The sequence below is a fragment of the Paenibacillus sp. FW126-R14 genome (genome assembly GCF_058789495.1).
The window spans coordinates 1-55,835 of record NZ_JBYTBS010000048.1; the positions used below are offsets into that span (position 1 = coordinate 1).

Here is a 55,835-nt window from a genome sequence, read left to right on the forward strand (position 1 = left end):
ATTAATAGAGTACTTTAGTGCAAATTAAATTATTAAAAAGGAAAAATACATTGAATAAATCTAATATTACAATTGGAATTAACTTTAATCTGTTTAGGTTTGATTATGGTTTATCAGAATAATTTTGCTATTTCCTGGTCTACAGGGCTTATAATTCTGGTAGGCTTAGTTTTCTTATTTAGATCCTTTAGGAGGGATAAAAAGCAGTCCCTTTCAGCTAATATTTCAGTACCACAATTTTCCATCGTATATCCTCCAAGTCCGTTCATTAAACAAGATAAATCTGAAAATGGGCAGAATACGCTAATGAATACACTTCCTTTACCTGGACAGATACAGGATATCGGCTACTGGAGTTGATGTTAGAGGACCGAATAAGGATGACTTCCCACAAAATTACAAAGATCTTTTAAAGTAGCGGCAACCTGAATTTAAGGCTGCCGTTTTCTCAACTACCGGGCAGTTTCGCGTAATATCGTTGTCTTAAATTTCTACTTGAACCTTACGTGACGTAATGATTTATAATCAACGTAACAGCAGGATGAAACGCGGGCTAACGCCCAAAAAATCGAACAAAATAAATCGAAATCAAAGGAGAAACGGACATGAGAAAACTTGTATTGTTCATGCATGTGTCGCTGGACGGGTATGCGTCGGATTCGAACGGAGGACTCGATTGGATTCCGTACAATGAGGAATTAGAGAAATACGCCGAGGAAATCGTAGCCGAAGTTGGAGCTCCCGTTTATGGACGCACGACGTATCGGATGATGGAGAGCTACTGGCCCACGATGCTGGACAATCCGAATGCGTCGAGACACGATATCGAGCATGCCAAATGGCTGCAGGATGTTAAGAAGATTGTCATTTCCAGGACGATGGACAAGGTGGAATGGAACAATACGATGCTGATTAAGGACAATATCGTCGAGGAAATGAAGGCACTCAAGGAGCAGCCTGGCAAAAATCTCGTCATCTTTGGCAGCCCGGGAGCGGCGAAGACGCTGCTTGAGCTCGGCTTGATCGACGAATTCCTGCTTACAATTTGTCCGGTGATCCTTGGCGACGGAAAATCGGTATTCGACGGCGGCGAGAAAATCAGGCTCAAGCTGCTGTCCAGCCGAACGCTCAAGTCGGGCATTATCGCGACTCGCTATGAGTTGGAGAAATGAAATGAAATGAAAGAATTCAGGGATTTTCAAATGAAAATACTTGAAGCTGGTTGGACCTCATTTGACATGAGTTGATTACTGAAAACTTTAGTTCAATCAAAAATAGGGAGCAAAATGCCGCGGCAGTTGCTCCCTGTTTCATTCAATAAAAGGGATTATAGCAGAGAAGTTTGTAATGAGCATAAGGATAAATTACTTATATTCTTATCTTGGGCAATCACACGATATATTACAAAAGTCAGCGAATCCAACAGTTACAAGCTTTACTAAAGGTAGCGTAAAGTGCTTTCACATCACATCAATTACCAACGTGGCGACAAGAAAAAGTGCCATCGCCGCGCCTTTGGCTATGCCTATCACGCGTTTGCCAGGGCCGGTTTTCTTCCAGACATACCAGAAATACAACCATATGCCTGTGGTGAGAATTGCGATTTCAAGCGTCAAGCTGGCCGCTGGTATCGTCCACAACCCTAGCCCCATAAGCGGAAGATTGCCCAGATTGCCAGGAAGAACAGGCAGGTCCTGACGATGGACAATCCAATCCAACAGCCAGTGGCTAAAAGTGACCAGACCAAGAATCACTCCCGTCCTAGTACCCCATCGGATTCCGGCCAGCAAAGCGGCCAAAAGCGCAATTACTATGGCGCTGACGAGGGCGTGTGAATAGAAGGCTGTGATGAATGCCCCTCCGTAGCCTTCGCCTTCCAACGACTCGAGGCCCAACGCAGATAAGGGCAGAAAGAGCACATCATATAATTGCGTACCGACGATCAGGGCCCACAGCGGAACCTCGGGAGCTCTGGCCTTCATAGCTGCGGCTATGCCAAAATGTCCGGCAAACATGAGAACTCTCCTCTCATTAAATGAACTGGATTTAGGTGATAACAAACTATACAACGAGACACAAAACTAATATAGTTAGTTTTTGGATAAACTAATCATATTAGTTTTTGCAATTAACGTCAAGTTAAAAATTGTTATATCCTTCAATTGATAAACTACTTGTTATCGTAGATAGCAAGTATTCGCTAGTTGTTGCTTCGTTCCATGAGAGCAAGATCTTTGCGTGATGGTGCTAAATCTGATTTGAAAGGCAAAAAGCGTCACCGGAGAAATCCGGTGGCGCTTTTATCTTTACCAGAAACGGCATCATTTTTCTTGTTATCCATTTAGCACTCATTCTTTTCATTTTGAATCTACAGGACTGATGCGTAATAAATTCCGAGAAAATTAGTAAGTTAAATAATACACTTTTTTCAGGAAGAATTTCCACTCTTTTGGATTACGGTCAAAGATATAATAGGTTTGAAGTGAATTTACCGAAGGATATAAAGATCAATGGAATTGGAGGTTGTTATGTTCTAGCATGCTTCTGTAAGTTGTTCGTTTAATTGCTTTATCTGGAAAGTGGAAAGTGAATATGGAGAATGTAAGGAGGAATAGGTCGAATGCTGAAAAAATTCGTTTGTTCTACCCTAGCAGCCATGATGGCTGTATCAGGCCTCATTGGCGCGTCGGAAACCGCTCATGGGGAAACCTCGGGTGATCCTTCGAGCACAGTTCCGCTCAAGGCATGGTATACCAAGCCTGCAACCAGCTGGGAATCGGAAGCGCTTCCATTGGGGAATGGGTTTATGGGAGCCATGGTATTTGGCGGCGCTGAGAAGGATCAAATTCTCATTAATGAAAAGTCACTTTGGTCTGGAGGTCCCGGTGCCAACGCCGCTTATAACGGCGGTCATAAAGATACTGCGGAGTATAAGCATGATAATTTGCAGAAGGCCAGGAAACAACTCCAAGATTTGATGACGGAATTTTCAAAAGGAACTCCGCCATACAAGGATGCGAATGGCAATGTCATAGCACGCAATTATAGCAATCCTAGCTCGCTTACGAGTCTAATTAACGGCGTCGAGTCAACGGAAACAGGCGGACTTATCGGCACGAAGAAAAATTTTGGATCCTATCAGGAGCTAGGCTCCATCTGGTTACAGGATCTCAAAACGGCTAAGCCGTCCATAACGAGGATATATACCGCGCAAAATAACACCAAAAACTCGAGTGAGACCATTGAAAAGCTGTTCGACGGCAATACGAGCACCAAATACTTTGCTGATGGTTATGCCGGAGCCTCCGAATATGTGATTGAATGGGATTATTCCAAAGCCTTTACAACCAAATCCTATTCCTTGACGACAGGAAATGATACGCAAGGCAGAGATCCGAAAGACTGGACACTATCCGCTTCCAATGACGGCGTCAACTATGAGACGATCGCTTCAGTTACCAACTTTGTGAATGCGGGACGAAATCAAACGAAGACGTTTGAGCTGGACAAACCTGGTTCATATAAATATTTTAAACTTAAAGTTACGGCATTGTACGGAAGCAATCAAGCACTTCAAATGTCAGAGTTCACAATGGTTGACGATAGTTCCGTTTCCCCCGACCAAGCGGTTACGAACTACAAGCGGGAGCTCGATTTGAATAATGGTATGGCTCGTGTATCTTATCAACAAGGCGATGTACTTATGAAAAAGGAGTATTTTGTCAACTATCCCGACAATGTGATGGCCATTCGCTTGTCTTCTACCGGTTCTGGGAAGCTGAGCCAGTTTGTGAGCGTGTCATCAGCCCAAACCAAGAAGAGCATTTCATCTGCAGGAGATACGATAACCATGACGGGCTGGCCGAGTGACCATGATAAGGCAGGCGCAGCCACGAATTTTGACAATACCTTACACTTTGCACAGCAAATCAAAGTTATCCCTACCGGTGGAAAAGCAGTTGCCATGAACAACGGAATACAAGTGGAAAACGCAGATTCGATCCTGATTCTGATGGCGGCAGGAACCAATTATCAGCAGTCCATGGACGACCAGTTTAAATATTTTACCGGTAAGGATCCTCTTCTCGCAGTTAGCTCCAGACTGGCGGCAGCAGCAGAGAAAGGCTTCGATCAACTGCTTGATAGACATGTCAGCGATTATCAGCATCTGTTCGATCGCGTAAAGCTAAACCTAATGAATGTACCATTCCCCAACAAGCCGACAGATCAATTGCTGGCTGGATACGCCAGGTCTAACACTTCGTATGAGGACCGATATCTGGAACAGCTATACTATCAGTTTGGAAGATACTTGTTAATCTCATCGTCAAGAGAAGGATCCTTGCCAGCGAATTTGCAAGGCATTTGGGCGAGCGGCACGAATCCTCCTTGGAGCTCGGATTATCATGCCAATATTAACCTGCAGATGAATTACTGGCTCGCCGAGCAAACCAACCTTTCAGAAAGCCATATGCCTATGATTGAATATATTAAAAGTTTGGTTCCTAGAGGAAGCATAAGCGCACAGCACGGTTATGTCACACCGGCGGGCGGTCCGGTTAGAGGCTGGACTACGCACCATGAGAACAATATCTGGGGAAATACCGCTCCGGCAACAAGCAGTGCATTTTTCTCGCCGGAAGACGGAGCATGGTTAGCCATGCATATTTGGGAGCATTATCTATTTACTTTGGATGAAGATTTTTTGAGGGACAATTATGATATTCTGCTAGGCGCCGCTTTATTTTGGGTAGATACGTTATGGGAGGACACGCGCGACGGCACATTGGTTGCGAATCCGTCCTATTCGCCTGAGCATGGCGCATATTCGTTAGGCGCTACTGAAGTCCAAAGCGTGGTATGGGGAATTTTTGACGATGTGATCAAGGCAAGCAATGTTTTGAACATCAGCAGTTCGGAGCTAAATGAAATCAAACAAGCGCAGTCTCGCCTTGCAGGTCCGAAGATTGGGCTGGGCGGACAGTTTATGGAATGGAAAGACGAAGTCGCGATGGATATCACGGGAGACAACGGTCACCGTCATACGAACCAGCTGTTCGGGCTTCATCCGGGTAATCAAATTGTTGCGGGACGCAGCGAACAGGAAAATAAGTATGTGGAGGCAATGAAAGTTACGCTCAATACCCGTGGCGACGGTGCTACAGGATGGAGCAAAGCGTGGAAGCTGAATTTCTGGGCTCGTTTGCGAGACGGCGATCGTGCGCAGAAGCTGCTCAAGGAGCTTCTTTACGAATCAACGCTAAGTAATTTGTTCGATACACATCCGCCATTCCAGATTGACGGCAACTTCGGAGCAACAGCAGGTATGACTGAGATGCTGCTGCAAAGCCAGGGCGGAGGCATAGAATTGCTGCCTGCGCTTCCTTCAAAATGGAACACGGGCAGCGTATCCGGACTGAAGGCAAGAGGCAATGTAGAGGTCGATATGGCTTGGGAGAAGTCTAATCTTAAATCCGCGGTCTTAAAGACCGGAAGTACGGGTTTGATTACAGTTAAAGGGCCTAATTTAAGTACGGCTACTGTGAAAAATGGCAGTCAGTCTGTTGATTTTACGATCTTGGACAGCAATACCATTGTCCTTCAGGCCCAAAAAGGGGCTGTGTACACTTTCAGCGACATTCAAGAATCTGCCATTTCGCATAATCCGTATGGGGTCATGAATGCGGTTGACGCGGATTTCCTCTACGGAAATATCACTAAGAGCGCTGTTGTTCTACAAGATGCAGCTGTTGGCGATTATGCCATGTTTAAAAACGTTCAATTCGGAGAAGGCGGTGCAGATAGAGTTGTTATCCAGGTTGCCTCCACCAAGACAACTCCTGAGGAGTTGGGCAAAGTTGAGCTGCGGCTGGATAAACCGGACGGAGACGCAGTTGCCAGTATTCTTGTTGAAAATACGGGTAATTTGAACGTCTATAAAGCTTTGTCTGCGGACTTGTCTGCAAAAGTGAGCGGCACACATGACCTATTTATTTCATTTACGCGTCCAAGCAACCTGAGATCATTGCAATTCTTTACGGGGCCGGCATCCGGCCAGATTACAGGTATCAATGTATTAGGCAATACACTTGTTTCTTTGCCTGCAACGGGCAGGAGGGATGTAGTCTACACAGCATCCGTACTCTATTCCGATGGCACTATTCAAACGGGCAGCAAACAAGTGAAATGGAGCTTGGGAGGTAGCTACTCGGGAGTTAAGCTTAGCAATGACGGCATTCTTTCGATTAAAGAAGGTGCTGAAACACAGGATATTACAGTCATTGCTGCTTCAATTCAGGATCCGAGCAAATCCAAACAACTTCAGGTGCGGATTGTGAAGGGAAGCATCCAAAATCTCAAGCTTAGAGGGATCGATCGAAATGGCGAATCGGCCGGTACTAACAGCAATGGGAAAATGACATTCTCCAACGATTGGGTGGAATTTGTAAGCTCGAATGGCTGGCTGAAATTCAGTAATGTCAATCTGAAGGATGGCCTGCAGAATGTTGCCGTTGGTTATGCTTCTCCTTCCGAAGGAACAAGAGAGATGCAAATCCGGGTAGCCGATCCTGGTGTTGGCACCGTTGCATCAGCCACAACCGTCGCTTCTTTAAATACGAGTGCGTCTACTGGCGGATGGATGAATCTCTCGGAAGTGAGCACCTCCAAGGTACAAGAAGCGAAAGGTACAAAAGATGTCTACTTGTTCTGGCCGCAAGGCAACTTTAACCTTTCCTACGCAACATTAGGTGTGCTGCAGGCAAATGAGATATCCACAGTTTATCGTAATGTGTATTTCGATATTACTCCTGCGGATGCTTTGGTTACGATAAATGACGCAGAAGGATACTTATACAGCCCGAGCACGGATGGAACAACATACAAGCTCCCAGCTGGCGGAGCATATATCTACAATGTTAGCAAGCCGGGGTATACGCCACAAACCGGAAGCTTCGAAGCGACGAAAGATCAAACGATTGCGGTCCATTTGGTTTCGGGCGGGGCTGACTTGAGCGGAACGCATACAGGAACCAACGGGCAGCAATTCGATCTGACCTATAGTTTGAACAACGTGCAAGATGAAGTAAAAGCACAGGACATTACTATTTCCTATGATCCAAATCAATTGGAATTGATTGCGCCACCAGTCTCTATGGATGATCAAAGAGTCATTGTTGCCGGCTACAATAGGACAGCTGGATCCGTACGTATTCTTCTTGCCCATTTGAATGCTGCTGATCCGCAACAGATGGACGGTCTATTGAAGCTAAGCTTCCGAGTAAAAGATTCGGCCACGGCTGGAATTACTACCATTGCCATCAGTAAGCTGATAACAGCGAACAAATCAGGTGATGAGTCGACACGCAGCGGATCTTCACATGAGGTTCAAATCAGTGTGATTGACAAATCGGTACTGAGCAATCTGATTACTGAAGCACAAGGGGTTCATAACAACGCTGTTGAGGGCGGTATGGCGGGGCAGTATCCGGCAGGCTCCAAAGCCTTACTGCAAGCAGCGATTCATGAAGCCCAAGGCGTATTAGATAACACAGCGGCCACTCAGCAACAAATCGAGCAAGCAGTTAGCGCACTCCGAGCAGCTATGCAAACGTTTATCGATTCGGTTATTCAAAGTGAGCCTGGCGACATGAATGGAGACGGTCGAATTTCTATTGGCGATTTGGCAATCATTGCTGCGGCTTACGGCAAGACCTCCGATGATCCAGACTGGTCTAATTACAAAAAATATGATCTAAACAACGACGGCAGGATTGACATTGAGGATCTTGTTGTGATTGCTAGGAAAATATTGAATTAGAACAGCAGACTTAACGTAGAGGCGAGCAATCTTCGAATGTAATAAAATCAATACGTTTACAAATTAATTGGCCAGTCGTCGGAATGTATCCGTTGACTGGCTTATTTGTTTTGATTCCGTATATTTTTTTTGAAAAGGCATATTGAACCGAGTCAGGTTATGTTGTAAGATTGGGTTAAGCGCTTAACTAAATTATGGTTGATCTGGTCAATATTATCCAATCACGGACATCAATATTGTCCAACTGAGATTCAGCAGCATCACCACAAAACTATTATGATGAGTGAAGCATCATTGGAGGAGCAGTTTATGAAGCCTTTGGATACGATATATGTAGTATTTAAAACGCACGTTGACCTCGGTTTTACCGACTTGCCGAGCAACATTGTCAAGCAGTACACGCAGGATATGGCAAAAGACGTTTTGACGATCTGTGAAGGCACGAAGCATTTTGAGCCCGGACACCGCTTTGTATGGACGGTTCCTTCATGGGTGCTGGACGAGACGCTGATCCATGCCGAGGAAGGCATTCGGGAGCGGATCGAGCAATTGGTTGTGGACGGGCAGCTAAGCTGGCACGGTCTTCCTTTTACGACGCATACGGAGTTTTGCGGACTGGAAGAATGGATTCGTGGCCTCTACATGTCGGCGCGCCTCGGCAAGAAGTTCGGCAAGAAGGTTATTTCCGCCAAAATGACGGACGTGCCCGGCCACACCTGGATGCTGCCGTCGCTGCTCAAAGGCGCGGGCATCGAGTTTCTGCACATTGGAGTCAACGCTTGCTCGCAGCCTGTCGAGGTACCGCGACTGTTCAATTGGGAAGGGCCGGACGGCAAACAGGTGCTGACCTTCTACTCCAAAGGCGAGTACGGCACAAGTCTGCTGCCACCGGACGACTGGGAGTACCCGGTCTGGATGGCGCTGCTGCAGACACATGACAACATCGGGCCGCAGGACAGCAAGGTCGTTACCGAATTGCTTGAAACCGTGAAGGCGTCGTATCCGAATACGCGTGTGGTCATCGGCACGATGGACGACTTTGCCGCGGATTTCCTGAGCAGAGGCTACACGGACATCCCGGTCGTGCGCAAGGATTTGGCGGACACGTGGATTCACGGAATCGGCTCGTATCCGCAGGAAGTGTCCGAGGTTCAAAGCTTGCGCAGCGAGACCACGACGCTGGAGACCATGGCTGCGCTGCAGCAGTGGGAGCAGGGCGAAGCGACAGGCGCATACGGCGCGGATATCGACAAGGCGTACCGCGAATCGCTGCTGTTCGGTGAGCATACGTGGGGCCATGACGTGAAACTGCTGCTGATTCCGGGACGGAACAGCATGCGGGCGTTTACGAAGGAAGAGATTGCACGGGACAGGGAAGCGTTCCCCGAAACTTATGATAAGATAGAGCTTTCTTGGGATGAGAAGCGCGCTTACGTGAAAAAGGCCCGGGCGGCTGCCGAGCGGATCACGCCTTACCAAAGTGTCGACGAACAGGGGGAATCCCCGGTCATCGGGATTTTCAACCCGTCGCCTTGGGCAAGACCGAACGAGCTGGTTCACCTCGACAATGTGTCCGGCGGTCGCCTGCTCGATCTGAGCACCGGCGACAGCTTGCCGGTGCAAATGTCCGGCGATGTGCGGATTCCGCTGCTGGAGCCTTGCGGCTACCGCACATATGCGTATGAGCCGCAAGCCGTGTCCGGCGCAGGCGAAGCCGCAGTGAGGATCGCCAGTACCGAGGACGGTAAGGCGGTGCTGGAAAATGCACAGTTGCGGATCGAAGTCGATACCGCAACGGGCGAGATTTGCCGCTTGTTCGATAAGACTCGCGGCAAGGAATGGGCAGCCCCTGGCGTACCTTTTGGCGCCTATGAATATGATGTTTACGGCAAAGAAGAGATTCTTCAATTCGTGAAAGATTACGCCTATGATTTGATGGATTGGTATGTAAACGATTTTGGCAAGCCGGGCTATCCGCGCATCGGGCACCGGCAATTCGGACTGAAGCTGGACAGTTTGGAAACGGCCAATGACGCTGCAGCCGGCACGATCCGCTTGACGTTCAGCACGCCTGCGGCCAGCCGCACCGAGTTCGGCAATGCGGAGAGCGTCGTCATCTTGCTCAAGCTGGAGCCGGATCAGGCGTTCTTCGACTACACGCTGGAGCTGAATGACAAAGCGGCCACGGCTTTCGCCGAAGCAGGCTTCGTCGGCTTCCATCTGCAAGCCGGGGAGCCCGGCTACCGCTTCCAGAAGCTGGGCGCTGTCGTAGACCCGACGCAAGATATCGTCCGGGGCGCCAACCATCGCCTGCATTGCGGGGACGGCTGGGTCGATGTGACGGATGGCGGGGCAGGTCTGGCCGTCCTGGCGAAAGATACGCCGCTATTCTCCATCGGGGAGAAAGGTGTGTTCGCCTACAGCAAGTCGTATCAGCCGGAGCGGCCTTCGCTGTACTTCAACCTGTTCAACAACCAATGGGGTACGAACTTCCCGCAGTGGATGGCAGGCAGCTACACGTACAGCTTCCGCATTGTCTTGCACCAGGGGGACTGGCAGCAAGGCGAAATCTGGAAGCAGCTGGAGCAGTGGAGCCACCCTGTGAAAACGGTACGCGGCTTCCAAGGAAGCGCTGCGCGCTCCTCGCTGCTGACAGCGGGCACCGAAGGCATCGTGCTGCTGGCATTCAAAGCGGCGGAAGATGGCAGCGGCTATGTGCTGCGCCTGCAAAACGCCTGGAACGAGCCGCAGCACGCCGAGCTGGCTTTCGCCCGCGAATTGGCTTCGGCGCATGCCTGCAATTTGCTGGAAGAGCCGGAGGCGCAGCTGGAAGTACGCGCCGAGGTGGCGAGCCTTCTAGCGGTAAAATTCGCCCCGAAGGAAATCGTAACGATCAAGCTGCAATTCATTGAACATATTAATAAAGGCTAGGTGATTGACTTGAAGCAGATCGAGAAATATTGGGAAGATTTAAATGTGCTGGAAGTAAACAGACTTACCCCTAGGGCGTACTATATTCCTTACCGCGATGCCGAAGCCGCTCTGGCGAAAACGAGAGGGAAATCGCCTTTCTACCAGAAGCTGAACGGAAACTGGAAATTCCGATACCATACGAGTGTTAGAGAGGTAGAGGAAGGTTTCTATCTGGAAGGTGCGGATGTCAGCGCATGGGATGACTTGCTCGTCCCTTCCTGCTGGCAAGTCAGCGGCTACGACCAGCCTCAGTATACGAATATCAATTATCCGTTTCCTTGCGATCCGCCGTTTGTGCCAAATGCCAATCCGGCAGGCGCTTACGTCCGGGAATTCAACCTGGCGCCGCAATGGGAGGGCAAAGCAAAGCGGGTCGTGTTCGAAGGCGTGAACTCCTGCTTCTACGTCTGGGTGAACGGCCAATTTGTCGGCTACAGCCAAGGCAGCCGGATGTCCGCCGAGTTCGATATTACATCGTTTGTCCGGCCTGGCAAAAACCGCATGGCCGTGCTGGTGCTCAAATGGTGCGACGGCAGCTACATCGAGGATCAGGACGCCTGGAGATACTCCGGCATTTTCCGCGACGTGTACCTGCTTGCGCGGGATGAAGCGCATATCCGGGACGTGTTCAACAAGCAGGAGCTGTCCGCCGATTTCAGTCGTGCCGTGTTGCGCAGCGAAATGGAGACGGTGGGCGCATGCCAGGTGCAGGCTGAGTTAAGGGATGCGACTGGCAACCCAGTGGCGAGCCGAACCGCAACGGTAGACGGCCAAGGCTCCATCGAGCTTGCGGTCAACGACCCGGTGCTGTGGAACGCGGAAGCTCCGTACTTGTATCAATTGTTCTTGACGAGCGGCGAAGAAGTGATTCATTTCTCCGTCGGGTTCCGCCAAATCGACATCACGGACGGCGTATTCCGCATGAACGGCAAGGCGATCAAGCTCAAGGGCGTCAACCGCCACGATTCGCATCCGGAGCTGGGGCAGACGATTCCGTACGCCCATATGGTCCAGGACTTGATGCTGATGAAAAAGCATAACATCAACACGATTCGGGAGGCGCACTATCCGAACGATCCGCGCTTCCTGGACCTGTGCGATACTTTCGGATTTTATGTGGTGGACGAAGCCGATCTGGAGTGCCACGGGCTCAGCACGGGCGGGGACGGCGGGAACGGAGCGGACATTCACCAGCTCACCCGAAACCCGGCGTGGGAGCGGGCTTTTGTAGACCGTGCGCAGCGGCTCGTCGAAAGGGATAAAAACCATCCGTCCGTCGTGATTTGGTCCATGGGCAACGAAGCCGGATACGATGTGAACCATATCGCGATGGCCCGGTGGACGAAAGGCCGGGACGCTTCCCGCCCCGTTCATTACGAAAGCGCAGCGCCTGGGTACAAAGGCCATCCGGACACTTCCTGTCTGGATATGGAAAGCCGCATGTACGCGTCGCCGCAGGAAATCGAAGCTTATGCCAGCGACGAGCAAGCTGCGAAGCCGATGTTCCTATGCGAATATAGCCATGCGATGGGCAACAGCCCCGGCGATCTGCAGGAGTACTGGGATGTCATTTACAAATATCCGAAGCTCATGGGCGGCTGTGTATGGGAATGGTGCGATCATTCCGTGAGAACGCAAACGCCGGACGGCGTGCCGTTCTACGCGTACGGCGGCGACTTCGGGGACAAGCCGAACGATGGCAACTTCTGCATGGATGGCCTGGTCTATCCGGACCGCACACCGCATACGGGCTTGCTCGAATTGAAGAAGGTGATTGCGCCGGTGCGGATCGAAGCCGACGATTTGAAGCAGGGCCGTATTCGTTTGACTAATCTGTACGATTTCATCGGCCTTTCGCATCTTTCCCTGTTCTGGAAAGTTGAGAAGGACGGCGAGACGGTACAGCAGGGCGAAGTCACCGAGCTTGCGGCAGGTCCTCATCAGACGCAGACGCTTACGCTGGGCTACAGCTTCCCGGAAGCGGCGTGCGAACGCTACTTCTTGACGCTGGTGCTGGAGCAGAAGCAAGAAACATTCTGGTCGGCCAAAGGGCATGAGGTGACGTTCGAGCAGTTCGAACTGCCGGTTGCGAAGCTGGAAGCGGAGAAGCCGTCCCCAATCTCGACGATCCGCGTCCTTCAGGAAGATGACCGTGTGACGGTAGAAGGCTTCGACTTCGAGTATGTGTTCGATCTCTTTGGCGGCGCGTTCGTCCGCATCTCCAAGCACGGCGTGCAGATGATCAGCGAGCCGACCAAGTTCGCGATCTGGCGAGCGCCGATTGACAACGACCGCAACGTGAAATCCCAGTGGCGGGAAAATGGGTACGAACGCGCTCATATCCACATTTACGAGGCAAAGGTCGTGGAGACGGCCGATACATGGGTGAAAATTGAAGTGCGGTATTCGCTCGGCGGCCACCACAAGTACCCGATTTTGCACGGAACGGCGCTTTGGACCGTCGACGGCACGGGGGAAATTGCCCTGCAGAACCAAGTGAAGGTGCGAGAGGATTATCCGTTCCTGCCGCGCTACGGCTTACAGCTTACGATGCCGCAAGGCTACGAAGCGGTCCAGTATTTCGGCAACGGCCCGCACGAATCGTATATTGACAAACGCCGAAGCGTCCGCAAGGGCAAGTATGCGGCGTCGGTCGATCAGTTGTTTGAAAATTATTTGATGCCGCAAGAGAACGGCTCCCGCTACGGTACGGAGTGGCTGTTGGTCACGAATGCGCTCGGCATGGGTCTGAAAATCGACGGCGACCGCGAATTTTCCTTTAATGCGGCGCACTATACGCCGGAACAGCTGGAAGAAGCCGGCCACCCGCACGAATTGACGAAGCGCAAAGAGACGATCCTCCATGTGGATTACAAAATGAGCGGTTCCGGCTCCAATTCCTGCGGACCGGATCTGCTGCCGGCTTATCGTTTGGAAGAAAAGGAATTTGCATTTGCCATCCGGCTGCTGCCTGTTTTGACGGACAAGTAGCTTTTAGAACAGAGCGTTTCCCTGAATAAGCGATCTGACTGGGATTTTTAACCCGGGCAGGCGCTATCGTCGCCGGGGCGCTCTCTTTTTTGTAGAAGGGGGACCTGTCTATGACGATGAACATAATGAAGCGGTGGTTTATGGCTCCGTTTCAGATGAGCATGCGGTACAAACTGATGATATTAATGGTGATTGTCGCTATTTTACCTTTGGCGACCGTGACTTTTTTTGCGGCGCAGACGACCAAGCAATCTTTAAGCTCGGAAATCATCCGATCCAATGAATCGAGAATGAACTGGGCCGCCCAGTATTTTGACGAGAAATTCAGCCAGCTTCATTCGGTTGCCTATTCGCTTCTGCTGGACAACAATATTTTTCCAACATCCGGCCGCGAGGACGCAGGCGACATAAAGGGGCCTAATGTGGGGAATTTTGATATTGGAGAGAAATTAAGGTCGCTGTATGTGGCTAACAATAACAATATCGTGCGGATTTCTTTGTATTTGAATGACAAACAGCGCCTGTATGTGGTGGACAAAGATGCGGTAAGCTTCACGGACAATCTGGACACGTCCATCGGCAACTGGGGAGAGATCGCCAAGACCAATCAGAGCGTCAATAAGGTTGTGAATGTGCCGCCGAACACGTTTATTTTAGCCCGCAGCATGAACCGGTTTGAGAATTTGCAAGTGTTGGGCGGTGTGCTGCTGGAAGTCCGCTGGAAAATGATGAACAACGTCATGGACATGATTCACTCGGAAGCGAACAGCGAGGTGCTGATCGTGGATACCCAGGGCAACACGATGTACAATCCGTATGGTGCTAAAGTTTCGATGGACCCGGAGACGTTGAAGAAGGCGATCGGAGGCTCTGCGGAATCCGGACACGTTCAGCTCAAGCAAGGCATTTTATTTTTCCAGCCTGCCGTCTCGGGTCAGATCTGGATCGTCAAGTTCGTTCCGATGAGCTATGTGACCGAGAGCGCTGCGACTACACTGAGCTTCAGCTTTTACACGGCGGTTGCTTCGATTCTGGCGGCCATTCTTCTCTCTGTGCTGATCGCTTACTTCACGACGAAGCCGATTATCCGGTTGACCAAGTCGATGAAAGCGGTCGAGCATCAAAATTTCAATGTCGGGCTCGATAATATTCGAAGCGATGAGATCGGGACGTTGGAGCGGCGGTTCAACTCGATGCTGCAGCGGATCAAGGAACTGATTCAGATTGAGTACAAAAGCAAAATCGAGACGCGCACGGCGCAAATCAAGGCGATGCAAGCGCAAATCAATCCGCATTTTCTGTACAATTCGCTGCAAGCGATCGGCGGCGTAGCCATTGACCGGAAAGTGCCGGAGATCTACGACTACCTTCGAGCGATCAGCGATTTGTTCCGGTATACGATCAAAATGCAGTCCGAACTAGTGACAATCGCTGATGAAATGGAGCATGTCAGCAACTATCTGCATATCCAGAAGCTCCGTTTTCAGGACATGCTCGAATTCGAGCTCGATGTGGAAGAGGGCTGCGAAGACTATTGCATGACCAAATTCACGCTCCAGCCGATTGTGGAGAATTGCTTCGTTCATGGGCTGGAAGGGATGATGAAGAGAGGTCGTGTCCTCATCCGAATCGAGCGCGTGGTGGATGAAATTGAGATCAGCATCGAGGACAACGGTGTTGGGATCGAACCCGAGCGTCTCGAAGCTATTCAGCGGCAGCTTGAACAAACGAATGATGAGCAGCTGCTGGGCGAAAGCATGGGGATTAACAACGTGAATTCGCGAATCCGGCTTATTTTTGGGGAAGAGTTCGGATTGTTTGTGGCAAGTGTCAAAGGGGAAGGGACGACGGTCAAAGTGATTATCCCGGCTATACACAGGGGAGAGGAGCAATTGCAATGAAGGTAATCATTATCGACGACGAATTTTGGATTCGGAACAGCATCCGGCATTTGGCGGACTGGGAGCGGTTTGGCATCGATCAGGTGATGGAAGCCGAGGACGGATTGAGCGGACTGGAGATGGTGGAGCGGATGCACCCGGAAATCGTCATCACGGATATGAAAATGAGAGGCATGGACGGAACGCGCCTGCTGCAAAAATTAACAGAGGAGTACCCGTATATCCGCAAAATCGTGGTCAGCGGGTTCGATGAATTCACCTATATGAAGCAAGCGATTTTGTCCAAGGTCGACGAATACTTGCTCAAGCCGATCAAGCCGGAAGAGCTCAATCGCGCTTTGGAGAAGGCAGTTCGCGAGCTGCGGGCGGCCCAGGGCATCCATGCGGCTCAACCGCTGGACAAGCAGCTGCTCAAGGTCGTTACGGAGACGAGAAGTGTGATCGTCAGGCAGATGCATGAAATGAACCCGGAGGCGGTCAAGAGCAGCTTCAAACACCTGGAGGCGGCGCTGAAGGAGCACGAGCCTTTGAAACCGGGTGTCAGCAACTCGCTGTACAAGCAATTCATGCAATTGCTGGAGGAACAGGCGGACCTGCTTGGCAGCGAGTTGACGCCGAACGCCCAGTCGCGGGCCGCAACCTTTTTCGTGTCAGACAATACGCCGCTCACCGACTGGATTAACGTCTTATCCGATGCGTTCTCCGACAGTTTGGAGGCGCTCATTTATCAGCGGAAAAATAAAGCCGGTGTCAAAATCGACGAAATCCGGCAGTTTATCGATCATTCCTATGCAGAGCCTATCGGTCTTGGCTCGATCGCCAGCCAGTTCTTCATCAGCCGGGAGCATCTGTCACGTACGTTCAAGCAGGAAGTGGGCCTGACGGTGATGGATTACCTCGTCGCCAAGCGGATCGAGAAAGCGTGCGAGCTGCTGCAGGACCCGGCGGTCTCGATCAAGAACGCGGCGAAAGCGGTGGGGTATTCGGATATTACGTATTTTTATCGGATTTTCAAAAAAATAACAGGTGTGACGCCCATCCAGTTTCGACAAGGCAGCTAATGATCACAATGGTGAAAGCGATATCACAAAAGTCCAATGCAAAACGCTACTTCTGTTGAATGAATGGAGCCGCTTTCCTCTATATAATCAAGGATAGTAAGCGCTATCAAGACAAGGGGAGGCTAAACACAATGAAAAAAACACTTACCATGATTTTGGCCATGTTAATGGTGGGATCTACCGTCGCTTGCTCTTCCGGCGGGGGCACAAAAGACACTAACTCCGGCAGCACTTCGAATCCAAACGGTTCGAATGCGCCTGCGAAAAAAGTGGAATTGAAAGTATTCCTGGGGGGGTTAGACCGTTTCCGCGACCAATTCGACAAATACTTCGCGCAGTTCACCGAAAAGGAAAAGAAAGAGAAGAACATCATCGTTACGATCAATACGGAGTATCCGGGTTCTGAGAATGCAACTCAAATCTTGAAAACGCGCTTGGCTACAGGCGACGTGCCGGACATCTTCGCGCTTCACGCGGTGAACGACGTGCCGGATTACTACAAAGCCGGCTACTTGGAAGATATGACGAACCAGCCGTTCTCCGGCAAGCTGATTGACGGGATCCGCAACCTCGTGACGATCGACAACAAAGTCGTGGCGGTTCCGCTGGAAAGCTTGGCGTGGGGCTTCCTCTACAACAAAAAAATATTTAATGATCTGGGCCTTAAGCCGCCTGCGACATTAACGGAAATGAAAGCTGTCGTGCAGAAGCTGAACGACAACAAAATTACGCCATTCATGCTTAGCTATAAAGAGAGCTGGATCCCGCAATTGTTCCTGCCTCTGGCTGTCGGCGGTCTGGGCAGCTCCACGCAAAAAGGGTTTGTTGACCGCATGAACAAAGACCAAGGCAGCTTCGCCGAGATGAAAGATATGTTCGGCATCATCGACCTCGTGAACAGCAATGGAACCGGCCGCGTATTCGAGGTTGGCAACGACGACGGCGCCGCGGATTTCGCAGCCGGCAAAGCGGCCATGTGGGTACAAGGGCCTTGGGACGCTGACAGCTTGCTGAAAGCGAACAGCTCCTTCGATTTCGGGGTCGCTCCGCTTCCGCTGAACGACAATCCGGCTTCCACGCTGATCAACGTGTCCGTATCGACATCGCTGGCGATGGCTTCGAGCGGTAAGAACAAAGAAGTTTCCGCCGACCTTCTGAACTTCATCCTGGACGACCAAGCTTCCAATGGACTGTACCAAGGCTTGAAATTCAATCCGGTATCCAAAGCGCACACGTTCAAACCGTATCCTTGGGTTGAAGATGCGTCCGCTTATGTCAATAAAGGACAATCGTATCAAGATCCGCAAATCCCAGCGGCTGTTAAAGATGAGTCGGGAAAAGCGCTTCAAGCCTACTTTAGCAAAAAAATGACGGCTGACGATGTGATTAAGGATCTCGATAAAACGTGGAAAAATGCTAACGCTGTAGCTAACAAAAAATAAAGAATGGATAACAGTGCCGTGCCTTGCTCAGAAAGTACAAGATCAGGGCACGGCACGGATTTTCCTAAGGAGTGAGCCCCGTGCTGAGACGCCTTCTTAAGACTCATACATCTTTGATCCTGTTCGTGCTTCCCGCTTTTGTCCTGTACGTCACGTTTCTCGTAATTCCTATGCTGCAGGGCTCGTACTACAGCTTCACGAATTGGGACGGACTGAATAAAAACTACAGCTTTGTCGGCCTGCAGAACTTTGTCGAAGCGGTCCGCGACGATAAAAACTTCCAGTCTTCGATTTTGTTTACAGCGAAGTACGTAATCTTTGCCGTTATTTTCCAAAATGCCGTCGCACTCTTGCTGGCGCTTATGATTGAATCGCGCAGCCGTGGCAAAGGCTTGCTCCGGACGATCTTTTTCATGCCTAGCATGCTCAGTATCATTATCAGTACGTTTATGTGGGTGTTTGTTTTTACGAAAGTCATGCCGGCGTTGGCCCGGTTTGCGGCTCTGAAGTTTCTGGATATTTCCTGGCTTGGCGATCCGAGCATTTCCTTCTGGACGATTCTCATGGTTTCCGTCTGGGGTGGGATCGGAACGCTGATGATTATTTATATGTCCGCGATTCAAGGCATTCCGCAGCATTTGAAAGAAGCCGCCATCATCGACGGCGCCAAGCCTTTTCATATGCTTCGCTATATTACGCTGCCGCTGATCGCGCACGCGCTGACAATCTGTATTTTCCTCACCCTGAATAACTCGTTTAAAGTGTACGACTTGATCTACGCTTTGACCGGAGGCGGTCCTGCACGGGCCACACAGGTGATTTCTATGAACATTTTGGAAGAGGCTTATCAGCAAAACTTCCGCTACGGCTATGCCAGTGCGAAAGCCATTATCCTGTTCCTCATCATACTTGTCATTACATTGATTCAAGTTACCGTCATGAAGAAAAGGGAGGTGGAAGCGTGAACAGACGGCTGTATTCCGTATCGACTCTTGTGGTGCTAATCGTTGCGGGCTGCTTCTTCCTCTTCCCGATATATATGGCGATCTTGAACTCCTTCAAGACGCAGGGAGAAATGTACGCTTCCGTACTCGGCCTGCCGGCGAAATTCCATTTTGAGAACTACGTGCAAGCTTTTCAGAAAGCGAACATGCTGGAGAGCGGCTGGAACACGATTGTTGTAACCGTGACCGGGATTTGCGGTATCGTGCTGTGCAGCTCGTTGGCCGGTTACAAGCTTTCGCGTACGCGGGGCATAGTAAGCAACGCCATCTTCATGCTGTTCGTTTCGTCGATGCTCATTCCGTTCCAAACGATTATGGTGACTTTAACGAAAATGGCTAAAAACCTCGGCTTGCAAGGTACGCCTTTCGGGCTCGGCATCGTGTGTGCCGGTCTTGGCGTCAGCATGGCGGTGTTCCTGTATCACGGCTTCGTAAAGGGGATTCCGCGCGAGCTCGACGAGTCCGCAAAAATGGATGGCTGCGGTGAAGTCAAAACCTTTTTCAGCATCATATTGCCGCTGCTGCTGCCGATTACCTTTACCATCGTCATCTTGAACCTGTTGTGGCTGTGGAACGACTTCCTGCTGCCTGTCCTGCTGCTGACGGATTTCCACAAATATACATTGGTGCTGACAATCAACATGTTCTTCGGCAAATATAGCCGCGAATGGTCGCTCATTCTCGCGTCGCTGATCTTGTCTTCGATCCCGATCGTTATTATTTTCGCAATCTTCCAGCGCTGGATCATCCAAGGAATTACGGAAGGTGCAGTAAAGGGGTAATCGTTACACAATCTCGCATTTTCTTTGTAATTTCGGATGTTTTTTGCTAGAATAGGTTGCCAAGGAATGGCATCACGGATGCCATTTCAATAATAGAATCGAGAGAGAGACGCTTCACACAGAAGCATCCTCTCTCGTTTTTGCATGTATAGAAAAGGATGTCACCTGCGAGACTAATTATATTTGAATTGAAGGAGCGGAACATGGAGGCTAAGGGCAGAATCCTTGTGGTTGATGATGAAATGCTGGTGCGCCAAGGAATTATCCATCTGTTGAACTGGGAAAGCGAAGGGTTTCACATCGTTGGCGAAGCCGCCAACGGCAAGGAGGCGCTGGAGCTGGTTCATTTGCACCGGCCGCATATTATTTTGACCGACATTGTGATGCCGGTGATGGACGGCACAGAGCTGGCGAAAGTCGTGAAAGCGATGTATCCGGACATTGAGATTGTCGTGTTGAGCAGCTTCGGCGAGTTTGAATATGTGCGCTCGACTTTTCAGAGCGGCGTTGCCGATTATATGCTGAAGCCGAAGCTCGATGCCGCTTCGCTCTTGGCCGTGCTGCATAAAACGGCTCAGCGCATCCCCGAGCTGCGGGGTATGGAGTTGACCGGCGCCAGCAAGCATTCCCTGGACTATATTCTGGATAAGCTGATATCCGGCTATTCCATCCCGTACGACCGTCAGGAGCTGGAAAGCGCTCTTCCTTACACGGACTATGCGCTATTAATCGCGGATGCGCAGCTCGGTTCGGCAGCGTTGCAGCGCAGCGAAGAATGGGCCGAGGTCGTGATCGGAGCCACCCTGCAGCAGATGCAAAGCCCGCTGGTTGTGCGGCTGCTGTCTCATCAAGACGGGCAAATCCGCTTCTTGCTGAACCTGGATCCGGAGGCCAAAGCGGCCGCAGCCGGGTTGGTTAGACAGCTTGCGGAAGCCGGGGCCAGCTCGGGCATGGGCTTGTTTTTCGCGCTTAGCCGGTTTTTTACAGACATTGCAGCCATGCACGAGATTTATTCCAATGAAATTATGCAAATCGTCAACCACCGCTTCTTTTTGTCGAACCGGCAGTACTTGATTTTGGATGAGCTGAAGGAGCAAGGGGAAAGCGTCAGTTTTGATATGGAAGCCTTTAATGCCGGACTGAATCGTCAAGAGTATCCTCAAGCCTTTGAGAGGCTGCGCACCTATGTGCAGTCGATGCCCGGGCGGATGGACATGGATATGTTCGCGTTGAAATCGTCTTTAGGCCACAGCCTTTTCAATATTATCGTGTCTCTGCTGCATTTTCATTATGAGGCGGCTTCCTTGGATGAGAGCAAGTATGAGTATTTTCGTTCGATTCATGAGGCGGATCACATGACAGACGTGATTGTGCTGGTAGATCAATTTCTGAACGAGGCAATGGAATGCGTTACCGTCAAAAAAGCCGGCACGCCGGCCTTCCAAAAAATTTTACAGTATATCGACGAGCATCTTTCGGAACCGCTGACATTAACGGAAGTGGCGAAGCTGTTTCATTTCAACGCCTCGTATTTGTCCAATTATTTTACCGTTCATAATAAAGAAGGCTTCAACGAATACTTGAACCGCATTCGCATCGATAAGGCGTGCGAGCTGCTGCGGGATAACTCGGCGCTTTCGATCGCAGAAATAGGCAGTCTGGTCGGTTATTCCGACCACAGTTATTTTACGAAAGTGTTTCGCAAGCTGAAAGGGATTTCACCAAGTCTGTATCGCAAAAATTAATTGAGGGGACAATCGGCTGCCAATGAGAACCCGTCTACGGAAAATCACAGAACAAAGCTTATTTAGCAAAATTTTCATCGTCATGGTGATCAGTATTATCTCCATCACGATCTTAACCTCATGGGTAACTTTGCAAATGTCTAAAAAACTGTTTGTACAAACGTTCAGTATCACAAATTCGAAGATTATCGACCAGATCAAAAGCGGTTTGGAATCGTTCCACTACTCCAACGTAAACATAGCGATTAATACGGCGCAAAGCGCTGCAATCAAAAATTATTTGACCGCCCCGGACATCGATTCTTTGACGGATTACATGACTGTTTACAGCATGGAGGATCAGATGAACCGGATTCAATCGCGAATCGGCACCAAAAGCATCGGGATCTTGCTGCTAGGCGGAAACGGCAAAAGCTATATCAGCGACCGTGCTTATTGGTCCGGCTCTCCGAAAGAGCTGCAGGAAAATCCGATTACACAAAGTACGCTCAGTCAGCCTGCAAAGCTGCTGTACAGCTTTATGAATGATAAAGTCGCAGGTTCCGGCGAGTCTAGTCTGGTCGCTTCGAAAGCGCTGTACATACCGGGAAGCGAGCAAATTTACGGCACGCTGTACATGATGATCAGGGAAAGCGAATTTAGCGGCATTTACAACAGTTTTACGAGCACGGGCAATGATGTGATGATCCTTAACCAATCCGGGGTCATCGTCTCCAGCAACCGGACGGCGCTTGTCGGGACGGTGTCCAACCGGCTGCTAACCAGCGCCAAGACGCTGCAGCAAACGGGAGAAGCCAATCTGGAGCTGAAAATGAACGGCAAAGACGTTATCGTGCTTGCCGATTATTTGCCGTTGTTTGATTTTTACATTGTGAATGTAATCGATAAAAATGTGATGCTCGGCCATATGCTCAATACGCAGGCGATTGTGCTTATTTGTACAGGCATTGTGGCGGCAGCCGTGCTGGTCGTTTATTTTATAACGCGCAGGCTGACCAAATCGCTGCGAACGCTCGTCAAGAAGATGTCTAACGTAACCAAATACAACTTTAACAACTATATGACGGTCTCCGGCACCTACGAAACGAGGGAGCTAAGCAATTCCTATAATTTCATGCTCGACGAGCTTAACGACTACATCAGCAGGCTGGTTGATACCCAGAAGGAGCAGCGAAGGGCGGAGCTTGCCGCGCTGCAGCAGCAAATCAATCCTCATTTTCTGTATAATACGCTCGCTTCCGTGAACATCTTAGTCCAGCGGGGCAGCAATGAGCAGGCTACAGAGACGATTCATGCGCTCATCTCGCTTCTGCAAAATACGATCAGCAATGTCAAAGAAACGATTACGGTCGAGCAGGAACTGCAGAGCCTGAAACATTACGTGTTTATTAACCAAGTGCGCTATGGCCGCGGCATTAAAGTCGATTACTTCGTCTCGCCGGATTGCCTGATGGCGCAGGTGCCCAAGCTGATGCTCCAGCCTTTTCTCGAAAATGCCTTTTTTCATGCTTTTCATAAAAAACAAGCAGGTTATATTTACGTCATCATCACCAGGGACCGGGAAACGCTCGTCTGCGAAGTCGTCGATAATGGCGATGGCATGGAACTGGCTCCTATTGAAGATACGACCTCGAATCCGACCCAAGCGAAGCAGCCGTTCACAGGCATCGGCATCCGCAATGTTCACGACCGCTTATTGCTGCTTTACGGCAAGGAATACGGCGTATCGATGGAGAGCGGTTTAGGCCAAGGCACAAAAATTACCATTAAGATTCCGTGGATGACCGATCAATCGGTATAAGTACCTGCAATTCTAAAAAAAGTACAAATTCTAAAAAAAGTACAAATTATATAAAAATATGAGGCATAAAAACGGTTTCAACTTCAAAGAATAACACTAATTGAGGAAAAGTAATTCCTAACAGACCGTTTTCGAGGAGTGTTATGATTACTTTGTAAGCATTTTCATAACTCTATCAAACAGGGGGAACAACATGAAAAAGAAACTTTCAGCCGTCCTGCTGTCGAGTATTTTGCTGTTATCGGCATGCTCGAGCAACTCCGGCAACACAACGAATACCGCGAAACCTTCGGATCAAGCCTCGACCGGCACCAAGGAAGTTACAGTCTGGGCATGGGACAAAAACTTTAATATCGCAGCGATGAAATTAGCGCAAGAAGCTTACGCGAAAGATCATCCTGACGTGAAAATCAACATCGTGGAATACGCCCAGGACGACATCATCCAAAAGCTGAACACCGGACTTAATTCAGGCACGACCTCGGGCTTGCCTAACGTTGTATTGATCGAAGACTATCGTGCTCAAAGCTTCTTGAAAGCGTATCCCGATTCTTTCCAAGACTTGTCGTCTTCCATTAAAGCGTCTGATTTTGCCGATTACAAAATCGGATCGACCAGTCTAAACGGTAAACAGTACGGTCTTCCGTTCGATTCCGGCGTAACTGGCTTGTATGTCCGCACCGACTACTTGCAGCAAGCGGGCTATAAAGTCGACGATATGAAGAATATCGATTGGGACAAGTTTATTGAGATCGGTAAAGCGGTCAAAGCAAAAACAGGCAAAGATATGCTGACGCAGGATCCGAACGATCTTGGTTTAATTCGTATGATGATTCAGTCGGCAGGCTCCTGGTATCTGAAAAGCGACGGCTCTACGCCGGACTTGAAAGACAATGCAGCGCTGAAAGATGCTTTCCAAACCTACAAAACTTTAATGTCCGCCAATATCGTGAAGATTACTTCCGACTGGAACTCTTTCCTTGCGGGCTTTAACAGCGGCGCTGTCGCAACCGTGCCGACAGGCAACTGGATCACGCCTTCCGTTAAGGCGCAAGCCGATCAATCCGGCAAATGGGCTGTCGTTCCGTTCCCTAAATTGAAAAACACAGCCAGCTCGGTCAACGCTTCAAACCTCGGCGGAAGCTCCTGGTATGTGCTGAATACGCCTGGTAAAGAGGCTGCTGCGGATTTCCTCGCAAAAACGCTTGGCTCTAATGTTGATTTGTATCAAAAAATGCTGACCAATATCGGAGTTATCGGTACTTATAAGCCTGCAGCCACGGGCGACGCTTATACGAAAGCGGACGATTTCTTCGGCGGTCAGAAGATCTCCTCTGATTTTGCAACCTGGACGACGCAAATTCCAAAGGTCAACTACGGCATGCATACGTATGAGATCGAAGATATTCTCAAAGTCGGAGCGCAGAGCTATTTGAAAGGTACGGATTTGGACAAAGTGTTGAGTGACGCGCAGTCTCAAGCTCAGTCGCAAATCAAGTAATCCCGTTGCATTTCCGATCAACGCTGACCTTCGTTTTGCCGAATTGCGCATGGCGGAGGTCAGCTTTTCTATTTTTCTGAAGGAAAGGTTTGGTAGCCTTGAACTATACAATGAAAAACCGAGCAAAGTTGACGGGATGGCTGTTTATTGCGCTTGCCGTAATCTTGATCTGTATCTTTTACTTCTATCCGATGATTCAAGCTTTGCTGCTCTCCTTTAAGACCGGAGCCGGAGCAAACCTGCATTTCAATGGCGTCGACAACTACAAACGGCTGTTTAGCGACAAGACGTTCTTCACGGCGGTCAAGAATACCTTTGTCTTTTTGATCATTCAAGTGCCTATTATGATTTTGCTGGCGATGATCATCTCCGTATTGCTTAACGACAGCAATCTGCGGTTCAAGGGATTTTTCCGCACGGCTATCTTTTTGCCATGCATCACCTCGCTTGTCGCTTATTCCGTCGTGTTTAAATATTTGTTCGGCAATGACGGTCTGATCAATCTGGCGCTGCTGAAGATGCATATTCTCACGCAACCGATTCAATGGATTTCCGATCCGTTCTGGGCGAAGGTAACCATTATTATTGCGATTACTTGGCGCTGGACCGGCTATAATATGATTTTCTATTTGTCGGCGCTGCAAAACATCGACAGCTCGATCTATGAAGCCGCCCGCCTCGACGGCGCTTCCTCGGTCCGGCAGTTTTTCAGCATTACGGTGCCATTACTCAAGCCGATCATTTTGTTTACCTCGATTACCTCGACAATCGGAACGCTGCAGCTGTTTGATGAAATTGTTAACATTACAAAAGGCGGACCCGGCAATGCAACCCTTTCGATTTCGCAATATATCTATAATCTGTCGTTCAAATACTCTCCTGACTTTGGTTATGCGGCCACCGTCTCCTATTCGATTGTGGTCATGATCATCGTGTTGTCCGTCCTTCAAATTAAACTGGCAGGTGAGAATAAATAATGTGGAAAAGGATCTTCATCTATGTGTTTTTGAGCGCTGCGGCGGTCGTCTCGATATTCCCGTTTATTTGGATGATCATCTCCTCGACGAATCTTTCCGTGGATGTCACCCAGGGGAGAATGCTTCCGGGCAGCCATTTTGTGGAAAACTTCAACAAGCTGGTGAGCTCGATCAACCTGTTTCAAGCTTTCGGCAATTCACTCAAAATCTCGATATCGACGACCGTGCTGGCGCTGCTGATTGCCTCACTGGCCGGTTACGGCTTTGAAATTTACCGCAGCAAGGCAAAAGACGCTGTGTTCAACATTTTGCTGCTGTCGATGATGATTCCATTCGCGGCTATGATGGTGCCGCTTTATCAAATGTTTTCCAAACTGTCGCGAACGGTTCCCGTGATTGGCGTGAATACGATCGTGGCGGTCGTACTCCCGACCTTTACGACGGCGTTCCTCATTTTCTTTTTCCGTCAAAGCACGAAAATGTTCCCGAAGGAGCTGCTGGAGGCCGGACGCATGGATGGCTTGACCGAGCTCGGCCTGTTTTTCCGCATCTACGTGCCGACCATGAAGACAACTTTCGCCGCTGGGGCGATTATTACATTTATGTCCAGCTGGAACAACTACTTGTGGCCGCTGATTGTGCTGCAGACCCCGGATAAAAGAACGATTCCGCTCTTAGTCTCGAACTTGGGTTCCAGTTATTCGCCGGATTTCGGTGTGATCATGACGGCTATCGTCATTTCCACGCTGCCGACTGCACTGGTGTTCTTCCTCATGCAAAAACAATTTGTTGCGGGCATGGTCGGATCTGTGAAATAGAACAAATGCAAAATACGATTGTTTAGGAGACGAATGGAATGGGTCATACGAAACCAAGCCTGGATTGGCTTCAAGATGTCAGCATATTTAGAGTGAACAGGCTGGACGCTCACTCAGACCACCGTTATTATAGCTCGATGGCGTCAGCTGCGGCCGGATTGCCGATGGACATGCGCCACAGCTTGAACGGGAGCTGGCAGTTCAGCTATGCGGTTAATCCGGCTAGCCGGATTGCCGCTTTTTACGAAACGGATTACAGTTGCGCCGCTTGGGAGCATATTCAGGTTCCGGGCCATATTCAGCTTCAAGGCTGGGGCCAGGCGCAGTACGTGAACACGATGTATCCGTGGGACGGGCTGGAAGATCTTCGTCCTCCGCACATTTCCCAGGAGCATAATCCGGTGGGCAGCTATGTGAAGCATTTTGATGTGCCTGCCCATATGCAGGGCAAGCCCGTTTATATTTCTTTTCAAGGCGTCGAATCGGCTTTCTACGTTTGGCTGAACGGCGAATTTGTCGGCTACAGCGAGGACAGCTTCACGCCTTCCGAATTCGATTTGACACCTTATATCCGCGAAGGGTCGAACAAGCTGGCTGTCGAGGTTTATCAGCGCAGCACCGGGAGCTGGCTGGAGGATCAAGATTTTTGGCGCTTCTCCGGCATTTTCCGCGATGTGTATTTATTTACGGTTCCGAAGCACCATGTTTGGGATTTGCGCGTCAAAGCCGAACTGGATGACAACTATGAAAACGGCACATTGAAGGTGGATCTGGCGCTCCGCGCAAATCCGTCTGCTCCCGTTCATGCGCGGTTGGAATTGAAAGACGCTGCGGGCAAGACGTGCCTTACGGCAAAGAGCGAGTTCCAAAGCGGCCAGCTGGAAGTGATGGCCGAAGCGGGTCGCGTGCATCTGTGGAGCGCCGAGAGCCCGTATTTGTATTCGCTATGCATTTCGATTATGGATGAGCACGGGGAAGAGGTCGAAGCGATCGTGCAAAAGGTCGGCTTCCGCCGTTTTGAAATGAAGAACAAGCTGATGTGCCTTAACGGCAAACGGATCATGTTTAAAGGCGTCAACCGCCACGAGTTCAACTGCCGCAGCGGTCGGGCGATCACGAGAGAGGACATGCTGTGGGATATCCAGACGCTGAAGCGCAGCAACATCAACGCCGTCCGCACCTCGCACTATCCGAACCAAACGTTGTGGTACGAGCTGTGCGACGAATACGGCGTCTACGTCATCGATGAGATGAATTTGGAAACGCACGGATCTTGGCAAAAAATGGGCGCCGTCGAGCCTTCCTGGAACATCCCGGGTAACGAACCGCAGTGGCAGGACATCGTGCTCGACCGTGCGCGTTCGATGGTGGAACGGGATAAGAACCATCCTTCCATCTTGATCTGGTCGTGCGGCAACGAGTCTTATGCGGGAGAGGTCATTCTAAACGTGTCGAATTATTTCCGCGAAACCGACCCGAGCCGGCTTGTCCATTACGAGGGCGTCTTCCATAACCGCGCATATGATGCGACCAGCGACATGGAGAGCAGAATGTACGCGAAGCCGGCGGATATTGAAGCCTATCTCCAAAGTCAGCCGGATAAACCGTACATCAGTTGCGAATACATGCATGCCATGGGCAATTCTGTCGGCGGCCTGCATAAATATACGGAACTGGAAGGCAAGTATGAGATGTATCAAGGCGGCTTTATATGGGACTATATCGACCAAGCGTTGGTGAAAAAAGACCGTTACGGCCGTGAATATTTAGCTTACGGCGGCGATTTCGAGGATCGCCCGTCCGATTATAGCTTTTGCGGCAATGGCCTTGTATATGCGGATCGGCAAATCACGCCGAAAATGCAGGAAGTTAAATTCCTGTATCAGAATTATAAGCTGGAGCCGACCCGCACGCATATTGAAATCATCAATGAAAGCTTGTTCACGGGGACGGATCATCTTGTACTGGAATACAGCCTGTATCGTGATGGCAAGCAGATAGGGATATGGCAAACAAATGTCGACGTCGAAGCGCAAAACCAAATTAGCGTTGGGATTGAACTGCCCCCTATGGAAGAGGGAACCGGTGAGTATTGTCTGCAAGCTTCGTTGAAGCTTAAAGAGGCGCACCTTTGGGCCGAGGCCGGGTTTGAGGTCGCTTTTGGGCAAAAGGTTATCGCAATTCAGACTTCGTCCGAGCGCATTCTGCCGTCCGGAGCGCTTAAAGTGGTCGAAGGCGATGTAAATATCGGCGTCACGGGCAAGGATTTTTCCGTTCTGTTTTCCAAGCAGGTCGGATCGCTGGTATCGATCAGATACAGCGGTCGCGAAATGATCGCCGTGCCACCGGCGCCGTTATTTTGGAGGGCTACCACCGATAATGATAAAGGGACGTCGCTCAGCTACACGGCAGGCGCTTGGTACGCTGCGAGTTTAGCGAGAAAATGCGTCAAAGTCGAGCTGCAGCAAACACCAGAAACGGCAACCGTCTCGTTTGAGTACACGTTCAGCGTTCATGCTGAACTACGTGTAAGAACGGCCTATACGGTGTATGCCGATGGAACCGTTCGTGTACGCAACAGCTACAAAGGAGTAGAGGGGCTTCCGAATCTGCCTATCGTTGCTCTATCGTTCAAGATGGCGTCGGATTATAACCAATCCGAATGGTATGCGATGGGGCCGGATGAAAACTATATCGACCGCGCTTGCGGGGCGCGCTTAGCTGTTTTCAGCAGCCCGGTCGATCAATTGCCTTCGCGTTATCTCGTTCCGCAGGAATCGGGCAACCGCACTGGCGTCCGAAGCGTGAAAATAACCGATGCGAACGGACTGGGGCTTATGATTAAAGCGGATCCGCTTGCTCCGGTAGAGTGCAATATATCTCCTTATTCCGCTTTTGAGCTGGAGCAGGCCAATCATCATTGGGAGCTGCCGGAGGTGCATTATACGGTCGTAACCGTGGCGGGCAGACAAATGGGCGTAGGCGGAGACGACAGCTGGGGCGCACCTGTACACGATGAATATTTGATACCGTCATACCAGGATTTGGAGTTTGAATTTTATATTTGCGGGATTACTGGGGGAGAAACACCATGAATATCTATTACAACGCAAATAAGCAGCTATTCCATTTGCAGTCTAAGGATATGAGTTACATCATTCAACTGGTGAACGGATATCCGTCTCATGCCTACTGGGGGAAGAAACTGGATCAGGACGGGAACTTGGACGATTTTCTGACGCTGCAGGAGCGATGCTCGTTCAGCCCTAACCCGGTGCCGGACGACCGGAGAATCTCGCTCGATACATTGCCGCAGGAATATCCGCAGTATGGCACCAGCGATTATCGCCATCCGGCTTATCAGGTACAGCTGCAAGACGGGAGCCGAATTACAGAGCTGTTATATAGTACGCACCGGATCGTAAAGGGCAAGCCCGCACTGGACGGGCTGCCGGCTGTCTATGCCGAGTCGGAACAAGAAGCGATGACACTGGAGCTGGAGCTGACCGACTCGTATTCCGGCTTGCTGGTTATACTCAGCTACACGGTTTTTGAAGCGTTCAGCGCCATTACGCGATCCGTACGTTTGGTCAATAAAGGGCAGCAAGCGCTGAATCTGCGCAGCGCCCTGAGCGCAAGCGTCGACTTTGCCGATGCCGACTACGACTGTTTGGTTTTAACAGGCGCTTGGGTAAGGGAAAGGCACATGCAAAGAAGTCATCTCAATAGGGGAGTGACTATGAAAATTGAGAGCCGACGCGGTTCCAGCAGCCATCAGGCGAACCCGTTCATCGCTTTGCTCCGGCCGGATGCAGGCGAAGAGCAGGGGGACGTGTTCGGTTTCAGTCTCGTATACAGCGGGAATTTCGCTGCCGAGGCCGAAGTGGATCAGTTCGATGCGGTGCGGGTATCGATCGGTATCAATCCGTTTGATTTCGCTTGGCTGCTGGAGCCGGAAGAGTCGTTCCAAACGCCGGAAGCCGTGCTTGTCTATTCGTCCGAAGGCTTGGGAGGCATGTCGAGAACGTACCATAAGCTGTACCGTACAAGGCTGTGCCGAGGGGTTCATCGCGATAAGGAACGGCCGATTCTGGTGAATAACTGGGAAGCGACCTACTTTGATTTCAACGCTGACAAAATTGAGGCGATTGCTGGCGAAGCCGCTGAGCTCGGGATTGAATTGTTCGTGCTCGATGACGGCTGGTTCGGCAAACGCGATAACGATACGACTTCGCTTGGAGACTGGAAGGTCGACCGAAATAAGCTGCCGAACGGTCTGGAAGACTTGGCTGCGCGTGTCAATAAGCTTGGGCTTCAGTTCGGTCTATGGTTTGAGCCGGAAATGGTATCGCCGGAGAGCGAGCTGTATCGCCTTCACCCGGACTGGTGCCTGCACGTGCCGGAGAGGCGCAGAACGGAAGGGCGGTGCCAGCTCATTCTCGACTACTCCAGACAAGATGTCAGGGCGTATATTTTTGACGCGCTCAGCGACATTTTCCGAACCGTCCCTGTCAGCTATGTCAAATGGGATATGAACCGTAATATGACGGAGATCGGTTCTGCTGCGCTGCCGGCGGAACGCCAATCCGAAGTCGCGCACCGGTATATGTTGGGACTTTATGAGCTGCTGGAGAAGCTGAGCGGATCTTTCCCGCACATCTTGTTCGAGAGCTGTTCCGGCGGCGGCGGCCGGTTTGATCCAGGAATGCTCTACTATATGCCGCAGACGTGGACAAGCGACGATACGGACGCCGTGGAAAGGCTCAAAATCCAATACGGAACGAGCATCGTCTACCCGGTCAGCGCGATGGGGTCGCACGTTTCTGCGGTACCGAACCATCAGGTAGGACGCATCACGCCGCTCAAGACCAGGGGCGATGTGGCAATGTCCGGGAACTTCGGATATGAGCTGGACCTGACAAAGCTGTCCGAGGAAGAGAAAGCGGTCATCAAGCAGCAAGTGAGCGATTATAAAGAGCTTCGCGGACTTGTACAGAGCGGCGATTTGTATCGGTTAAAAAGTCCGTTTACGGGAAATGAAACGGCTTGGATGTTCGTTTCGGAAGATAAGAAGAAAGCGGTCGTGTTTTATTTCCGGGTGCTGGCGGAGCCTAACGCTCCGCTGCGGAGGCTGCAGCTTCGCGGTTTGAATGCGGGCTTCGATTATCGCATCAGCCAGCTCGGTACCTCCTACCGCGGAGACAGGCTTATGCACTTCGGGCTGAATCTGCCGCAGATTGACGGCGATTATGCTAGCAGCTGGTTTATGCTGGAGGCCGAGTAACGATGTGTTTAGTCTCAGTAAACCGATTAAAAGCCTTATCGTTATTCTTGGCGAGTTGCATATTGTGGTTAGTTAAATACTGAAAAGTAAACCCGCATTCCATTGTTATGGAGCGGGTTTTTTGTATTCTATAGTCGAATGAGCATAATATTACGTTTTTTTTACAAAAGGTTAATCGTACGATAACAGAATATGGATATGATCAAATGAAACATTATGTACATTTCGCAAAAGGGGGAATGATTTTCGTGTTACAGCGTTCAAAAATGAAACGAATCACATCAGTCGTACTTGTGTCATTTGCATGCAGTTCGATCCTGAGCGTGTTTGGATCTCCGCAAGCAACGGCTGCGGCTGACGGACAAGCTTTCACCAAGACAGCCGATCATATTGTAATCAGTAAGTTTAATCCTGCAGGCAACCGTCCGAGTTTCAGCTCCGGCACTACGGTTAAAAACAAAAATTTGTACAAATATGATTTCGTTGAATTGTACAATCCTACGGGACAACCCGTTGACCTGACAGGGTGGAAAATTCAGTATACGCCCAAAGTTTCAGGCACTTGGCAATCTTCCGTCACTACCAATATTTACGGAACGATTCAGCCTCACGGTTATTTCTTAATTCAAGAGGATTTCGACAAAAATCCGAGTGGAATCCAAGATTTGACTTCGCCACTGTATGGAGCTGAATTGCCGGCACCGGACGTCGTGGCAACGGCGGAGACCGGTATTTTCAAAATGGATAAAGATACCGGGAAAATTGAGCTCATCGGCAATAATAACTCTTCTAAAGATGTTGTTGTGTACGGGGATTCCACGCCGACCTCCGCTCCGGCAATGAAAGTGTACAACTATTTTGTTCGCAAGGCGGTTAATCCAGCGGATCCAACAGGCGCTGCTCTTTCGGCAAGCAGCGCGGATGGTACTCCGAATGCGAATGAAAACAACTACGGAAATGGATATTCCACCGGGAATAACCTCACTGATTTTGATATTGGGGGTGGCACCTCGATTTTAACCCAATATCAAACCAATCCTGCCAATGTACACAACTCTCTAAGCAGCCGCCACCCGCTGAAAATCTATGCCAAGGCGGACCCGCTTTATTCCAGCGTAGCGATGTCCACGAATACAACTGTAGATGCATTGAAAAATAAAACAGCTTTGCAGTTCCCTTTTTTAACAGAATTGAAAAATGGTTTTGACGAAAGCAGTGTAATTGTGTCCAATTTGCCGCCAGGACTTGCCTATTCGGTTGTTCCAGATAGAGCGAACCACAGACTTGAAATTGGGATCACCGGCACAGCGAACAATCCCATAACGTCCAATCAATCCTTCACGGTACAGATCAAAGCAGCGGGTGTCACTTCGGGTGAACAGACGGATTCCGACCCTGTAAGCTTTACGATCGCAGCGGCGCTACCCAAAGTCAATGCTTCTCTGATATCAAGCGACGTGCAGATGACGACAGGAACCGCCATCGATCCTAAGCATGCTTCATTTCGTTTGTCGGTACCGAATGTTAACGGCGTTTCGCTTAAGGATTCACTGGATTCTTCTTCTTACACGCTAGTTCCAGCGCTGCCGCAAGGGCTTTCCTTGTCGGCAACTGTGAATGACTCAAAGGATCAAATTACGTTTAGCATTTCCGGGACTTCATCCGTTCCGGTTACACAGGATACATCGTATGCGATCACCCTTAGCAATGCGGTCATGTCCAGTTCTACTGTCAATGGCCAGATCATTCAGGATGCTAATTCGGTCGGGATCACCATCCGAAAGATGGACTCGAAAGCAGACTTGGCTAGAAAAAATGAATTGATTACGGCTATTAAAGCAAGCAATGCCTTTTTCTCCGACCCGGCCATGAAGGCCGCCAAATACGCTACACAGGCGAACACCAGCTTCGACTTTTTCCGGGGGAATCCGGCCGTCTTCTTCGGTGACCTGAATACGAGTCTTTTGCCGGTGCCGGACGCTTGGAAACAGATGGATTTGAAAACGATCGTACAGGGCGATGCCCACTTGCAAAATGTAGGTACGTTCGAGAACGCGAACGGACAGGTGAAGTTCGATCTGAACGATTATGACAGCTCGACGACCGCTCCGTTCTACTGGGATTTGCTGCGCATGCTGCCAAGTCTCTTCTTGGAAAGGGACAACGGTACCGCAGCCGAGAAAAGTATGACGGACGCGGATATGGCAGACATCGTCAATATTTTCCTTGACGAGTATCGCGGAACGCTAGTTTCGTTAAGCGGCAACGCCAATCTGCTTACGAAAGAATTGACGACAGACAACGTGGACGGTTTCACGAAAACGCTGTTGGATAAGATGGCAGCCGTGACCCGTGTTAGTCAATTGAACAGTGCAGTTCCTGTCGATCCCCAGACTCAGACAAGGAAATTTATTGCGGGGTCCAAATACAGCTTGTTGACTCCCGAACAGCACTACCAATTTGAATCCAGCTGGAATACTTACTTAGCCTCCATCGACAGCTTCGCAAAGAGTAAGAATCCCGGGTATTTTAAAATTAAGGACGTCGTATATCGAGTGAACCAGGGGAATGCCAGCCGGGGCTCTATGCGTTTCAACGTTCTGATTGAAGGAAACAGCACAGGGCAGGATGACGACATCTTACTTGATGTTAAGGAAGAATTTTTGCCGAACCTGCTTGCTAATCCGGAAGCGAACCGGAGTGAGTACGATTCCGTTTATGGAACGGATCACGGCAGACGTACAGCGGACAATTACAAGAGTTTGATGATGAATACTGAGTCTTATGCAGGTTCGATGGCGATGGGAGGCCGAAGCTTTCTTGTGCGCTCCATTGCCGTTAGCAAAGGAGATTATACGGATATCAAAACCGCCTTCGCTTCCAAAGCGGACTTGGCCAACTACATGAAGTATGCTTCGCAGGCTTATGCGCTTGCTCATGCCAGAAGCACATCGGCTTTTGCAGGCAAGTTTGTAAACACCATGGATGACAGCACTTGGCATTCGTTCAAGCAAAAGATTCTCGAGCTTTCAGCAACCTATTACATCCAGAGTAAATCGGATTACGCACTTATGCAGTCCATTATGGGCGACGGGTCCCTTCTTGATGTGTCCCATTTGTCGGGGATTGAGGTAACCGGCAGCAATGGAGCGGTCTCGCTTTCTCCAGCCTTTGTTAACCTAACGCCTTACGATGGATATTCGAATGCCTTCCCAATCCGTAGCTACAAGGCTAACGTTTCGTGGGATACGGACTCCGTATCCGTTAGAGCGACAGCGGCGGACAGCAAAGCCAAGGTATCTCTAAACGGAACGACGGTGGCAGGTGTAGGCGAGCAAAGCTTCAAGCTCCAAGCCGGGGATAATCCGATCTATGTCAGCGTAAAGGCTCAAGACGGTTCGATCATGAATTATACGTTAACGGTAACACGGGCGGCCCCGCCGTCCAGCAACGCCGATTTAAAGTCCTTACTACTGGCCGGCGGTGAAATAAGCCCATCCTTTACGAAGGATACGACCGCATACACGGTAAAAGTTCCGAGCAGCGTGGTCAATACAAGGGTGACGGTTAGTGTGTACGATGATGTCTATTCTACTGTGATGACGAACGTTTACAATGGGGCAGGCACGCTGGTGCTCGGTCCGGTTTCCTTACAAAATAATGAACCTTCCGCGGACCTTCCGCTGAGCGAAGGCAGCAACTCTATTAAAGTCGTTGTTACCGCGCAGGATGGAACCGTCAAGACTTATACGGTCAATGTGATCAGAACCACAGCCGTAACAGTCGGCTCTGACGAAGTAATTCCAATAACCGATGTCCCGGTTCAAATATCGGTTCCGCAGGAGGCAACTAACGCCAAGCTGTCGGTGATCACGAATACAGCCGGGGCGAACAAGGAAGCGACGGTACCGCAGATACAAGTGCTGTCGTCAACTTCTCTGGGCAATGTAGGGATGACGATTCCGGAAGGAACGAAAATGACAGGAACCTCATCTTGGGACGGTACGATTCTACTGCCGACGATAAAGAGCAACAGCAGCGTATCGATACCGAATGCTTCCGTGAGCAGCGTTATCGAAGTCGGCGCGCCGGATGTCATGTTAATCTTTGACAAGGCGGTGCGTCTGCTGCTGCCCGGTCAAGGAGGCAAATCGGCTGGTTACTTGCGCGGCGGCGTATTTACGCCGATAACGGGCACAATCTCGGAGGACAGCCAGACGGCGGCCGACCTTGAAATTGCTGCAGGCGGAGAAGCGGCGATAACGGTTGGAAGCGATCTGGTCATTTGGACCAAGCATTTTACCATGTTTGTCAGCTACACCGCGATTTCTCCGTCCACTGGCAATGGTGGTAGTAGCTCAGCCGGTCCTTCCAATTCCGGCACCATTTCAGCGACGAACGGCGGGACGCTTACGTTGAACGGAGCATCCATCGACGTGCCTGCCGGCGCTATGACAGGTACCATCCAGGTTACGGTAGACAAAGTAAGCGGCACTACGGGCATCCCGGTAGATGCCGGCTTACAGCTGATTAGCGAAGTCTATGCGATTACAAAAGACAAAGACGGTGAATTCAGTAAACCTGTCGTCATCACGCTGCCATTCGACAAGACCAAAGTAGATTTGAAATCGTCCGACGCAGCCGTGTATTACCTAAATGAACAAACCCACGCTTGGGTAAAACTAACCGATCCGAAGGTGGATATGGAAATTGGGAAGGCTTCAGGAGCAGTAACCCATTTTTCGAAATTTGCAGTTCTGGCCTCGAACAAAATAAAAACTGCGCCGCAGCCTTCGGTTAATGACCCGGGATTCTCGGATCTCAAGGGCCATTGGGCTGAAGCAGGCGTGCTTGAGTTGGTTAAGCAGGGGATCATAAACGGCTATTCGGATGGCACCTTCAAGCCAAATGCAAACATCACGCGAGCCGAATTCGTGACGATCGTCGTGAAAGCTTTCCATCTTAATGAGAAGAACGGCAAAAGCTTCGCCGATACGGATAAGCATTGGGCGAAGACGGCAATCGGTACGGCTGCGGCGCTGGATATTGTGTCCGGGTATAACGACAGTACGTTCGGGCCGGATGATGTGATTACCCGTGAACAAATGGCATCGATCATCGTTCGTGCAGCTCGAATCACACCGGCAGACAAGAACACGCGGTTCACTGACAACGCGGAAATATCGGATTGGGCGCGTGCTTCACTTGCAGCAGCAACCGAAAAGGGACTTCTCAATGGTTACCAGGACGGCACTGTGAAACCAAAAGATAAGACGACCCGCGCCGAGGCGGCCGTTGTAATCCTCAGGGTGCTGCAACAAAAATAAAGATCTCAAGCATCGGCTACCCAACTTTTTATTTGAGGAACGGCTAACGTCCAATCAAGAACTGAGTCATGCGCATATTTTATAGCGTAATGAAAATTCACTTGAGAGGAATGACTAACATGAGCGGTGCAAGTTGTGCAGGTTATGGTGTGAACAACGCAGCAGCTGTTTTGGTTCTCTTTATTCTTTTGGTTATTATCTTAATGACTTTTGCATGGTAATTCTTTAAACTAACATCTCAAACAAACAAAAACGGTCTTATCGCGAAATAGATGCGAATACAGACCGTTTTTTTCATTTTTTAAATCTATGTAAGTTATCGTTTTTTTTAATGTTAAGTATCATTTAGATTCATTTTACATGATAGATCTTGGGGGCTACAATTAATCTTAATAGGGTACCACTAAGCCAAGAAATTTCGTATGCTTCTAAAACATGAACAAAACAGGGGGCTTTTAAATGCTGGAGACTGAACTAACCCGTATCCTCAAAATTCGATACCCGATCTTCCAAGCGCCAATGGCAGGTGGCCCTACAACTCCCGACTTAGTAGCAGCAGTTTCAAACGCCGGGGGGCTAGGCAACCTGGGTGCCGGATACTTAACACCGGAAGAACTTCGCAGCACGATTCAAAAGGTCAAACAACTGACCGATCAGCCATTTGGGGTCAATCTGTTTGTACCTGAACAACCCATAGAATCGGAAGAAACCATCGACGAAATGTCAGCCTACCTCAATACATATCGCATCGAGCTTGGAATTGCCACAAATCCATTACTCCCGAAATTTTCGGAGTCTTTTGAGGAGCAGGTACAAGTATTGCTGGAAGAGAAAGTACCGGTATTTAGTTTTACATTTGGCATACCGCCGCATGAAGTCATCCAAGCTATGAAGGAGCGTGGAACAGTCGTAATTGGCACTGCAACAACCGTTGAAGAAGCTAAATCTTTGGAAACCGCTGGCGTAGACGCAGTTGTGGCCCAGGGAAGCGAAGCAGGAGGACACCGCGGCACATTTATGAAAAGCATATCCGATGCTCAGATCGGCACCATGGCTCTTGCGCCACAGATTGTCGATCATGTATCGATTCCGGTTATTGCATCTGGGGGGATCATGGATGGGCGGGGGCTTATAGCAAGCCTCACATTAGGAGCCTCTGCCGTACAGATGGGCACTGCGTTTCTCGCATGCCCCGAGAGTGGCGCCCATGCAGCGTACAAGCAGAAAATCCTTTCAGCAAATGAGGACACCACAGAAGTTACACAGGCATACTCGGGGAAAGCCGCACGGGGCATTCAAACAGCATTTATGAATGAGATGCGTCAGTATCCTGGGGCAATTCCTGCCTACCCAATTCAAAATGCAATGACGCGAGACATTCGCCAGGCAGCTGCAAAATCGAATAATCCCGAGTATATGTCACTCTGGGCGGGGCAGGGGCTTAGGCTGGCCAAAGATCACGCTGCTGCTGCAATTGTCAAAGAAACCATCGATCAAGCCTATGCTCTTGTCAATTTAATTAAAAAGAGTTAAGTGAACTAAATCGCAATGATCATAAGAAGCCTAATTTAGCGCTCTGCTGCAATTAGGCTTCTTTTTTTATGCTCTTCGAATGCAAATTGATTTGTAATCATAATAGTAATTTTAACTATTTAATTGACGTGAAGGACAGAAATGGTTATAGTATGAATTGTAAATCGTAAAATTTACGATTATAAGCAATGACTCGAATGGCCATTGTGTCAAAGCTGATCCTGCTTACAGATCCGCCATGGCTTGAGTTGGTTACAAAGGAGGTGAATTCGTTGCGAGTTGTCATTACATTAGCCTGTACAGAAACCGGAGATCGGAATTACACAACGACGAAAAACAAGAAAAACAACCCTGAGCGCCTGGAGCTCAAGAAATATTGCCCTCGTCTCAAACGGGTGACTCTTCACCGCGAAACCAGATAAAACGGAGCCCCTTGGAAGGAGCTTTATTGTATGAAGACGCATGCAGCCGATCCAGACAATCACGAGGCGAACTTGATTTCACAGTTGAAGAAATTTGCCAAGCATCGCTTGCGTTTGACAGGACAGCGTAAAGCGATGATTGAACTGGTTATGCATTCAAATAAGCCATTAACGGCCGTGGATATGTATCACAGCCTGGAACAACGCTTCCCTGGTCTCAGTTACGCAACGGTGTATCAAAATATTAAGCTTTTTATCGAGCTGCGGATTTTAGAATCCTTCATTCTTGGAGATGAAGTTAGATTCCGTATATGTGCGGACCAAGAGCATCCCAAGTATCATCTGATCTGTATGGATTGTGAGAGGACGTTTTCCTTGGATATGAAAATGGAACGCATGCGTCTTCCGCTTAAAAGCAAGAGCTTTCAGCCGATCAGTTATAAATTTGATGTGTATGGTTATTGTACAGATTGTCGTGAGTTTCACCCTAAATAAATGAAAGGGAGGTGAATACAATGGAAACATTGGATTGTGTGATCGTGGGCGGCGGTCCGGCAGGCATCGGTGTGGGCATCGTGCTGAAAGACTTGGGTGTTGCGAATTTTCGTATTCTGGAAAGACGGCAGATTGGCGCTTCTTTTCTTGCCTGGCCCAAGGAAATGCAGATGATTACGCCATCCTTTCCGAGCAACGCTTACGGTTTGTTGGATTTGAATGCGATCGCGCTTCAAACGTCTCCGGCCTATTCCTTAGAAACAGAGCATCCATCAGGCGAAGAATATGCGGAATATTTGCAAAGAGTCGCAGAATTTAAAGAGCTGCCTCTGCAGGAGGGGATCGATGTCAAGCACATAAAACCGGTCAAGGATGGCTTTGAAATGGAGACCACTCATGGCAAGCTGATGAGCCGCCATGTGATTTGGGCGGCAGGTGAGTTTCAATATCCCCGGCTGGATGGGTTCCCGGGAGCTGAGTTCGGCCTGCATAGCAGCTTGATAGCGAATTGGGAGCAGCTGGAAGGTGACGAGTTTGTCGTGATTGGCGGCTATGAAAGCGGCGCGGATGCTGCTATTCATTTGGCCCGTCTCGGGAAAAAAGTAACGATTATCGATCGCAACAGCCGCTGGACAGCGAATGGCAGCAGCGACCCCAGCGTCGAACTTTCCCCTTTTACGAAGGATCGCCTTAGGGATATTGAAGATGGGCTGATTGAGCTAGTGGCGCCTTATGATGTGCACTGGGTTGAACGTTCGGATCGTGGAGGGTACCTCATTTATTGTGAAGACGACTTCGGGAACGATAAATACATACATACGCCGAACAGACCGATTCTTGCCACCGGATTTCGAGGCAGCCTTCAAGTGATCGATGATTTATTTGAAAAAGGCGAGCAGGACGAAGTCATCCTCTCTGATCGCGATGAGTCGACGAAATATCCGGGGCTGTTCGTTGTCGGTCCCAGCGTTTCCCACGGCAGCCTATTGTTTTGCTTCATTTATAAGTTCCGTCAACGGTTTGCGGTTGTAGCTGAAACGATCGCCAGGAGACTGAGTCTGGACGTTTCCGCATTAGACGCGTATCGGAAGCAGGGAATGCTGCTGGAGGATCTGGCATGCTGCGGGGAGGATTGCGAGTGTTAGCGGATGCTGTATCCCGGCGCAAAGCAGTTGTCCTCGCCGGACTTGAATCATCCGGGAAATCGGCGCTGTTTCGCGGCATGACGGGCCATGACACAGGCGAAGAAGCGAACTTCCGGGGATCGACGGTCACGGTGCGCAAAGCCGGGTTAACCGGCGATACCGAACTGATTGACATTCCCGGCATCAAGAGCAGGGATGACAGTTACACGGCACGACTGGCCTTCCGGGAAATGACGGATGCGGATATGATCGTCCTTGTCGTTCGGGCCACGCACGCCGCTATGGAGCTGCCCGCTTTATTGGAGGCGATGGATGTGGCCCGCAAACGTCTCATGCTTGTCTTGACATTTGCTGATAAAGCAATCGCTGGTTTATCGGAGCTTGCCCACTATTACCGTGACGCATTGGGGATTCCCGTCCATACGATAGATGCGCGCAACATCGGGGAAGCTGACAAACAGGCGCTGCTGCAAACCCTTGATGCCGCCAAGCCGATTCGTTCCAAAGCGATGGCTGCGATTGCTCCTGAGGTGCAAATGCTTCATCCCCAATCAACCTGGTTCGAGCATAGACGATGGGGGCGGCCGCTGGCGCTTCTTAGCATGTTGGCGCTTTTTGCTTTGCCCGTGCTCTTGGCCTATGAGCTGTCAGCAAGGTTGCAATCGCTGGTTGATCTTGTCTTGCTGGAACCGATTAAAGCGCTGGTGAAGCAGCAACCAGAGATTGTTCAAGTCCTGCTTGCAGGCGATTATGGCCTGGTTACGCTCGGGGTCTACTCCTTTTTATGGGCTTTTCCCGTCGTGCTGCTGCTCGGCATCAGTGTCGCCGTTACCGAGGAGAGCGGGCTTAAGGACCGGATCGCCGATTCCCTGGACGGCTGGCTGCGATATATCGGCCTCAGTGGGAGAGACCTCATTCCGGTGTTGTCCGGATTTGGCTGCAATGTCGTCGCCGTGTTCCAAAGCCGTGCCTGCAGCGCTTGCACACGCAAATCCTGCGTGACGCTCATCTCTTACGGCTCGGCCTGCAGCTATCAGATCGGAGCGTCCTTGTCCATTTTCGGCTCCGCCGGACACCCGTGGCTGTTTGCCCCTTACTTGTTTCTATTATTCATCGTTGGTGCGTGGCATACGCGAATATGGAGCCGGGCGCAAGATCCGCTGCACTCGTCTGTCACGGCGTCGAAGACGTATCTTCAGAAGCCATCAGCAAGGGCTGTCGGTTGGCGTGTTCGTGCCGTTATTAAACAATTCCTGCTGCAAGCGATGCCGATTTTTATTGGGATTTGTCTGGCAGCGGCCATGCTTCAATATACCGGTGCCTTGCAGTGGCTATCACGCGGACTCGGACCTGTCCTGCATCTCTTCCACCTGCCTGCCGAGGCGGCGGGGGCAATTATTTTTTCCATTTTACGCAAAGACGGCTTGCTGATTCTGAATCAAGACGGGGGCGTATTTCTGCATACGCTGCAACCGGGCATTGTCTTTGTCCTTGTGTACGCAGCCTCAACGTTGACGGCGTGCCTTGTTACATTATGGACCCTGCGCAAAGAGATGGGGTGGTCATTTGCTGGATCCCTGGCTGCCAAACAAGTCATCACATCGATGGTTACTTCGTTTTTATTAGCCGCAGTCATTCATTCTTTCTTATAAACGTCAGGGAGGTTCATCCTATGCTGCAATCAGTACCCATTCATATTTTTTCCGGATTTCTTGGCAGCGGCAAAACGACCTTGTTAAAGAAGACATTGGATTATTACACGGAATCCGGCAAGAAACCGGTTGTCATCATGAACGAAATTGGTGAAATCAACCTGGATGGCATGATCATTGGAGATGAGGTGCCGATGACAGAAATGCTGAGCGGCTGCATCTGCTGTACCATTCGCGGTGATCTTAGTACGGCGATAAAAAGCTTATATACGGAACATCAGCCCCATGCGATTTTCATTGAGGCTACCGGGATCGCGAACCCGATGGAAATTATTGAAGGGGTTACGGATGCTTCTCTGATCATATCCGTGGAGCTAAAGTCGATCGTTACCGTCGTAGACGCACCGCATCTGTTCGAGTTGAGCCGGAAGCCGCACAGCAAAACGCTCACTTTAATGAAGGAACAAATTCGCTGCGCCTCCCTTGTCATTTTGAATAAAGCGGATAAGGTATCGGCGGAGGAGCTGGGCGAGCTGGATCAGCTGATCCGGGAGTGGAACCCGTTAGCTGTCATTGAAGTCACGGTTTACTGCCATATGGACATGGAAATACTGGAATCGCTGAATGGAAAGGCTGTTCAAGATACCTATAAGCCTGGGAGCAAGGCGGCATGCAGCGAACATGGCCAGACTTGTGATCATCGCCAATCCGACTCAGGGGGCAAGACGCACCATCATCACCATACGCATGATCACGTTATGGCTTATACGCATTATTTTGACCAGCCGGTTGATCTGGATAAGTTCGAAGAAGTCATTCGCAGCCTTCCACAGCAAGTGTATCGCGCCAAAGGCATTGTGCAAACCACAGACGGAGAATCCACGAGACATCATTTGTTTCAGTACGCTTATCGGGAGCTCGAATTCATGAATCTCAGCATCAAGCCCAAAGTCGCGGTTCAAAACGTAGCGGTCTTCATCGGGGAGAATTTTTCCAAAGGCGACGTGATCCAAGCTTTACAGGAAATGTGACCAGTGAACAACTTCGGTGCAGAGGAGGATCGATGTGGGGAAACAGATCGTGGATTTCATTAAGTGCAGTCCTACCCAAAACATGACCATTTTAGTCAAGTCGAACCACATGAGGGATGAATACAAACACATTGCTTCCAAACTCATGTCTTATGATCATGTGTACGCGGAACAAGTCGGATTTATGGAAGCGCCGGTAAACAGCAAAGCGGCAGCTCATTTGCAAATGGCAGGGGGCGAGTTTTGCGGAAATGCGTCCATGGCTTTGGCGGCGTTCATTGCCTCTGAACGGAACATGGAGCCAAACCATTCGACTGACATCGTTTTAGAAGTCTCAGGTACAGATGAACTGCTAACTTGTTCGGTGAAAAGAAAATCAACTGGGTTTTACTGCAGCGTTGCGATGCCGATTCCCCAACAAATCGAAGAACGAATCATTTCGTACGAGGGCAGCGATTTGACCGTCATTATCGTGAGATACCCCGATTTTATTCATATGGTCATTGAAGTGGATGAATTTCATGCCTCGATTAGGAACAAAGCGGAGTCTCTGGCTAAATTACTTGGCTTAACGTTGGGAGGCAACTTAATCGGTATTTTACTGTATAAGGCAAGCACCCATGAAATGGCACCGCTCATCTATGTTCCTCATCTGGACAGCATGGTCTGGGAACGGGGATGCGGTTCAGGCACGGCTTCTGTAGGCGCTTATTTGGCTTGGAGGCACAAAGAAAAGATCGCTGCGGAAATCAAGCAGCCAGGCGGCATGATACAAGTTCATGCTAATTATAATGAAGAAGAAGCGGCAAGCCTTTGGATTGAAGGTCTTGTCGGCATTGTCGCACAAGGCAAAGCTTATATTGATATTTACGATAGTACGGTTTAGGGGGAAAACGAATGCAGGCACGAATGCAGGCAGCAGAAACGTTTCAAGCATCGTTGGTTGGATTTTCAGAACGATTCGATGATCTTGTGTCACTTTACGATCATACCCCCATACATTGTACAGCCTTAGAGCAGTTGATCAATACATATTCCGCCTTTATAACAAATCCTGCGAATCAAGAAGCTTGGGAACGTTTGGAAGGGGAGAACCTCGAGGAGTTCTCTGGGTTAGTAGAAGGTTTGAGAAGGACGTCGGCCATTGCCGTTGCCATGATGGAGAAATATCGCGCAGTCCGGCTGCAGCAGGGAGATTCGGAGATTACTGACTATTTTAGAAATATTGAATCGTGCATTGAACAAGAGTTTGGGAGTTCCAAGGTAACCTCCGATTCCAAAGTGCTGATGGTCGGTTCTGGTTCTTTTCCGATGACACCGCTGCTGATTGCAAGGCGAACAGGGGCCGAAGTCGTGGGGATCGATATTGATGATGAGGCCATTGCCCTTGGATCCTGTGTTGTGAAGCAGTTGGGCAGCCAGTTCAACATTCGATTGGAACAAAAATTCGTGGAAGAACTGGTCTTCACTCGCGAAGCAAGCCATATCATTTTCAGCTCAACGGTACCTAATAAATATGAGCTCTTGGATCAATTGCATGCGCTGACGAGTGAACATGTCGTGGTGGCGATGCGTTACGGGAATGGGTTGAAGTCACTGTTTAATTACCCTATGCAAGAGGTTAATGAACACAAATGGCAGCTGGTTGGCACGATCTTGCGCCAGGATCAAGTGTTTGATGTTGCGTTGTACCGCAAGGCTTAACCCGCTTGCAAGATGATAAGGAGGTTTCTATGAGCGATTTCAAGCGCGTTCTGCTGTTGGGCACAGGGCCCACGACGATTCAGCTTGCCGTCCTTTTAAAAAAGCAGCTTTCATGCCGGTTGGGCATTGCAGGAAGAGAATCCGCACGTTCCGAACTATTTTTCGCGGCGCTTGAACAAAGCAATCACGAGGTTCAGGTCCGTATTCAAAATGAAAAGCATCGCGCGATGGCCGGCGAGTGCCGCATCGATCACGTTTTCAAAGGATACGGCTCGATTGACGGTGAATGGGATACGCTGATTCTGGCTGTAACCACAGATGCGTATATCGACGTCTTAAAGCAGGTGAGCGACGAAGTGTTGAAGCGCGCAAGATGCATCGTTCTCGTTTCCCCCACCCTTGGATCCAACAGCCTCGTTCGCAATTATATGCATCAATTCCATACAGAAGTTGAACTTATCAGTTTCTCTACCTATCTTGGCGATACCCGGTGGATACCGGAGAAGTCACATCATCACGTATTGACAACCGCGGTCAAGAAAAAAATTTATGCAGGCTCCACCCGGATTCATTCTGCCAATCTTGAGGTGCTGAAGCTACTTTTTGAACAATCAGGCATTGCGCTGGAAGTAATGGCTGCACCGATGGAGGCGGAAACAAGAAATATCTCTTTATATGTGCATCCGGCGCTGTTTATGAATGAATTCTCGTTGGATGCGATATTAAGCGATTCGGGTGTTCAGAAATATGTGTATAAAATTTATCCGGAAGGTCCTATTACGCAGCATTTAATTCGAGATATGCTGGCCGGTTGGAAAGAGATCATGAACCTGCTGGATGCCCTTCAGATCAAGCAGCTGAACTTGCTTCAGTTTATGACGGATGATAATTATCCGGTCAGATTAGAAAGTTTATCGCGTCGTGATATAGAAAATTTTAGTTATTCTGATAGTACCACCCAAGAATATTTATTGTACATTCGCTACACATCGCTGCTTATCGATCCGTTCTCCGAACCGGACGAGAAGGGCACATACTTCGATTTCTCTGCGGTTCCCTTTCGAAAAATGTTCGTCAACCGGGAAGGGGAGCTGGACATCCCGCGAATGCCGAAAGAAGACTACTATCGCACCAAGATTATACAAGGCATTCTTACCTATCTGAATTTGACATGTCCAACCATTGACAAGTTCCTGCGCACCTATGAACGTAAAATCGTCAAAGTAGCGGAAGCTAATGAGAACCGTAAGCTGTCGGTCGCGTTTACCGTCCAAAGTTTTGAAGAGGATTTACAGCGGATATGCCGTGAACTAGGAGAACCTGCAAGACAAATAGGGGAGGAAATACGGTGAAAACAAGAAATATGTTCATTGTTCAAACGATCATTTTGTGTGTGTTGGCACTCACAGGCTGCAGCAGCGGGAAGGAAGCTGCGCCGGTTCCGGCTGCTACGGCTGCGCACGAATCGGCCAGTCTAAAGCAAACAGAGCTAATCTATGCAACAGCTAAAGATATCAACGATATTAATCCTCATTTATATACCGGCTCTATGCCGGTTCAAGGGATGATTTTTGAATCCTTGGTTGAGAATACGAAGGACGGCATCAAGCCTCTTCTCGCGGAATCCTGGGACATTTCCAAGGACCATAAAGAATATACGTTTCACCTAAGAAAAAATGTCAAGTTTCACGATGGAGAGCCTTTTAATGCCGCAGCCGTGAAAAAAAACATAGACGCCATTCAGGCGAATGCCGCCAAACATGCCTGGATCAAGCTGTCGACGAAAATTGCAAACAGCGAAGCCCTGGACGAGTATACCTTTAAGCTGGTATTGTCGGAGCCTTATTCTCCGGCTTTGCTCGAATTATCCATGACGAGACCTTATGTGTTCCTTTCTCCCAAAGATTTTGTTAACGGGGGCACGAAGGAGGGGGTCAGTGGTTACCATGGCACAGGTCCATATGCGCTAACCGAACACAAAACGAATGAATATGCGACCTTTGAAGCTAATAAAAACTACTGGGGCGGCGAGCCTGCTATTCATAAAATTACGGCCAAGGTGCTTCCGTCCGGTGAAACGACACTCCTGGCACTGCAAAAAGGAGAAATCAATTTTGTATTCACGGACGACCGAGGCGCAGACAGCATCGATGTGGAAGCGATGAATCGATTAACCGCTTCCGGCAAGTATCAATTGGTAAGAAGCGAACCGATGAATACGAAAATGATTGTCGCCAACAGCAGCAGATCCAGCAGTCCAGTAAGCGAAACCGCAGTTCGTGAAGCCATCTGGTATGCAATTGACCGGGAAACGATTAGCAAAACGATTATGAATGGCACGGAGACTGCCGCCAATGCGCTTTTCTCCTCTAACGTCAATTATGCGGATGTCGAATTGAAACAACGGGGCTATGATCTCGAAGCAGCCAAAAAGATGCTGGAACAATCAGGCTGGACGTTGGAGAGCGGCACTGGCGCCAGAACGAAAAACGGTAAAAAATTGGCGTTGAACGTGTATTATGACAACAATTCCTCTACGCAAAAAACAGAGGCTGAATTTATCCAAAGCTCATTGAAAAATGTCGGTATCCAATTGGAGCTCATCGGTGAGGATTCCACGTCTATCGCGAAAAGAAGATCGACAGGCGACTATGATTTGCTGTTTAACCAGACATGGGGACTGGCTTATGACCCACAGAGCACGATAGCGGGATTTACCTCGGAGTCAGCCTATTTGTATACGACGAAAGGGATTGCCAAAGCGGATGAGCTGTACAAAAAAATTAACGAAGTGGCCGTATCAACGGATGAGAAAACGAGAAAATCGCTGTACGCCGATATTATGAAAATGGTGCATGACGAAGCCGTATTCATCCCGCTTACCAATGGTAAAATGACCATCGTAGCACCCAAAAATGTAAAAGGCATTTCATTTAAACAAACGCAATTCGAGCTGCCGTTTGAGCGAATGAAGTTTGAATAACAAAGGAGTGTTTACGAATGGGAAGGTATATGATGAAAAGGCTCTTCCTTTCCATCCCGTTGCTTCTGATCATATCGTTCGTAACGTTCATACTGCTTAATCTTTCAGCGATCGATCCCGCAGAAGCCGTCCTGCATGCACGGGGTATCCCCCAAATTACGGATGAGCTCATTGCGCAAACCAAGAGCGAGTTGGGGCTTGACCGGTCATTCATGATTCGATATATTCACTGGCTTACGGCTTGCATGAGTCTGGATTTCGGACATTCTTTTGCGACAGGCAAACCGGTGTGGTCTTTACTCGGCCCGGCTTTTCTGAATACGTTGAAACTCACTTTTGTTTCTTCGTTCGCCATTATTCTGCTATCGATCCTGTTAGGTATCGTCTGTGCGTTGCAAGAAGGCAAGTGGCTCGATAAATCGATCAGAGGCATTGCTTTTATCCTGACTGCCATGCCGCCATATTGGCTCGGCGCGCTTATGATCTGGTATTTTTCCGTGAAACTGGACTTGTTGCCGACAAGCGGTATGCATGGCTATCAAAGTTATATTCTGCCGGTTTCGGTGATCTCGGTCAGCTATGCCGGAATTTACTTTCGAAATGTCAGAAGCGCCATGTTGAGCAACTTAAACGAAGACTACGTGCTCTATGGAAGAGCTTGCGGTCTGTCCGAGACGAAGATTATCAAGCATATTGTAAGAAATTCCTTGCAAGTGGCTGTTTCGATATTTTGTATGGCTATACCTGCCATACTCGGAGGTACGGTCGTCATTGAAAATGTGTTTGCATGGCCGGGTCTGGGAAGTTTGAGCGTTAAGTCCATTATGGGCCGGGATTTTCCGATTCTTCAAGCCTACGTTCTCATTTTGGGAGCGGCCTTTGTAGGATTTAACACGATTTCCGATCTGATCCAAGCGGCATTGAACCCCCAATTAAGGAAGGACATCTGATGAAGGTTGCGAAGCGTCTAGCCAAAGATAAGCTTGCCATGGTTTCCTTGGCCATTATTGCCGGCACGGCCCTTGCCGGTCTCTGCGCGCCGTTAATTGCCCCGCATGATCCGGAAGAAGTCAATATGAGTCTTCGGTATGCGGGCTTCTCTTGGAGCTATCTCTTAGGGAACGACCACTTGGGGCGATGCATACTATCAAGATTGCTGTACGGCATCCGCCCCAGCGTGCTGTGGGTTGCCGTTGCCTTATTCATCTCCGTAGGGATCGGCTCTGTCTTAGGCTTCCTTGCGGGTTATTTTAAAGGCAAAACAGATGCGCTGATCATGAGGATTTGCGATATTATGCTATCATTTCCCGGCTATGTCATGACGCTCGCGATTGTTGGCATTTTGGGAACGGGGCTTGCGAATATTCTGATTGCGTTTGTTTGCATGAAATGGGCATGGTTTGCCAGAGTGATCCGTGCCTCCGTTATGCAGTATTCCCAGCTTAATTATGTGAAGTTTGCACAAGTGACAGGCATAAGTCATATGAAAATTATGTATCGACATCTGATGCCGGCTGCTCTTTCCGATATTGCTGTAATTTCGAGCAGTGCGATGTGCTCAATGATTTTGCAAATATCAGGCTTCTCGTTTCTGGGGTTAGGCATCCAGGCCCCCCACGCCGAATGGGGCATGATGCTGAACGAAGCGAGAAGCGTCATGTTCTCCAAACCGCAGCTCATGCTGGCGCCAGGCCTTGCCATCATGATTATCGTTTCGGCCTTTCATTTCTTGTCTGATGCGCTTCAAATTGCGCTGGATCCCAAATTACATGCCTCTGCCCACAAGATGCAGGCCAAAGAGGTGACGATCTAAATCATGAATATCTTGGAAGCCCAGCATCTGAAAATATGGGATGCGAATACAAGCGCAGTCCTTGTATCGGACAGTTCCTTTTCCTTGAAGCAAGGAAGCTGTCTGGCTATTGTAGGTGAAAGCGGAAGCGGGAAATCGCTGACTTGCCGAGCGCTCATGAGATTGAATCGGCCTTGGATGCTGCAATCCGGCGATGTCCGTTTTAAGGGTGAAAGTCTGATGTCGCTCTCGCCGAAAGAAATGAGAAAGAAAAGAGGCAAGCACCTCTACATGATTGTTCAAAACGGGATGCGCGCCTTTGACCCGTCCTGTGTGGTTGGCGTCCATGCGAGAGTGATGCTGGCCCAGCATTTCAGCTGGAGTAAGATAGACATCGAACAAAAAATGGTCCAAGCGATGAAGAGCGTCATGCTCAAGAATCCAGTGGAGATGATGAACAAATATCCTCACGAGTTATCGGGCGGGATGCTTCAGCGGATGATGATCGCTTTAGCGCTTGTTCTTGAGCCCGAGATCATCATTGCCGATGAACCGACGACAGCGCTCGATACCATCTCGCAATTCGAGGTTGTAGAGCAATTGATACGTATGCGGGAGAGAACAGGCTGTTCCATGATTCTGGTCTCTCACGATCTCGGAATTGTCAAGAAGATTGCGGATGAGGTTCTTGTTATGAGGGACGGGGCTATTGTTGAGAACGGCCGGATTCCTGCCATTTTTACAGAATCGCAGCACCCTTATACGCAATATCTGGTGTCTAGCCGATTAGCGCTCAGCGCCCATTTTAAAAAGATCATGGAGGAGAGGGTGCTGCTTGCTAGTCGTTGACAGCGTTGAGAAATCGTATCGAAATAAGGGGTTCTTTTCAGTTGATAAACACTATGTTTTGAAAAATATTACTTTTTCTTGCGGATATGGCGAATGTCTAGGGATTATTGGCGAAAGCGGAAGCGGCAAATCGACGCTCGGGCGGTTGATTGCCGGAATGGAGAAGCCTGATCGCGGATCCATCCTCTTGAAGGGAAAGAACGTTGCGGATCGAACGATCCGCTCAGGCCATATCAGCGTCGTTTTTCAAGACTATACCTCGTCGATTAATCCGTTCTTTACCGTTGAACAGGCGATTATGGAGCCGCTGAGCCTGCGAAGCAGGGGGATCACGGACAATCATAGCAAACTGGACCATCTCTTGCATCAAGTTGGCTTGCCCGCGTCCTACCGGACGAAATATCCGCATGAGTTATCGGGTGGAGAGGCTCAGCGCGTCTGTATTGCCAGGGCGATCTCAACGGAACCCCAGTGCATCGTATTGGATGAGGCGATCAGCTCTCTAGACGTATCCGTCCAAACGCAAGTGCTTGAGCTGCTCCAAAACTTAAAGGACATCTACCGCATGAGCTATATTTTTATCACGCATGATATGCAGGCTGCCGCCTATCTTTGTGACAGGGTGATGATCTTTAGAAATGGGGAAATCGAAGAAATCGTTCCCATTGAAGAATTGCAGCATGTCCAGTCTGCGTATGCAAGAACGTTATTGCAGAGACAAATCACGTTTTAATGTAGGAGGAACACATTTTGACCGGAGCGTTGGCCTGGCCTTTTGTACGTTTATATGTGCTTGCTCTTCTCTTTTTCAGCGCCAATGCCATACTGAACGTCATCATTCCTTTGCGGGGGGAGTCGCTGGGAGCCAGCAATACAGCCATCGGCTTGATCATGGGAGCGTACATGTGTACGGCGATGCTATTCCGCCCATGGGCAGGAGAGATCATCCAACGGCAAGGTCCGATCAAAGTATTGCGCATCATTCTTGTGATTAACGGGTTCGCGCTGCTCCTGTATACCTTCACTGGCTTGGAAGGTTTTTTGATGGCTCGCATCCTCCAGGGATGTTCGACGGCTTTTTTCTCAATGGCTTTGCAAATTGGAATTATCGATGCTTTGCCAGAGAAAGATCGTTCTCAGGGCATTTCACTGTATTCCTTATTTACATACATGCCCGGCATTCTTGGACCGCTGCTGGCGATCGGCATTTGGCAAGCGGGAGGGATGAGCTATTTCAGCATCCTGCTGGTTGCCATTGCAATCGGCACCGGCGTGTTCGGCTACAGCATTCGCATGGAAAAAGAAAGGAAGTCTCCTGCCGGCAATCAGAAGGAGCGGAGACTTGGCGTAGTTCAATACTTGAGTCAGTTGGTGAAAAACCCGTATTTGTTCAAATGCAGCGTCTTGATGCTGGCAGCTTCAACGGTATTCGGTGCGATTACGAACTTCCTGCCGCTGTATGCCGCGCAGATGAAACATGGCAGCGCCGGCATCTATCTCATGCTTCAGGCCGGGGTCGTGGTCTTGGCACGTTTTGCTTTAAGAAAAAAAATCCCGTCAGATGGACGGTGGCATTCTTTCTTTATCATGAGCATCATGCTCATCTTGTCGGCAGCCGCACTGTGCGTTAGCTATTCCGTCGAAGGAGGGAGCTTCTTTTTCTATGCGGGCGCAGTGCTGATGGGAATAGCCCAAGCGCTTCTTTACCCGGCGTTAACGACCTATTTAAGTTTTGTTCTGCCGCAGATGAGCCGCAACGTGCTTCTGGGTCTATTCATTGCGATGGCTGATCTGGGAATGTCACTGGGTGGAGTCATCATGGGGCCGATCGCTGATGCTACTTCTTATTCATTCATGTATATGATTTGTGCCATGATTGGCGTTGTAATGATTATTTTTGCTTATGAGCGAAGAAAAATGTATGTTGGTGAAGGGTCTTAGAGGATTTACTTTTGTAAAACAAAAGAGCAAATTTTGTTTGACCAGAGGGTGTCCCATCAGTCATGGAAATGACTGGGGACACCCTCTCATTTTTTGCCCGAACAAAGTAATCGCTTCGTAACCTGTCTGTTTAGAGGAAACGTTTTATGCAGGTGACTTACTAAAAAAGGAAATTCATAATTTAAACCGAATATATCTTTAAATCTTAGATCCAAGACATATCACGGTGAAATAATGATTAACATGGGGAATGGAATCGCATGTTTAAGAAACTTATCGATACTATTAGGGCGAAAATATTAAGTCGTAAATTAGGTGTTGAAGTACAGATTGCTCGTTATGAATATCAAGGTGAACCCATTACTGGTGAAGAGTTATTAGGTTTATTAGATCGTATTTTTTCGCCGAGGCTTGCTAGTTTGGGGCTGAAATGGCGAGGTGACTACACCTGGATTAGTGAAAGCACAAATGGAATTAGGAAAATAGTTCAATACGGTAGATTTACAAGAAGCGGGAATCGCGGGTACATATCTTGGGGAGTAGTGCTTGATTTTGTGATGATCCCAAAAGGCAATAAACTTATTTACAATCGAACGGAAAAAACAGCAATGATCCATATCGGCGAATGGGCAGATGGATACGTAAGGTCATTTAGAGATGAGGAAATGATTGACGGTATTGGTGTAGCTTCTCACGATTCTCAGATTGCCAAAAAAACACTTACTCAAGCAATAGATGGAGAGCTTAACAATATAAAGGCTTTTTACGATCGAACTTCGTGTCTTGACCAAATTATTGAAACTGCAAAAAATCAATTAGAAAATTCCAAATCTCCCTTTTCAGATATGAGATTTCCCTCCCCTGCTTATATACTCGCATTTATCTATGCACAGTTAGGGGAGCTCCGATTGGCCAATGATTATCTTCAAAGCGACAGATTTATGTCAGATTTAAACAACAAGTTATGGTTAAATTTGGTCAAAGACAGGCTCAATCAATTAGCTGCAAAGTCTTTCAATCGAGGAAGTGAGAAAGAAGATAAAAGGGCATAGCAGCAATGGGGAGTATGGCACTTATGCATGGAACATAAATTTGCCAGAGAAAGTGAGAAAAACTTATAGGAGGCTTTTAAATGAAAAAGGTGTTGCTTGGTCTAGCAGCTTTGCTATTTTTAAGTAGTATTTCTACATCAATGGTTCTAGCTGAATCCGAACTGATGGATCCGATCATTCTCCCGTTGAAGGATGACAGCGGACAAAATTGGATACTACAAAACGAAAATGCTAAGTATCGTCTAAAGTGGTCAATAAGTAGCGATTCTCAATATGATCATTTCAATGCGAGGAAGGTAAATGAGCAAACCGTTATTTTGCATAATTTTAGCGAAGTATTTGCGGTCAATGACAACGGTCAAGTTTTATGGAAACAGAAAGATGCAAGTCGAGAGCTTGAGGTTGGTGCGGATGGAAGTCTTTTTACAGCTACTAACGATTTTGCGTTTTTAGATGAGACCAAGACTACATCAAAATCCTCAATAACTCGTTTCGATAAGAACGGGAATATAATTAAGCAATATGAGGATTTAACTTTTGCATTAGTCCGTGGGGGGAAAAGTCGTTTTATCGCGGATATGTTCTACTCTGTTGACTGGAAAGGCAATTTGATTGCCTTGTTAGAAAACGGACTTTCCGCGTTAGATCGTGATGGGAAAATGAAATGGCAGTTAAAAGAATTGAAAGTCAAAGATAAAAATTATGATGTATTTAAGATTAATTTTCTAACTTCAGATAATAAGGGCAATCTGCTCGTAGCTGTCGATAATGAACTTATTTGCCTGAATGATGAGGGAGAAGTTGTGTGGGGGAGATCCATGGATTTGTCGAAGTCCAAAATGAAAATGTCTGGGAACTATCTTGTAGTCGGTGAGACGATTTATACAGTAACCAGAACAGGACTAACAGAAGAAACAAATCCAGAGATTGCTTTTGCCCTAAGTGGACGACCTATTGACCATCACGGAGGCTATTACCAAGTGGATGAAAAAACCTCATCTTTAAGTAACAATAAATTCCAGTCCAGTAATGCGATTTGGAGCTATACCCTTAGTGCCTCTGAACGCTCAGCGGGATACCATATGGCTGGTAATTATAATCAGAATTTAGTTTCTGATGATCAGGGGAACGTCTATGTATCGACAAACGGAGGTACTATTCATTCTTTAGATAACCAAGGAAACTCTAGATTTACTCTTGAAATTACTAACAAAATCATCGGCTACTCCCAGATCATTCCGCTATCAGAGAATAAGATTGTCATCACCAACAATCGAAATGTGATTTGTCTTGAGAAAGTAGATGAGAAACAAAGTGGAATTTCATTATGGCTGAACGGAAAAGAACAGTCTCTCCAGCATAAACTCATCATGCAAGATGGCCGTGTGATGATTTCACTTCGTGAAGTTTTTGAAATGCTCGGAGCCCAAGTGACTTGGAACCAAGAAAATTATCAAATTACAGCCGAGAGAGATGTCAGAAAGATCATTATGCAAATTGGATCGAAAGAGGCGTCCTTCAATGGAATTACTACGAGTATTGATACTGCTCCAGCATTGATTGATGACGTCACATTCGTACCGCTTCGTTTCGTCACTGAAGCACTTGGTAGTAAAGTAGAATGGGACGATGAGAATAAAATTGTTCGCATCATGAATTGATCAACAAATGAATCCAATTAGGTGTATGCTCAATAAAATGGAATAAAGCTTTTTAATGAATTCTGCAACAAACCGCTAGTTTTGCCGCGGTATCCTTTAAAATCTATAGAATTGTTCCATGATTCTTTAGATGATTAGTTTTGTTGCAG

The 55,835-nt window shown here is 48.9% G+C and carries 35 protein-coding genes and 1 pseudogene; 35 read left to right on the forward strand and 1 reads right to left on the reverse strand.

Annotated features, from left to right (window positions below):
* Positions 1 to 605 precede the first annotated feature (605 nt).
* Positions 606 to 1,172, forward strand: coding sequence for a dihydrofolate reductase family protein (locus AC3WRW_RS24675; protein WP_492548895.1), 567 nt, complete (start codon positions 606 to 608; stop codon positions 1,170 to 1,172).
* A gap of 288 nt (positions 1,173 to 1,460) precedes the next feature.
* On the opposite strand, the gene AC3WRW_RS24680 is transcribed toward AC3WRW_RS24675, so the two are convergent.
* A complete protein-coding gene (locus AC3WRW_RS24680; RefSeq protein ID WP_492548896.1) occupies positions 1,461 to 2,015 on the reverse strand; it encodes a permease in 555 nt (184 codons plus the stop codon).
* Between the two features lie 131 nt (positions 2,016 to 2,146).
* On the opposite strand from AC3WRW_RS24680, the pseudogene rpoZ reads away from it, so the two are divergent.
* From rpoZ to AC3WRW_RS24850, 34 genes and pseudogenes are all read left to right on the forward strand, one after another.
* A pseudogene (gene rpoZ / locus AC3WRW_RS24685) lies at positions 2,147 to 2,345 on the forward strand (DNA-directed RNA polymerase subunit omega).
* Positions 2,346 to 2,620: 275 nt separating this feature from the next.
* Positions 2,621 to 7,819, forward strand: a complete 5,199-nt coding sequence (locus tag AC3WRW_RS24690; protein ID WP_492548897.1) for a glycosyl hydrolase family 95 catalytic domain-containing protein — start codon at positions 2,621 to 2,623, stop codon at positions 7,817 to 7,819.
* Between the two features lie 309 nt (positions 7,820 to 8,128).
* A complete protein-coding gene (locus AC3WRW_RS24695) occupies positions 8,129 to 10,750 on the forward strand; it encodes a DUF5054 domain-containing protein (RefSeq protein WP_492548898.1) in 2,622 nt (873 codons plus the stop codon).
* On the forward strand, positions 10,751 to 13,783 hold the full coding sequence (locus AC3WRW_RS24700) for a glycoside hydrolase family 2 TIM barrel-domain containing protein (protein WP_492548899.1): 3,033 nt from the start codon (positions 10,751 to 10,753) through the stop codon (positions 13,781 to 13,783).
* Between the two features lie 110 nt (positions 13,784 to 13,893).
* The gene (locus AC3WRW_RS24705; RefSeq protein WP_492548900.1) at positions 13,894 to 15,684 is read left to right on the forward strand and encodes a cache domain-containing sensor histidine kinase; all 1,791 of its coding nucleotides are present in this window, start codon (positions 13,894 to 13,896) and stop codon (positions 15,682 to 15,684) included.
* Positions 15,681 to 16,745, forward strand: coding sequence for a response regulator transcription factor (locus AC3WRW_RS24710; RefSeq protein WP_492548901.1), 1,065 nt, complete (start codon positions 15,681 to 15,683; stop codon positions 16,743 to 16,745). The genes AC3WRW_RS24705 and AC3WRW_RS24710 overlap by 4 nt, the downstream gene beginning before the upstream one ends.
* Before the next feature lie 131 nt (positions 16,746 to 16,876).
* Positions 16,877 to 18,187, forward strand: coding sequence for an ABC transporter substrate-binding protein (locus AC3WRW_RS24715; protein WP_492548902.1), 1,311 nt, complete (start codon positions 16,877 to 16,879; stop codon positions 18,185 to 18,187).
* 80 nt (positions 18,188 to 18,267) lie between these two features.
* Complete coding sequence (locus AC3WRW_RS24720) at positions 18,268 to 19,152, forward strand: carbohydrate ABC transporter permease (RefSeq protein WP_492548903.1); 885 nt, start codon at positions 18,268 to 18,270, stop codon at positions 19,150 to 19,152.
* Entirely contained in the window at positions 19,149 to 19,973 is an 825-nt protein-coding gene (locus AC3WRW_RS24725) for a carbohydrate ABC transporter permease (protein WP_492548904.1), read from the forward strand. The genes AC3WRW_RS24720 and AC3WRW_RS24725 overlap by 4 nt, the downstream gene beginning before the upstream one ends.
* A gap of 188 nt (positions 19,974 to 20,161) precedes the next feature.
* Positions 20,162 to 21,718 carry a response regulator gene (locus AC3WRW_RS24730; RefSeq protein WP_492548905.1) on the forward strand — a complete coding sequence of 519 codons (1,557 nt, stop codon included), beginning with the start codon at positions 20,162 to 20,164 and terminating at the stop codon, positions 21,716 to 21,718.
* A 22-nt stretch (positions 21,719 to 21,740) separates the two neighbouring features.
* Entirely contained in the window at positions 21,741 to 23,519 is a 1,779-nt protein-coding gene (locus AC3WRW_RS24735; RefSeq protein ID WP_492548906.1) for a sensor histidine kinase, read from the forward strand.
* A 193-nt stretch (positions 23,520 to 23,712) separates the two neighbouring features.
* Complete coding sequence (locus tag AC3WRW_RS24740; RefSeq protein WP_492548907.1) at positions 23,713 to 25,020, forward strand: ABC transporter substrate-binding protein; 1,308 nt, start codon at positions 23,713 to 23,715, stop codon at positions 25,018 to 25,020.
* A gap of 110 nt (positions 25,021 to 25,130) precedes the next feature.
* On the forward strand, positions 25,131 to 25,997 hold the full coding sequence (locus tag AC3WRW_RS24745) for a carbohydrate ABC transporter permease (protein ID WP_492548908.1): 867 nt from the start codon (positions 25,131 to 25,133) through the stop codon (positions 25,995 to 25,997).
* Positions 25,997 to 26,815, forward strand: a complete 819-nt coding sequence (locus AC3WRW_RS24750; RefSeq protein WP_492548909.1) for a carbohydrate ABC transporter permease — start codon at positions 25,997 to 25,999, stop codon at positions 26,813 to 26,815. The genes AC3WRW_RS24745 and AC3WRW_RS24750 overlap by 1 nt, the downstream gene beginning before the upstream one ends.
* Positions 26,816 to 26,853: 38 nt before the next feature.
* Positions 26,854 to 29,910 (forward strand): beta-galactosidase, LacZ type, encoded by a 3,057-nt coding sequence (gene lacZ, locus AC3WRW_RS24755; protein WP_492548910.1) that lies wholly within the window; start codon positions 26,854 to 26,856, stop codon positions 29,908 to 29,910.
* Positions 29,907 to 32,099 carry an alpha-galactosidase gene (locus AC3WRW_RS24760; RefSeq protein WP_492548911.1) on the forward strand — a complete coding sequence of 731 codons (2,193 nt, stop codon included), beginning with the start codon at positions 29,907 to 29,909 and terminating at the stop codon, positions 32,097 to 32,099. The genes lacZ and AC3WRW_RS24760 overlap by 4 nt, the downstream gene beginning before the upstream one ends.
* 248 nt (positions 32,100 to 32,347) lie before the next feature.
* Positions 32,348 to 37,426, forward strand: a complete 5,079-nt coding sequence (locus AC3WRW_RS24765; RefSeq protein WP_492548912.1) for a DUF2252 family protein — start codon at positions 32,348 to 32,350, stop codon at positions 37,424 to 37,426.
* A gap of 459 nt (positions 37,427 to 37,885) precedes the next feature.
* Entirely contained in the window at positions 37,886 to 38,959 is a 1,074-nt protein-coding gene (locus AC3WRW_RS24770; protein ID WP_492548913.1) for an NAD(P)H-dependent flavin oxidoreductase, read from the forward strand.
* A 272-nt stretch (positions 38,960 to 39,231) separates the two neighbouring features.
* Positions 39,232 to 39,381 carry a 50S ribosomal protein L33 gene (gene rpmG / locus AC3WRW_RS24775; RefSeq protein ID WP_492548914.1) on the forward strand — a complete coding sequence of 50 codons (150 nt, stop codon included), beginning with the start codon at positions 39,232 to 39,234 and terminating at the stop codon, positions 39,379 to 39,381.
* A gap of 30 nt (positions 39,382 to 39,411) precedes the next feature.
* On the forward strand, positions 39,412 to 39,876 hold the full coding sequence (locus AC3WRW_RS24780) for a Fur family transcriptional regulator (protein ID WP_492548915.1): 465 nt from the start codon (positions 39,412 to 39,414) through the stop codon (positions 39,874 to 39,876).
* A gap of 20 nt (positions 39,877 to 39,896) precedes the next feature.
* A complete protein-coding gene (locus AC3WRW_RS24785) occupies positions 39,897 to 41,021 on the forward strand; it encodes an NAD(P)/FAD-dependent oxidoreductase (protein WP_492548916.1) in 1,125 nt (374 codons plus the stop codon).
* On the forward strand, positions 41,015 to 42,673 hold the full coding sequence (locus AC3WRW_RS24790; protein WP_492548917.1) for a nucleoside recognition domain-containing protein: 1,659 nt from the start codon (positions 41,015 to 41,017) through the stop codon (positions 42,671 to 42,673). The genes AC3WRW_RS24785 and AC3WRW_RS24790 overlap by 7 nt, the downstream gene beginning before the upstream one ends.
* 20 nt (positions 42,674 to 42,693) lie before the next feature.
* Positions 42,694 to 43,704 carry a CobW family GTP-binding protein gene (locus AC3WRW_RS24795; RefSeq protein WP_492548918.1) on the forward strand — a complete coding sequence of 337 codons (1,011 nt, stop codon included), beginning with the start codon at positions 42,694 to 42,696 and terminating at the stop codon, positions 43,702 to 43,704.
* Between the two features lie 34 nt (positions 43,705 to 43,738).
* Positions 43,739 to 44,590: a histidine racemase CntK family protein gene (locus tag AC3WRW_RS24800; protein ID WP_492548919.1), complete on the forward strand. Its 852-nt coding sequence runs from the start codon at positions 43,739 to 43,741 to the stop codon at positions 44,588 to 44,590.
* Positions 44,591 to 44,613: 23 nt separating this feature from the next.
* Positions 44,614 to 45,408 (forward strand): SAM-dependent methyltransferase, encoded by a 795-nt coding sequence (locus AC3WRW_RS24805; protein WP_492548928.1) that lies wholly within the window; start codon positions 44,614 to 44,616, stop codon positions 45,406 to 45,408.
* Between the two features lie 29 nt (positions 45,409 to 45,437).
* Complete coding sequence (locus AC3WRW_RS24810) at positions 45,438 to 46,760, forward strand: opine metallophore biosynthesis dehydrogenase (RefSeq protein ID WP_492548920.1); 1,323 nt, start codon at positions 45,438 to 45,440, stop codon at positions 46,758 to 46,760.
* An 11-nt stretch (positions 46,761 to 46,771) separates the two neighbouring features.
* Positions 46,772 to 48,391, forward strand: a complete 1,620-nt coding sequence (cntA, locus tag AC3WRW_RS24815) for a staphylopine-dependent metal ABC transporter substrate-binding lipoprotein (protein ID WP_492548929.1) — start codon at positions 46,772 to 46,774, stop codon at positions 48,389 to 48,391.
* A gap of 17 nt (positions 48,392 to 48,408) precedes the next feature.
* Positions 48,409 to 49,341 carry a nickel/cobalt ABC transporter permease gene (opp1B, locus tag AC3WRW_RS24820; RefSeq protein WP_492548921.1) on the forward strand — a complete coding sequence of 311 codons (933 nt, stop codon included), beginning with the start codon at positions 48,409 to 48,411 and terminating at the stop codon, positions 49,339 to 49,341.
* Positions 49,341 to 50,204 (forward strand): staphylopine uptake ABC transporter permease subunit CntC, encoded by an 864-nt coding sequence (cntC, locus tag AC3WRW_RS24825; protein ID WP_492548922.1) that lies wholly within the window; start codon positions 49,341 to 49,343, stop codon positions 50,202 to 50,204. The genes opp1B and cntC overlap by 1 nt, the downstream gene beginning before the upstream one ends.
* A gap of 3 nt (positions 50,205 to 50,207) precedes the next feature.
* A complete protein-coding gene (cntD, locus tag AC3WRW_RS24830) occupies positions 50,208 to 51,032 on the forward strand; it encodes a staphylopine uptake ABC transporter ATP-binding protein CntD (protein ID WP_492548923.1) in 825 nt (274 codons plus the stop codon).
* Positions 51,019 to 51,765 carry an ABC transporter ATP-binding protein gene (locus AC3WRW_RS24835; RefSeq protein ID WP_492548924.1) on the forward strand — a complete coding sequence of 249 codons (747 nt, stop codon included), beginning with the start codon at positions 51,019 to 51,021 and terminating at the stop codon, positions 51,763 to 51,765. Before cntD ends, AC3WRW_RS24835 begins: the two co-directional genes overlap by 14 nt.
* Positions 51,766 to 51,782: 17 nt before the next feature.
* On the forward strand, positions 51,783 to 52,973 hold the full coding sequence (cntE, locus tag AC3WRW_RS24840) for a staphylopine family metallophore export MFS transporter CntE (RefSeq protein WP_492548925.1): 1,191 nt from the start codon (positions 51,783 to 51,785) through the stop codon (positions 52,971 to 52,973).
* Positions 52,974 to 53,233: 260 nt separating this feature from the next.
* Entirely contained in the window at positions 53,234 to 54,025 is a 792-nt protein-coding gene (locus AC3WRW_RS24845) for a hypothetical protein (protein WP_492548926.1), read from the forward strand.
* 80 nt (positions 54,026 to 54,105) lie between these two features.
* On the forward strand, positions 54,106 to 55,686 hold the full coding sequence (locus AC3WRW_RS24850; protein ID WP_492548927.1) for a stalk domain-containing protein: 1,581 nt from the start codon (positions 54,106 to 54,108) through the stop codon (positions 55,684 to 55,686).
* The last annotated feature ends 149 nt before the right edge of the window (positions 55,687 to 55,835 follow it).

Coding starts and splice junctions, on each gene's coding strand:
- AC3WRW_RS24715 (WP_492548902.1), top strand. CDS start 16,877: ATGAAAAAAACACTTACCATGATTTTGGCCATGTTAATGGTGGGATCT.
- AC3WRW_RS24845 (WP_492548926.1), top strand. CDS start 53,234: ATGTTTAAGAAACTTATCGATACTATTAGGGCGAAAATATTAAGTCGT.
- AC3WRW_RS24705 (WP_492548900.1), top strand. CDS start 13,894: ATGACGATGAACATAATGAAGCGGTGGTTTATGGCTCCGTTTCAGATG.
- AC3WRW_RS24745 (WP_492548908.1), top strand. CDS start 25,131: ATGAAAAACCGAGCAAAGTTGACGGGATGGCTGTTTATTGCGCTTGCC.
- cntD (WP_492548923.1), top strand. CDS start 50,208: ATGAATATCTTGGAAGCCCAGCATCTGAAAATATGGGATGCGAATACA.
- AC3WRW_RS24675 (WP_492548895.1), top strand. CDS start 606: ATGAGAAAACTTGTATTGTTCATGCATGTGTCGCTGGACGGGTATGCG.
- AC3WRW_RS24780 (WP_492548915.1), top strand. CDS start 39,412: ATGAAGACGCATGCAGCCGATCCAGACAATCACGAGGCGAACTTGATT.
- AC3WRW_RS24810 (WP_492548920.1), top strand. CDS start 45,438: ATGAGCGATTTCAAGCGCGTTCTGCTGTTGGGCACAGGGCCCACGACG.
- opp1B (WP_492548921.1), top strand. CDS start 48,409: ATGGGAAGGTATATGATGAAAAGGCTCTTCCTTTCCATCCCGTTGCTT.
- AC3WRW_RS24795 (WP_492548918.1), top strand. CDS start 42,694: ATGCTGCAATCAGTACCCATTCATATTTTTTCCGGATTTCTTGGCAGC.
- AC3WRW_RS24710 (WP_492548901.1), top strand. CDS start 15,681: ATGAAGGTAATCATTATCGACGACGAATTTTGGATTCGGAACAGCATC.
- AC3WRW_RS24695 (WP_492548898.1), top strand. CDS start 8,129: ATGAAGCCTTTGGATACGATATATGTAGTATTTAAAACGCACGTTGAC.
- AC3WRW_RS24785 (WP_492548916.1), top strand. CDS start 39,897: ATGGAAACATTGGATTGTGTGATCGTGGGCGGCGGTCCGGCAGGCATC.
- AC3WRW_RS24770 (WP_492548913.1), top strand. CDS start 37,886: ATGCTGGAGACTGAACTAACCCGTATCCTCAAAATTCGATACCCGATC.
- AC3WRW_RS24750 (WP_492548909.1), top strand. CDS start 25,997: ATGTGGAAAAGGATCTTCATCTATGTGTTTTTGAGCGCTGCGGCGGTC.
- AC3WRW_RS24680 (WP_492548896.1), bottom strand. CDS start 2,015: ATGTTTGCCGGACATTTTGGCATAGCCGCAGCTATGAAGGCCAGAGCT.
- AC3WRW_RS24850 (WP_492548927.1), top strand. CDS start 54,106: ATGAAAAAGGTGTTGCTTGGTCTAGCAGCTTTGCTATTTTTAAGTAGT.
- cntC (WP_492548922.1), top strand. CDS start 49,341: ATGAAGGTTGCGAAGCGTCTAGCCAAAGATAAGCTTGCCATGGTTTCC.
- cntA (WP_492548929.1), top strand. CDS start 46,772: ATGTTCATTGTTCAAACGATCATTTTGTGTGTGTTGGCACTCACAGGC.
- AC3WRW_RS24805 (WP_492548928.1), top strand. CDS start 44,614: ATGCAGGCAGCAGAAACGTTTCAAGCATCGTTGGTTGGATTTTCAGAA.
- AC3WRW_RS24735 (WP_492548906.1), top strand. CDS start 21,741: ATGAGAACCCGTCTACGGAAAATCACAGAACAAAGCTTATTTAGCAAA.
- AC3WRW_RS24740 (WP_492548907.1), top strand. CDS start 23,713: ATGAAAAAGAAACTTTCAGCCGTCCTGCTGTCGAGTATTTTGCTGTTA.
- lacZ (WP_492548910.1), top strand. CDS start 26,854: ATGGGTCATACGAAACCAAGCCTGGATTGGCTTCAAGATGTCAGCATA.
- AC3WRW_RS24760 (WP_492548911.1), top strand. CDS start 29,907: ATGAATATCTATTACAACGCAAATAAGCAGCTATTCCATTTGCAGTCT.
- AC3WRW_RS24690 (WP_492548897.1), top strand. CDS start 2,621: ATGCTGAAAAAATTCGTTTGTTCTACCCTAGCAGCCATGATGGCTGTA.